General features: G+C 68.6%; 53 protein-coding genes, 1 pseudogene and 1 riboswitch (2 of these 55 only partly in view). Of the genes and pseudogenes, 28 read left to right on the top strand and 26 right to left on the bottom strand.

Going from position 1 to position 55,869, the window contains the following annotated elements; all coding sequences use genetic code 11:
* On the bottom strand, nt 1-1,205 hold the 5' portion of the coding sequence (serS, locus tag ML342_RS06735; protein ID WP_240126262.1) for a serine--tRNA ligase. The gene continues 76 nt to the left of window position 1, outside the view; only the first 1,205 of its 1,281 coding nucleotides appear in the window; the start codon lies at nt 1,203-1,205; its stop codon lies off the left edge, out of view.
* Between the two features lie 97 nt (nt 1,206-1,302).
* Here serS and ML342_RS06730 point away from each other — a divergent pair, with 97 nt between their 5' ends.
* From ML342_RS06730 to ML342_RS06710, 5 genes are all read left to right on the top strand, one after another.
* Nucleotides 1,303-1,944 carry an energy transducer TonB gene (locus tag ML342_RS06730; protein ID WP_240126261.1) on the top strand — a complete coding sequence of 214 codons (642 nt, stop codon included), beginning with the start codon at nt 1,303-1,305 and terminating at the stop codon, nt 1,942-1,944.
* A gap of 8 nt (nt 1,945-1,952) precedes the next feature.
* Complete coding sequence (gene sbcB / locus ML342_RS06725) at nt 1,953-3,398, top strand: exodeoxyribonuclease I (protein WP_240126260.1); 1,446 nt, start codon at nt 1,953-1,955, stop codon at nt 3,396-3,398.
* Between the two features lie 134 nt (nt 3,399-3,532).
* Complete coding sequence (locus ML342_RS06720; protein WP_240126259.1) at nt 3,533-4,405, top strand: alpha/beta hydrolase family protein; 873 nt, start codon at nt 3,533-3,535, stop codon at nt 4,403-4,405.
* Between the two features lie 10 nt (nt 4,406-4,415).
* The gene (locus tag ML342_RS06715; RefSeq protein WP_240126258.1) at nt 4,416-5,594 is read left to right on the top strand and encodes a DUF4785 domain-containing protein; all 1,179 of its coding nucleotides are present in this window, start codon (nt 4,416-4,418) and stop codon (nt 5,592-5,594) included.
* Between the two features lie 88 nt (nt 5,595-5,682).
* Nucleotides 5,683-6,201, top strand: a complete 519-nt coding sequence (locus tag ML342_RS06710) for a DUF2939 domain-containing protein (protein ID WP_240126257.1) — start codon at nt 5,683-5,685, stop codon at nt 6,199-6,201.
* 5 nt (nt 6,202-6,206) lie between these two features.
* Here the strand turns inward: ML342_RS06710 and ML342_RS06705 are convergent, their stop codons facing one another.
* The 6 genes from ML342_RS06705 to clpS form a co-directional block, all read right to left on the bottom strand.
* Nucleotides 6,207-6,596, bottom strand: a complete 390-nt coding sequence (locus tag ML342_RS06705; protein WP_240126256.1) for an acyl-CoA thioesterase — start codon at nt 6,594-6,596, stop codon at nt 6,207-6,209.
* The gene (locus ML342_RS06700) at nt 6,586-7,605 is read right to left on the bottom strand and encodes a ribonucleotide-diphosphate reductase subunit beta (RefSeq protein ID WP_240126255.1); all 1,020 of its coding nucleotides are present in this window, start codon (nt 7,603-7,605) and stop codon (nt 6,586-6,588) included. Before ML342_RS06700 ends, ML342_RS06705 begins: the two co-directional genes overlap by 11 nt.
* Nucleotides 7,602-9,995 (bottom strand): ribonucleoside-diphosphate reductase subunit alpha, encoded by a 2,394-nt coding sequence (locus ML342_RS06695; protein ID WP_240126254.1) that lies wholly within the window; start codon nt 9,993-9,995, stop codon nt 7,602-7,604. Before ML342_RS06695 ends, ML342_RS06700 begins: the two co-directional genes overlap by 4 nt.
* Nucleotides 9,996-10,174: 179 nt before the next feature.
* Nucleotides 10,175-10,395: riboswitch (cobalamin riboswitch) on the bottom strand.
* Between the two features lie 17 nt (nt 10,396-10,412).
* Nucleotides 10,413-11,123 (bottom strand): 4'-phosphopantetheinyl transferase family protein, encoded by a 711-nt coding sequence (locus ML342_RS06690; protein WP_240126253.1) that lies wholly within the window; start codon nt 11,121-11,123, stop codon nt 10,413-10,415.
* 6 nt (nt 11,124-11,129) lie between these two features.
* Nucleotides 11,130-13,409 (bottom strand): ATP-dependent Clp protease ATP-binding subunit ClpA, encoded by a 2,280-nt coding sequence (gene clpA, locus ML342_RS06685; protein WP_240126252.1) that lies wholly within the window; start codon nt 13,407-13,409, stop codon nt 11,130-11,132.
* A 73-nt stretch (nt 13,410-13,482) separates the two neighbouring features.
* Nucleotides 13,483-13,812, bottom strand: a complete 330-nt coding sequence (gene clpS / locus ML342_RS06680; protein WP_240126251.1) for an ATP-dependent Clp protease adapter ClpS — start codon at nt 13,810-13,812, stop codon at nt 13,483-13,485.
* Between the two features lie 60 nt (nt 13,813-13,872).
* Here clpS and ML342_RS06675 point away from each other — a divergent pair, with 60 nt between their 5' ends.
* From ML342_RS06675 to hflD, 3 genes are read left to right on the top strand one after another with little or no spacing between them, the layout of a single operon-like run.
* Nucleotides 13,873-14,343, top strand: a complete 471-nt coding sequence (locus tag ML342_RS06675) for an NUDIX hydrolase (RefSeq protein ID WP_439655169.1) — start codon at nt 13,873-13,875, stop codon at nt 14,341-14,343.
* Entirely contained in the window at nt 14,340-15,449 is a 1,110-nt protein-coding gene (gene mnmA, locus ML342_RS06670) for a tRNA 2-thiouridine(34) synthase MnmA (protein ID WP_240126250.1), read from the top strand. Before ML342_RS06675 ends, mnmA begins: the two co-directional genes overlap by 4 nt.
* Nucleotides 15,450-15,456: 7 nt before the next feature.
* Nucleotides 15,457-16,068, top strand: a complete 612-nt coding sequence (gene hflD, locus ML342_RS06665) for a high frequency lysogenization protein HflD (protein ID WP_240126249.1) — start codon at nt 15,457-15,459, stop codon at nt 16,066-16,068.
* 103 nt (nt 16,069-16,171) lie between these two features.
* Here hflD and acnB read toward each other — a convergent pair whose 3' ends face one another.
* From acnB to ML342_RS06645, 4 genes are all read right to left on the bottom strand, one after another.
* Complete coding sequence (acnB, locus tag ML342_RS06660) at nt 16,172-18,763, bottom strand: bifunctional aconitate hydratase 2/2-methylisocitrate dehydratase (RefSeq protein WP_240126248.1); 2,592 nt, start codon at nt 18,761-18,763, stop codon at nt 16,172-16,174.
* 40 nt (nt 18,764-18,803) lie between these two features.
* A complete protein-coding gene (locus tag ML342_RS06655) occupies nt 18,804-19,202 on the bottom strand; it encodes a type II toxin-antitoxin system VapC family toxin (RefSeq protein ID WP_240126247.1) in 399 nt (132 codons plus the stop codon).
* Nucleotides 19,199-19,402, bottom strand: a complete 204-nt coding sequence (locus ML342_RS06650; protein ID WP_240126246.1) for an AbrB/MazE/SpoVT family DNA-binding domain-containing protein — start codon at nt 19,400-19,402, stop codon at nt 19,199-19,201. The genes ML342_RS06655 and ML342_RS06650 overlap by 4 nt, the downstream gene beginning before the upstream one ends.
* 103 nt (nt 19,403-19,505) lie before the next feature.
* The gene (locus tag ML342_RS06645) at nt 19,506-20,141 is read right to left on the bottom strand and encodes a GGDEF domain-containing protein (RefSeq protein WP_240126245.1); all 636 of its coding nucleotides are present in this window, start codon (nt 20,139-20,141) and stop codon (nt 19,506-19,508) included.
* Nucleotides 20,142-20,553: 412 nt separating this feature from the next.
* On the opposite strand from ML342_RS06645, the gene acnA reads away from it, so the two are divergent.
* On the top strand, nt 20,554-23,310 hold the full coding sequence (gene acnA, locus ML342_RS06640; protein WP_240126244.1) for an aconitate hydratase AcnA: 2,757 nt from the start codon (nt 20,554-20,556) through the stop codon (nt 23,308-23,310).
* Between the two features lie 21 nt (nt 23,311-23,331).
* Here acnA and ML342_RS06635 read toward each other — a convergent pair whose 3' ends face one another.
* Nucleotides 23,332-24,039: a DUF2189 domain-containing protein gene (locus tag ML342_RS06635; protein ID WP_240126243.1), complete on the bottom strand. Its 708-nt coding sequence runs from the start codon at nt 24,037-24,039 to the stop codon at nt 23,332-23,334.
* A gap of 195 nt (nt 24,040-24,234) precedes the next feature.
* On the opposite strand from ML342_RS06635, the gene ML342_RS06630 reads away from it, so the two are divergent.
* A complete protein-coding gene (locus tag ML342_RS06630) occupies nt 24,235-24,789 on the top strand; it encodes a peroxiredoxin (protein ID WP_240126242.1) in 555 nt (184 codons plus the stop codon).
* 32 nt (nt 24,790-24,821) lie between these two features.
* On the opposite strand, the gene ML342_RS06625 is transcribed toward ML342_RS06630, so the two are convergent.
* Together ML342_RS06625 and ML342_RS06620 are read right to left on the bottom strand one after the other, a co-directional pair.
* Nucleotides 24,822-25,004, bottom strand: coding sequence for a YgaP family membrane protein (locus tag ML342_RS06625; protein ID WP_240126241.1), 183 nt, complete (start codon nt 25,002-25,004; stop codon nt 24,822-24,824).
* An 85-nt stretch (nt 25,005-25,089) separates the two neighbouring features.
* Entirely contained in the window at nt 25,090-27,105 is a 2,016-nt protein-coding gene (locus ML342_RS06620; RefSeq protein WP_240126240.1) for a M13 family metallopeptidase, read from the bottom strand.
* Nucleotides 27,106-27,317: 212 nt separating this feature from the next.
* Between ML342_RS06620 and ML342_RS06615 the strand changes: the two genes are divergently transcribed.
* On the top strand, nt 27,318-29,123 hold the full coding sequence (locus ML342_RS06615) for a DUF885 domain-containing protein (protein WP_240126239.1): 1,806 nt from the start codon (nt 27,318-27,320) through the stop codon (nt 29,121-29,123).
* Nucleotides 29,124-29,233: 110 nt separating this feature from the next.
* Here the strand turns inward: ML342_RS06615 and ML342_RS06610 are convergent, their stop codons facing one another.
* Nucleotides 29,234-29,773 (bottom strand): cytochrome b, encoded by a 540-nt coding sequence (locus tag ML342_RS06610; protein ID WP_240126238.1) that lies wholly within the window; start codon nt 29,771-29,773, stop codon nt 29,234-29,236.
* A gap of 54 nt (nt 29,774-29,827) precedes the next feature.
* A complete protein-coding gene (yihG, locus tag ML342_RS06605; RefSeq protein ID WP_240126237.1) occupies nt 29,828-30,733 on the bottom strand; it encodes a 1-acylglycerol-3-phosphate O-acyltransferase, YihG family in 906 nt (301 codons plus the stop codon).
* Nucleotides 30,734-30,812: 79 nt separating this feature from the next.
* Here yihG and ML342_RS06600 point away from each other — a divergent pair, with 79 nt between their 5' ends.
* Both ML342_RS06600 and ML342_RS06595 read left to right on the top strand, forming a co-directional pair.
* Complete coding sequence (locus ML342_RS06600) at nt 30,813-31,649, top strand: class I SAM-dependent methyltransferase (RefSeq protein ID WP_240126236.1); 837 nt, start codon at nt 30,813-30,815, stop codon at nt 31,647-31,649.
* A gap of 357 nt (nt 31,650-32,006) precedes the next feature.
* Complete coding sequence (locus tag ML342_RS06595) at nt 32,007-32,273, top strand: hypothetical protein (RefSeq protein WP_240126235.1); 267 nt, start codon at nt 32,007-32,009, stop codon at nt 32,271-32,273.
* Between the two features lie 26 nt (nt 32,274-32,299).
* On the opposite strand, the gene ML342_RS06590 is transcribed toward ML342_RS06595, so the two are convergent.
* Together ML342_RS06590 and ML342_RS06585 are read right to left on the bottom strand one after the other, a co-directional pair.
* Nucleotides 32,300-32,818, bottom strand: coding sequence for a hypothetical protein (locus ML342_RS06590; protein WP_240126234.1), 519 nt, complete (start codon nt 32,816-32,818; stop codon nt 32,300-32,302).
* An 85-nt stretch (nt 32,819-32,903) separates the two neighbouring features.
* A complete protein-coding gene (locus ML342_RS06585) occupies nt 32,904-33,188 on the bottom strand; it encodes a winged helix-turn-helix domain-containing protein (RefSeq protein WP_240126233.1) in 285 nt (94 codons plus the stop codon).
* A gap of 115 nt (nt 33,189-33,303) precedes the next feature.
* On the opposite strand from ML342_RS06585, the gene ML342_RS06580 reads away from it, so the two are divergent.
* The 8 genes from ML342_RS06580 to ML342_RS06545 all read left to right on the top strand — a co-directional run bounded on the left by ML342_RS06580 (nt 33,304) and on the right by ML342_RS06545 (nt 40,791).
* Complete coding sequence (locus ML342_RS06580; RefSeq protein ID WP_240126232.1) at nt 33,304-34,797, top strand: NADP-dependent isocitrate dehydrogenase; 1,494 nt, start codon at nt 33,304-33,306, stop codon at nt 34,795-34,797.
* Between the two features lie 26 nt (nt 34,798-34,823).
* On the top strand, nt 34,824-35,834 hold the full coding sequence (locus tag ML342_RS06575) for an L-threonylcarbamoyladenylate synthase (RefSeq protein WP_240126231.1): 1,011 nt from the start codon (nt 34,824-34,826) through the stop codon (nt 35,832-35,834).
* A gap of 12 nt (nt 35,835-35,846) precedes the next feature.
* Nucleotides 35,847-36,716, top strand: a complete 870-nt coding sequence (locus ML342_RS12045) for a DUF6671 family protein (RefSeq protein WP_240126230.1) — start codon at nt 35,847-35,849, stop codon at nt 36,714-36,716.
* Nucleotides 36,707-37,849, top strand: coding sequence for an SPFH domain-containing protein (locus tag ML342_RS06565; RefSeq protein WP_240126229.1), 1,143 nt, complete (start codon nt 36,707-36,709; stop codon nt 37,847-37,849). The genes ML342_RS12045 and ML342_RS06565 overlap by 10 nt, the downstream gene beginning before the upstream one ends.
* Before the next feature lie 30 nt (nt 37,850-37,879).
* Nucleotides 37,880-39,181, top strand: a complete 1,302-nt coding sequence (locus ML342_RS06560; protein ID WP_240126228.1) for a TFIIB-type zinc ribbon-containing protein — start codon at nt 37,880-37,882, stop codon at nt 39,179-39,181.
* A complete protein-coding gene (locus ML342_RS06555; RefSeq protein ID WP_240126227.1) occupies nt 39,178-39,423 on the top strand; it encodes a hypothetical protein in 246 nt (81 codons plus the stop codon). Before ML342_RS06560 ends, ML342_RS06555 begins: the two co-directional genes overlap by 4 nt.
* A gap of 71 nt (nt 39,424-39,494) precedes the next feature.
* On the top strand, nt 39,495-40,091 hold the full coding sequence (locus ML342_RS06550; RefSeq protein ID WP_240126226.1) for an efflux RND transporter periplasmic adaptor subunit: 597 nt from the start codon (nt 39,495-39,497) through the stop codon (nt 40,089-40,091).
* The gene (locus ML342_RS06545) at nt 40,084-40,791 is read left to right on the top strand and encodes an ABC transporter ATP-binding protein (protein ID WP_240126225.1); all 708 of its coding nucleotides are present in this window, start codon (nt 40,084-40,086) and stop codon (nt 40,789-40,791) included. Before ML342_RS06550 ends, ML342_RS06545 begins: the two co-directional genes overlap by 8 nt.
* 312 nt (nt 40,792-41,103) lie before the next feature.
* On the opposite strand, the gene ML342_RS06540 is transcribed toward ML342_RS06545, so the two are convergent.
* Nucleotides 41,104-42,324, bottom strand: a complete 1,221-nt coding sequence (locus ML342_RS06540; RefSeq protein ID WP_240126224.1) for an MFS transporter — start codon at nt 42,322-42,324, stop codon at nt 41,104-41,106.
* Nucleotides 42,321-42,737, bottom strand: a complete 417-nt coding sequence (gene merR, locus ML342_RS06535; protein WP_240126223.1) for a mercury resistance transcriptional regulator MerR — start codon at nt 42,735-42,737, stop codon at nt 42,321-42,323. Before merR ends, ML342_RS06540 begins: the two co-directional genes overlap by 4 nt.
* Before the next feature lie 72 nt (nt 42,738-42,809).
* Here merR and merT point away from each other — a divergent pair, with 72 nt between their 5' ends.
* Both merT and merA read left to right on the top strand, forming a co-directional pair.
* Entirely contained in the window at nt 42,810-43,166 is a 357-nt protein-coding gene (merT, locus tag ML342_RS06530) for a mercuric ion transporter MerT (RefSeq protein WP_240126222.1), read from the top strand.
* A gap of 85 nt (nt 43,167-43,251) precedes the next feature.
* Nucleotides 43,252-44,903 (top strand): annotated as a pseudogene (gene merA / locus ML342_RS06520) (mercury(II) reductase).
* 42 nt (nt 44,904-44,945) lie between these two features.
* On the opposite strand, the gene ML342_RS06515 reads toward merA, so the two are convergent.
* The 6 genes from ML342_RS06515 to ald form a co-directional block, all read right to left on the bottom strand.
* On the bottom strand, nt 44,946-45,233 hold the full coding sequence (locus ML342_RS06515) for a hypothetical protein (protein ID WP_240126220.1): 288 nt from the start codon (nt 45,231-45,233) through the stop codon (nt 44,946-44,948).
* A 79-nt stretch (nt 45,234-45,312) separates the two neighbouring features.
* Nucleotides 45,313-46,389 (bottom strand): dihydroorotase, encoded by a 1,077-nt coding sequence (gene pyrC, locus ML342_RS06510; RefSeq protein ID WP_439655168.1) that lies wholly within the window; start codon nt 46,387-46,389, stop codon nt 45,313-45,315.
* A 97-nt stretch (nt 46,390-46,486) separates the two neighbouring features.
* On the bottom strand, nt 46,487-47,851 hold the full coding sequence (locus tag ML342_RS06505; protein ID WP_240126219.1) for a replication-associated recombination protein A: 1,365 nt from the start codon (nt 47,849-47,851) through the stop codon (nt 46,487-46,489).
* Nucleotides 47,852-47,881: 30 nt separating this feature from the next.
* Nucleotides 47,882-48,499 (bottom strand): outer membrane lipoprotein periplasmic chaperone LolA, encoded by a 618-nt coding sequence (lolA, locus tag ML342_RS06500; protein ID WP_240126218.1) that lies wholly within the window; start codon nt 48,497-48,499, stop codon nt 47,882-47,884.
* A 61-nt stretch (nt 48,500-48,560) separates the two neighbouring features.
* Nucleotides 48,561-50,888, bottom strand: coding sequence for a DNA translocase FtsK (locus ML342_RS06495; protein ID WP_240126217.1), 2,328 nt, complete (start codon nt 50,886-50,888; stop codon nt 48,561-48,563).
* A gap of 90 nt (nt 50,889-50,978) precedes the next feature.
* Nucleotides 50,979-52,049 carry an alanine dehydrogenase gene (gene ald / locus ML342_RS06490; RefSeq protein ID WP_240126216.1) on the bottom strand — a complete coding sequence of 357 codons (1,071 nt, stop codon included), beginning with the start codon at nt 52,047-52,049 and terminating at the stop codon, nt 50,979-50,981.
* 147 nt (nt 52,050-52,196) lie between these two features.
* Between ald and trxB the strand changes: the two genes are divergently transcribed.
* From trxB to ML342_RS06465, 5 genes are all read left to right on the top strand, one after another.
* The gene (trxB, locus tag ML342_RS06485; RefSeq protein WP_240126215.1) at nt 52,197-53,150 is read left to right on the top strand and encodes a thioredoxin-disulfide reductase; all 954 of its coding nucleotides are present in this window, start codon (nt 52,197-52,199) and stop codon (nt 53,148-53,150) included.
* Nucleotides 53,150-54,283, top strand: a complete 1,134-nt coding sequence (locus ML342_RS06480) for a GNAT family N-acetyltransferase (protein WP_439655167.1) — start codon at nt 53,150-53,152, stop codon at nt 54,281-54,283. The genes trxB and ML342_RS06480 overlap by 1 nt, the downstream gene beginning before the upstream one ends.
* Nucleotides 54,280-55,035, top strand: a complete 756-nt coding sequence (gene aat / locus ML342_RS06475) for a leucyl/phenylalanyl-tRNA--protein transferase (RefSeq protein WP_240126214.1) — start codon at nt 54,280-54,282, stop codon at nt 55,033-55,035. The genes ML342_RS06480 and aat overlap by 4 nt, the downstream gene beginning before the upstream one ends.
* A 99-nt stretch (nt 55,036-55,134) precedes the next feature.
* Nucleotides 55,135-55,353, top strand: a complete 219-nt coding sequence (infA, locus tag ML342_RS06470; protein WP_240126213.1) for a translation initiation factor IF-1 — start codon at nt 55,135-55,137, stop codon at nt 55,351-55,353.
* 195 nt (nt 55,354-55,548) lie between these two features.
* Nucleotides 55,549-55,869: the 5' end (the start) of a bifunctional diguanylate cyclase/phosphodiesterase gene (locus ML342_RS06465; protein ID WP_240126212.1), read on the top strand. It continues 2,691 nt past the right edge of the window; the window shows 321 of its 3,012 coding nt (coding positions 1-321); it begins with the start codon at nt 55,549-55,551; its stop codon lies beyond the right edge, outside the window.

Raw genomic sequence — 55,869 nt, 5'->3', positions numbered from 1 at the left:
TAGTTCTCCATGACCGCGATCAGGGCGCGCCCGACCGCCACACCAGAGCCGTTGAGAGTGTGCACCAACTCGGGTTTGCCGGTCTCGGGATTGCGCCAGCGCGCCTGCATCCGACGCGCCTGGAAATCGCCGCAGTTGGAGCACGAGGAAATCTCGCGATAGGCATTGTGGGATGGCAGCCAGACCTCGAGGTCATAGGTCTTGCGCGCGGAGAAGCCCATGTCGCCGCTGCACAGCAGCATGCGCCGGTACGGTAGCCCCAAACGCTCCAACACCACCTCAGCGCAGCGGGTCATGCGCTCGTGCTCGGCATCGGACTCCTCAGGGCGGGCGATGCTGACCAACTCCACTTTTTCGAACTGATGCTGGCGAATCATGCCGCGCGTATCGCGCCCCGCCGCCCCTGCCTCGGCGCGGAAGCACAGCGAATGGGCGGTCATCCGCAGCGGCAGGCGCTCGCCGTCGAGGATCTGATCGCGCACGCTATTGGTCAACGGCACTTCGCTGGTGGGAATCAGGTAGCGAACGTGTTCACCGAGCTGGGTGGAGAACAGATCCTCCGCGAACTTGGGCAGCTGGCCGGTGCCATGCATCGCCTCCGCGTTGACGATCACCGGCACGTTGGTCTCCTCGTAGCCGTGTTCGCGGGTATGCAGATCCAGCATGAACTGGGCCAGCGCGCGATGCAGGCGCGCCAGCTGGCCACGCAGCACGGTGAAGCGGGCGCCTGACAGCCTGGCCGCGGTCTCGCCGTCCAGCCAGCCGTGGCGCGCTCCCAGCTCGACATGATCCTTCACCGCAAAGTCGAAGACGCGCGGCGTCCCCCAACGGTGCTGCTCGACGTTGCCGCTCTCATCGCTGCCCAGCGGCACGCTGGGATCGGGCAGGTTGGGAATGCCCAGCGCAATCGCGTCGATCTCCGCCAAAATGCGCTCCAGCGCGAGCTCCGAGGCCTTCAGCTCATCGCCCAGGCCGGCCACTTCGGCCATCAGCGCGGAGACGTCCTCGCCCTTGGCCTTGCCCATGCCGATCTGCTTGCTGCGCGTGTTGCGCAGGTTCTGCAGTTCTTGGGTGCGCACCTGCAGATGCTTGCGCTCGGCCTCCAGCGCCTGCAACCGGGCTACGTCGAGATCGAAGCCGCGACTTTCGCGCAGACGGGCGGCGAGATCGGCAGTGTGGTGACGCAACAGGGCGGGATCGAGCATGCAGGCTCCGAATGGTGCGAGACGTATCGGTATTTATTATCGCCGAGCGCGCCCCGGCATTGACAGCGATCGGGCGCGGCTATGCCAGAATGCCAGCATGACCGCGCCCGCTCCACCATCACCGCGCCGCTTCCTGTTCGCGCGCTCGCCACTGGTGAAACTGGTGGCGCTGGCCTTTGCCGCTGGGCTGCTGCTGTTCGTACTGGTCTGGCTGAACGCGCGCCAGCCCAAGGATTTCTACAGGACCGGCGATGCCCCGGCCAATGCCACCCTGCCGGAAGCGCTGCCGGCGCCGCTGCCGCCGGATGTCGTCCATCCCGGAACGGACGGCAATGTCAGCGGGCTACGGCTCGATTCGACGGCACCCGCCGCCAGCCCGCCGCCGGCCAGCCGGGCTGCGCCTCCGGCCCCACCATCCACGCCGAACTCACCCCCGCCGGCGAGCGCCGCTGCTGCGGGCAGCGAGCAGAGCCCCCCAGTACCTGTCGATGCCCCGCCGCCGCGCTATCCGCAAGAAGCCCTGCGCATGAACATCGGCGGCACCGTGAAGGTGCGGGTGACGGTGGCGCCCGATGGCCGGGTGGATCGCCTGGAACTCGCGGAAAGCAGCGGGAATCGCGACCTCGACCGCGCGGCGCTGGAAGCAGTGCGCCGCTGGACCTTCCGCCCCGCCCTGGGCAACGGCCAGCCGGTGCAGGCCGAGGTCGTGGTGCCGATCCAGTTCGATCCCAACCGCTGACCCAGGCGATGTCCGCATCTTTCCTGTTCTACGACCTCGAAACCTTCGGCGCCGATCCGCGCCGCAGCCGCATCGCCCAGTTCGCCGCGATCCGCACCGATCCCGACTTGAACCCGATCGAGGAGCCCATCAGCTTCTTCATCAAGCCGGCAGACGATCTGCTGCCCTCGCCCGGCGCCACCCTGGTCACCGGAATCACGCCGCAGCAGGCCCTGCGCGACGGTGTCAACGAGGCGACTGCATTCGCCCGCATCGTCGAGGAAATGGGCCGTCCCGGCACCTGCAGCGTGGGCTACAACTCGCTGCGCTTCGACGACGAGTTCGTGCGCTATGGGTTGTACCGCAACTTCCACGACCCTTACGAGCGCGAATACAAGCACGGCAACTCCCGCTGGGACCTGCTGGACGTGCTGCGCCTGATGCACGCCCTGCGTCCGCACGGAATCATCTGGCCAAAGCGCGAAGACGGTCAGGGCACCAGCTTCAAGCTCGAGGATCTGGCTGAGGCCAATGGTCTGCGCGAAGGCATGGCGCACGAAGCGCTGAGCGACGTGCGCGCGCTGATCGGCCTGGCCCGGCGGCTGCGCTGTCACCAGCCCAAGCTGTGGGACTATGCCCTGCGCCTGCGCGACAAGCGCTATACCGCCTCCCTGCTCGACCCCATAGCGATGACGCCGGTGCTGCACGTCTCGCAGCGATTTCCTGCTTCGCGCCTGTGCGCGGCGCCGGTACTGCCGCTTACACGCCATCCACAGTACGACACCCGCACCATCGTGTTCGATCTGACCTGCGATCCGCAGCCGCTGCTCGAGCTCGACCCCGACGCAATCGCCGCACGCCTGTACGTGCGGCAGGAAGACCTGGCACCTGGCGAGTCGCGGATTGCGCTGAAGGAAGTGCACGCCAACAGATGCCCGGCGCTGGTGGAATGGAAAAACCTGCGTCCAGCGGATTTCGAGCATCTCAAGATCGACCCCGCCACGGTGGAAGAACGCGCCGCGCACCTGCGCCGGCATGGACCGATGCTGGCCGAGAAGATTCGCCAGGTGTATGCGCGCGAGCGTACGCTGGCCGCGCCCGACCCCGATGCGGCGCTCTACGACGGCTTCATCGCGCCATCCGACAAGCGCCTGCTGGCGCAGGTGCGCGCCACTCCGCCCGAGCGGCTTGGACAGACCCATTTCGCGTTCCGCGACGCGCGCCTGCCGCCCCTGCTGCTGCGCTACCGCGCGCGCAACTGGCCCGAGACGCTGGATGCCGACGAGCGCGCGGCCTGGGATGCCTACCGCCGCCAGCGCCTGCTCACCGACAGCGGCCTGTCCGAGCTGACCTTGCCGCAGTTCTTCGCAGAAATCGCGCAACTCCGCGCCCAGCATCCCGATGCCGCCGCCATCCAGACCCGGCTGGATGCGCTCGAAGAGTGGGGACGCCGACGCGAACGGGAACTCACCTGAGATAGCGCCAGACTTGCCGCGCTGCGGCATGACTTTCCCATACTGCTGCGTATTCTGACCTGCGTCGTCCACGACCCTGGGGAGGGGGACGACGCCCGCCGCAGGCCATGCGGCATCCAGCCTGGGGAGGTTCCATGTTCAGATCCGCTTTGGCGGCGCTTGGACTGTGTCTGGCCGTCCTGCTCTCGCCGCTGACCCATGCCGCCGACGTCACCGGCGTGGCGTTCGTGCACGGCACCGGCAAGCAGACCGACGCCTACAACGACTACTGGCAGCCGACGATGGTCAACAACGTCCGCGCCGGGTTGGCCAATCCCGCCAACTACGTAGTCATCAACTGCGACTTCGACCAGTACATGTGGGACAGCCGCGCCGCCGGCTGCCTGGCCGACCAGCTCACCCAGTTCATCAACGCCAAGGGCATCACCCGCCTGATCGTGATCACCCATTCCAACGGCGGCAACATCGTGCGCTGGATGCTCTCCAACCCGACCTGGGACAGCCGCTATCCGGCGATCATCAGCCGGATCGTGCGGGTCAACGCGCTCGCACCCTCCTCCGCCGGCACCCCGCTGGCGGACGCGGTGATCAACGGCAACGTGTTCGAGACCTCGCTCGGCTGGCTGCTGGGCTACAAGTCGGACGCGGTGCGCCAGCAGCAGGTGAGCTGGATGGCCTACTACAACGCCAACTATCTCTATGGCACCGGAGGCCGGCCATCATTGCCCAAGCCATTCCGCAGCGTAGTCGGCACCGACGTGGAAACCGCGGTCTGGGATCCGGACAGCTACTGCGGCGGCTACACCCTCAACGTCGGTCTGGAAATCACCCAGGCCTGGCTGGACAGCTGCTCCGACGGCTTCCTGAACTGCAGCAGCCAGTCCGCCGCCGGCAGCGTCTGGTTCTATGACAAGTCGCGCATGGCCGGCAGTGAGCCACTCAGCCACAACCAGAGCCGGCGCGCCTGCTTCGGCCTGGATGCCATCCTCCGCAACGACATGAAGTGAGGGCCTGACGATGCGTTCGACTCTTCTACGCGCGGCGGTCACGGCCGCGCTCATGATCCTGCTGGCGGCCCCTACCTTCGCCGCACAGCCATTGCTGCCTGCCGGCGGGCATGACCAGGTGCCGACCCGGCTGGTGACCCTACCGGCTCCGCAAGGCGCGTTCGAGCGCAAGCCGGTATCTTTCGCCTGGGCGCTCGACCCCACTCTGGCCCTCACCAATACGCCGCCATTCCTGGCCGAGAGCCGGGAGTATTGGCTGACGGTGCAAGGACGCGAGCTGCAACAGGGCGTGGTCTTGCCGATGTCGGCACCCAATGCGCTGGTAAGGGTGAGCCCCGCGGCCGGCGCGGCCGCCCTGCGTGCCGACGATATCCGGGTGGCGATGCAAGGGCGTCCGGTCGGCATCGCCCGCAGCGCCGATGCGCAGGCCCTGCGCCAGGCCGGGATGGAGGCCAGCGCCGGCACCCAGGTGCTGCGTCTGGGAGCCGGCAGCGGGCCCGGGCGGGCAATCCTGCAGGTGCCGCGCGCGCAAGGGCGCTACGTGATCCACGTGTTCGAACCCAATAGCCCCGTGGTGCTGCGCGCCCGCGCCGAGCGCAGCCAGGCGCTGGCCGGCGAGCAGATGCGGGTGACGATCGCGGCGACGTCCGGCGGCCGCCCGAGCGCGCTGCGCAGCAACGCGCTGCTGGTGGCCCCGGATGGCAGCAGCCAGGCAGTCGGCGTGCGCACCAATGCGGATGGCAGCCAGTCCGCCACGTTCACCCTGCCCGACCGCGCGGTCGCCGTGCCCGGGCTGTGGGAGCTGCAGGTGTTTTCGGATGTAGGCGGGATTCCCCGCGATGCGCGCACCGCCTTCGCCGTCGCGCAGCCCACCGCCCGTCTCGCCGGCAGCTATGCGCTGGATGCCAGCCGGCTGCAGGTCTCGCTGCCGGTGCAGGTGGCCTCGCCCGGGCGCTATGAGGCCCGCGGCACGCTGTATGCCAGCGCCCCGGACGGCAGCCTGCGCCCAGTCTCGGAGGCCCATACCGCGGCCTGGATGGAAGCCGGCAACGGGACCTTGGTGCTGCAGTTCCCGCGCGAGCACCTGCCGCCCGGCTATGGCGCCCCGTTCGAGCTGCGCGCGCTGGAACTCAACGACCAGTCCCGCCTGGGCAAGCTGGAGCTGCGCGAGCGCGCCGCCCGCTTCTGACGGCGACAGGCGCGCCTCAAGCGACGGCCGGGCTTGCCCGGCCGTCGCCATTTGGGCAGGCTGTGGCTTCACTTCTCCGGGATACGGCATGCGTAAGCCCCTCAAATGGACGTTGCTGCCGCTGGGAGCGGCAGCGCTGCTACTGCTGCTCTACGTCGCGGCCGGGCCGTGGCTGGCGATCAACGGCATCCGCCGGCTGGTGGCCAGCGGGCAGCAGGACCAGCTGTGGCGGTTCGTGGATTTCCAGCGGCTGCGGGACAGCCTGCGTCCGCAGCTCGAAGAAAAGATCATGCGCGACATACTGGCGCGCACCGCGTCCCGTTCGGGACCGCTGGCCATCGGCAAGGTCAGCGCGGCCTTTACCGAGCCCGCGGTGAAGGCGATGGCCTCGCCGCGCGGGCTGGCCGTGCTGCTGCAGGGCAGCGCGCTCAAGCACGTCACTCCGGCCGGCACGCCCAACGACCCGTTGCCGCAGGCGCAAACCCGATTTGAGTCGCCCTCGCTGTTCACCGCCACCGTCATGAACGCCGACGGCGAACCGGTGGTATTCGAGTTTCGCCGCGAAGGTCTGAGCTGGAAGCTGACCGGCCTGCGCTTACCGGACTGAAGGCGCTACTGCCGCAGCGGCGGCACCGCGGTCGGCCGTCCCTGCGCGTCCAGCGCGACCATGGTGAAACGCCCGCGCGTGCACAGCACGCGCTCGCCGCCGAGCAGATCCTCTGCATGCAGTTCGACATCGACCTGCATTGCGCTGGTGCCGACACTGATGATCCGCGCCTCCACTTCCACCAGCTGTCCCTGCCGGATCGGACGGCGAAAATCCACCTGTTCCGAGCGCGCGGTCACGACCGTGCGCCGCGCATGGCGTGAGGCGGCGATGAACGCCGCCTTGTCCATCCACGCCAGCGCCTGCCCGCCGAACAGCGTGCCGAGGTGATTGGTGTGATCAGGGAATACGATTTCCTGCAGACGCGCGTGCACCGGCTGGTGGTCAGAAGGCATGGTCGAAGGCCACCTCGCCCTGCACCCCGACCTGGTAGGCGGACACCCGCCGCTCGAAGAAGTTGGTCAGCTCCTGCACGTCCTGCAGCTCCATGAACGGCAGCGGGTTGCGCACGTGGTACTGGCGGGGCATGCCCAGCTTGTCGAAGTGGGCGTCCGCGCAGTGCTGCAGGTATTGCCGCATGTCGCGGGTGGAGATGCCCGCTACGCCGCCGGAGAGCACGTCCTCGGCGAACTGCATCTCGCATTCGATGGCTTCGCCCAGCATCGCGCGTACCTGCTGCTCCATCTCCGCATCGAACAACTCCGGTTCCTCGGCCCGGATGGTGCGCACGCATTCGAACGCAAACTGCATGTGGCAGCTCTCGTCGCGGAACACCCAGTTGGTGCCCGACGCCAGCCCCGGAAGCAACCCGCGCGAACGCAGGTAATACACATAGGCAAACGCCGCGAAGAAGAACAGCCCTTCGATGCAGGCGGCGAAGCAGATCTGGTTGAGCAGGAACTGGCGGCGCTGCGCGCGCGTCTGGATGCGGTCGAGGTCATGGATCGAGTCGATCCACTTGAAGCAGAACTCGGCCTTCTTGCGGATCGAAGCGATGTTCTCCACCGCCGCGAACGCGCGGAAGCGCTCCTCCGGATCCGGCAGGTAGTTGTCCAGCAGGGTCAGGTAGAACTGCACGTGCAGCGCCTCCTCGTACAGCTGGCGCGACAGGTACATGCGCGCTTCCGGTGCGTTGAGGTGGCGGTACAGGTTCAGCACCAGATTGTTGGACACGATCGAATCCCCGGTGGCGAAGAAGGCCACCAGCCGGTGGATCAGGTGACGGTCGGCCAGCATCATCTTGTGCCGCAGGTCGTTCAGATCGATCTCGAAGTTGATCTCCTCGACCGTCCAGGTGTTGCGGATCGCATTGCGGTACATCTCGTAGAACTGCGGGTAGCGCATCGGCCGTAGGGTCAGGTCGAAGCCGGGATCGAGCAGCATGGCGGGACGGTCGATGTTCATTGGCAGGCCTCGCAGCTTTCCGGGTTTTCCAGCGAGCAGGCCACCGCCTGCGCCGGGGTGTAGGCGCCGACGGTGGTCTTGGCGATCCGGGTGGCCGGCCGCGAACGCAGGTAGTAGGTGGTCTTCAGGCCCTTCTTCCAGGCGTACATGTACATCGACGACAGCGCGCCGATGGTCGGGCTTTCCATGAACAGATTGAGCGAGGCGGACTGGTCGATGAAGGCGCCGCGCTCGGCGGCCATGTCGATCAGGCTGCGCATCGGCAGCTCCCACGCGGTGCGGTAGATCTGGCGCAGCACGTCCGGAATCTGGGGGATGCCCTGGATCGACCCTTCGGCCAGCTTGATCGCATCGCGCATCTCCGGCGTCCACAGCCCGAGCCGCTTGAGCTCTTCGACCAGATAGCGGTTGACCTGCAGGAAATCGCCGGAGAGCGTCTCGCGCTTGAACAGGTTGGACACCTGCGGTTCGACGCACTCATAGCAGCCGGCGATCGAAGCGATGGTCGCAGTCGGCGCGATCGCCACCAGCAACGAGTTGCGCAGGCCGTGCGCCTGGATGCGCTCGCGCAGCGCGTCCCAGCGCGCCTGGTTTTCCGGGCGCACTCCCCAGGCGTCGAACTGCAGCTCGCCGCGGGCGGCGCGGGTGTCGGCGAACGCCGGATGCGCGCCCAGCTCCTGCGCCAACGCGCACGAGGTCTCCAGCGCATGGAAATAGATGTCCTCGGCGATCCTGCGCGAGAGCGCGCGGGCCGGCTCGCTGTCGAACGGCAGGCGCAGGCGGAAGAACACGTCCTGCAGGCCCATGCAGCCAAGCCCCACCGGCCGCCAGCGCAGGTTGCCGCGACGGGCTGGTTCGATCGGATAGAAATTCAGGTCGATCACGCGGTCGAGCTGGCGCACCGCCATGCGTACGGTCTCGGCCAGCTTCTCGAAATCGAACTGGCCCTCGGCATCGAAATGCCGCGCCAGATTGATCGAACCGAGATTGCACACCGCGGTTTCCGCATCGGAGGTGACCTCCAGGATTTCGGTGCACAGATTGGACAGGTGCACCACGTTTTCCGGGCGCGCGGTCTGGTTGCAGGCGCGGTTGCACTTGTCCTTGAAGGTCATCCAGCCGTTGCCGGTCTCGGCCAGGGTGCGCATCATCCGCGCATACAGCTTGCGCGCCGGAAGCTGGCGCACCGCCTTGCCCTGCTGCTCGGCCTGCACATAGGCGCGCTCGAAGTCGTCGCCGTACAGGTCCACCAGCTCCGGCACCTGCGCCGGATCGAACAGCGACCACGGCTGATCGGCCTCGACTCGGCGCATGAACAGATCCGGCACCCAGTTGGCGAGATTGAGGTTGTGCGTGCGCCGCGCCTCGTCCCCAGTGTTGTCGCGCAGTTCCAGGAAATCCTCGATGTCGGCATGCCAGGTTTCCAGATACACGCAGGCCGCGCCCTTGCGCTTACCACCCTGGTTGACCGCGGCCACCGAGGCATCCAGTGTCTTCAGCCACGGCACGATGCCGTTGCTGAAGCCGTTGGTGGAGCGGATCAGCGCGCCGCGCGCGCGCACCCGCGACCAGCTCACGCCGATGCCGCCGCTGAACTTGGACAGCTGCGCGATCTGGCCGTAGCGCTGGTAGATCGACTCCAGCGTGTCCTGCGGTGAATCCAGCAGGAAGCAGGAGGACAGCTGCTCGTGCCGGGTGCCGGCATTGAACAGGGTGGGCGAGGACGGCAGGTAATCCAGACGCGCCATGCCGCGATACAGCGTCAGGGCCTCGCCCACGTCCTGGCTCAGCGCGCAGGCGATGCGCATGAAGAACTGCTGCGGCGTCTCGATCACCTTGCGGGTGTGCGGATGACGCAGCAGGTAGCGGTCGTACAGGGTGCGCAGGCCGAAGTATTCGAACTCGCGATCGAGCGAGGCATCGATGGCGTCATTGAGCTTGCGCGCATTGGCCTGCACGAAAGCCAGCAGGCGCTCGTTGATCAGGCCGAGATCGAAGCCGCGCTGTACCGACTGCGAGAAGGCGTGGATCTCCTGCCCCGCCACTTCCTTGGCGATCACTCCGGCCAGCAAGCGCGCAGCCAGACGACCATATTCGGGCTCCTCGCCGGTCAGCAGCGCGGCGGTGCGAATGGACAGCTCGTCCAGCTCCTGGGTCGTCGCGCCGTCATACAGGCCGGAAATGGTGCGAGTCGCGACCCGCATCGGATCCACCGCATGCAGGCCATCGGCGGCGCGGGTGATGGCGCGCACGATCTTGTTCAAGTCCACCGCCTCGCGGGTGCCGTTGCGCTTGGTCACGCACATGCTGGTGGCGGTGGGCGGCGGTGTGAGGTCGAACGCGGGCACGTCGGGCGCGCTGGCCAACGCGGCATCGGATGCAGACATCATTGGGATCTCCATGCGTGATGCACGAACCCGGACCTGTCCCTCGCAGGCACGGATGGCATCGGAAGCCCCAGATTGACGGCGCGGTGTCGCACGGCCTGCGACCCGCGCGGAAGGCGCGGGCAGACCCTGCTGCACCGGCCATCTCCCCCCGGAGATTCCGCGGCCGGCACCGCGCGGCGTGCTTCGCGCGGCTGTCGGCAGGTCTTCGGGCTCGTGGATGCGACGGGCTGGCCGTCACCTCGGTCGCACCTTCCCGGAACCGCCGTCCCAGTGGTCGCCGCGACCTCGTCTCCACCTACCGCTGCGGGGCAGCGCCGGATTCCGTGCCTGCGCACGTGGACCGGCTTCCCTTTTCATCCTGTAGCTTGTAGCCACAGGAACCGACGACCACAAGATATTGTGGCAGGCATTGCCTGGTCAATCCCGTCTGCGGGGATTGGCATCGGCATAGCGCCAGCACGCCAGGCCGGCCGGCGGGGACGGCCAGTCCCATGCCAGCCATTGCACCTGCAATCCCGGGACGCCCGCCAGGGCCAGCGCCCCCTCGCCCACGTCCCAGGTCCAGGCCTCGGCCGACGCCGCCGTCGTCGGCCGCGCGCAGCGCTCACGCGCCGCGCGCACGCCAAGCCCCTGCCCGCTGCGCTTGGCATGGGCTTCTTTCAGCGCCCACAGGCGCCGGAACAACGCCGCCTGCGCGCGCTCTGCGCGCGCCTCGAGATCGCCACCCTCCTCCGCGGTGAGGACGAACGCCGCCAGTTTGCGCCAGTCGCGCGGGCGCCGCGGCAGTTCCAGATCGATCCCCACCGGCACATCGGCCACGGCAACCGCCAGCCAGCCATCGCTGTGGCTGATGGATACATGCAGCGGCAGCGCCTCGCCTGCGACCTGTAGCTGCGGGCGGCCGCGGGCCTGCACCGCCCACGCGATGGAATGCAGCGCAAGCCCCAGCCGCTGTGCGGCGCGCTTGCGGGCCTGCCAGTGCCCCGCGAGAAAGGCTTCCTGCCGCGCGGGTGCGGTGATCGTCCGCAAGCGCTCCCGCTCGGCGGGGGTCAGCCACGCAAGCCCCTGCGCCCGCGCCTCGGCGGCCAGGTCGTCGATCTTCCGCAGCTCGACCTGCGCCGCCAGCATCCAGGCTCAGGCCAGCACGGCCGGCAGCAGTTTCTCCGGCTCGGCCTGCACGTCCAGCACCAGCTCGCCATCGATCACGTCCAGATTGACCCGGCCACCATCGACCAGCTTGCCGAACAGCAGTTCGTCCGCCAACGGGCGCTTGATCTTGTCCTGGATCAGGCGCGCCATCGGGCGGGCGCCCATCAGCGGGTCGAAGCCCTGCTGGCCCAGCCATTCGCGTGCCGCCGTAGTGGCCGACAGCGCGACTTTCTTCTCGTGCAGCTGGGTTTCGAGCTCGATCAGGAACTTGTCCACCACTCGCAGGATGTGCTCGAAGCCCAGCGGCTGGAACTGCACGATCGCATCCAGGCGGTTGCGGAACTCCGGACTGAAGCTGCGCCGAATGATCTCCATCGCATCCGAGCTGTGATCCTGGCGGGTGAAGCCGATGCTGCGCCGCGCCGCCTGGGTCGCGCCGGCATTGGTGGTCATGACCAGAATGACGTTGCGGAAGTTCGCCTCGCGTCCGTTGGTATCCGTCAGCACGCCGCGGTCCATCACCTGCAGCAGGATGTTGAAGATGTCCGGATGGGCCTTCTCGATCTCGTCCAGCAGCAGTACGCAGTGCGGCGTCTTGACGATCTTTTCGGTCAACAGACCACCCTGGTCGAAACCGACATAGCCGGGAGGCGCGCCGATCAGACGGCTGACCGAATGCGGCTCCATGTATTCGCTCATGTCGAAGCGGATCAGCTCGATGCCGAGCTGCATCGCCAGCTGACGCGTCACCTCGGTCTTGCCCACACCGGTGGGGCCGGCGAACAGGAAGCTGCCGATTGGCTTGTCCGGATTGCCCAGGCCCGAACGCGCCAGCTTGATCGCGCTGGCCAGCGTCTCGATCGCCGGGTCCTGGCCGAAGATGACCATCTTCAGGTTGCGCTCCAGGTGCTGCAGCACGTCCTTGTCGGAGGCACTGACCTGCTTGGCCGGGATGCGCGCCATGCGCGCGACGATGGCCTCGATCTCCTCCACGTCGATCACGTGCTTGCGCATCTCCGGCGGCTGCAGGCGCTGACGCGCGCCGGCCTCATCGATCACGTCGATCGCCTTGTCCGGCAACAGACGGTCGCCGATGTGCTTGACCGACAGGTCCACCGCGGCACGGATGGCCTCATCGGCATAGGCCACCTCGTGGTGAGCCTCGTACTTGGCCTTCAGGCCGCGCAGGATCTCCACCGCCTCGCCCACCGTCGGCTCGACGATGTCGATCTTCTGGAAACGCCGCGCCAGCGCGCGGTCTTTCTCGAACACGCCGCGGTATTCCTGGAAGGTGGTGGAGCCGATGCAGCGCAGCTCGCCATTGGCCAGCGCCGGCTTGATCAGGTTGGAGGCATCCATGGTGCCGCCACTGGCCGAGCCGGCGCCGATGATGGTGTGGATCTCGTCGATGAACAAAATCGCGTTCGGCTGCTTCTTCAATGCCGCCAGCACGCCTTTCAACCGCTTCTCGAAATCCCCGCGGTATTTGGTACCGGCGACCAGCGCGCCGAGATCGAGCGAATAGATCACCGCCTCGGACAGCACCTCGGGCACCTGGCCGTCCACGATCCGCTTGGCCAGCCCTTCCGCCAACGCGGTCTTGCCCACGCCCGACTCGCCGACGTACAGCGGGTTGTTCTTGCGGCGGCGGCACAATACCTGGATGGTGCGCTCGATCTCATCGGCGCGGCCCACCAGGGGATCGATCTTGCCCTCGGCCGCCAGCGCGTTGAGATTGGTGGTGAACTCGGCCAGCGGATCGGCGCGGGTGTCGGCATCGCCGCCCTCCGCCTTGCCTTCCGCCTCCGGCGGCGCCGGGGAAGGCTCTGCTTCCCGGCGGGTGATGCCATGCGAGATGTAGTTCACCACGTCCAGCCGGTGCACGTCCTGCTGATTGAGAAAATACACCGCGTGCGAGTCTTTCTCGCCGAAGATCGCCACCAGCACGTTGGCACCAGTGACTTCCTTCTTGCCCGAAGCTTGCACGTGGTACACCGCGCGCTGCAGCACGCGCTGGAACCCCAGCGTGGGCTGGGTGTCGCGGCCGTCATCCTCGGGCAGCCGGTTGACCGAGACTTCGATCGCATTTTCGAGCTCGTCGCGCAGGCGCGGAATATCGGCACCCACCGCATGCAGCACCGCTTCGGCCGAGGGATTGTCCAGCAGCGCCAGCAGCAGGTGTTCCACCGTCATGAACTCATGGCGCGCTTCGCGGGCGCGCTTGTAGCACTGGCCGATGGTTTGCTCGAGATCCTTGCTGAACATGGGAACGCCCTTGGGGGAGAAGCTTGCTTCCTATGTAAGGCGCAATCCCCGTCGGCACAAGTCCCCGGGCGGGCTAGCTGCGTTCCATCGTGCACAACAGCGGGTGCTGGTTCAGCCGCGCGTAGTCGTTTACTTGAGCGACCTTGGTCTCGGCGATCTCGCGGGTATAGACCCCGCACACGCCGCGCCCACGGGTATGCACGTGCAGCATCACCTGGGTCGCCTTCTCCAGGGACATGCCGAAAAACTGCATCAGCACGTCGACCACGAAATCCATCGGGGTGTAGTCGTCGTTCAGCAAGAGCACCGTGTACAGCGGCGGCCGGGTCGCCTCCGGGCGCGCCGGCGCCACCGCGACGCCGTGATCGGGCTGCTGTTGCGGTTTGTCGGGCTGCGTTGCCATGCCGTGATTATACGAAGCCGGCCGATGGACGGAGCCGGCGCGCAGGCGGACAATGCCCGCATGTCCCATTTGCATTCATCCAAGACCCCCTGGCAGCCCGACGTCACCGTCGCCACGGTGGTGGTGCGTGACGGCCTGCTGCTGTGCGTGGAGGAGCATGCCGACGGCCGCCTGGTGCTGAACCAGCCGGCCGGCCACCTGGAGCCGAACGAGAGCCTGCAAGAGGCCGCCCTGCGCGAGACCCGCGAGGAAACCGGCTGGAAGGTCCGCCTGACCCATCTGATCGGCACCTACCAGTGGCGCGCGCCCGAGAGCGGACGCCACTACCTGCGCTTCGCGTTCGCCGCCGAGCCCGAGGAGGAGATCCCCGGCGCCACGCTGGATGAGGGCATCGTGCGCGCACTGTGGCTGACCCCGGCCACGCTCCAGGCCGAAGCCGCGCGCCATCGCAGCCCCTTGGTCTGGCGCGCGGTGGCCGACTACCTCGGCGGCAGCCGCTACCCGCTGGCACTGGCCCGGCACCTGGCATGAGCGCATCCGGGCGGATCGTCGTCGGCATGTCCGGCGGGGTGGATTCCTCCGTGGCCGCCCTGCTGCTGCGCGATGCCGGGCATGAGGTCATCGGGCTGTTCATGCAGAACTGGGCCGATGACGGCAGCGGCGAGTGCCGGGCCGAAGAGGATCGCCGCGACGCGGTGGCAGTCTGCGGGCGGCTTGGCATTCCGATCCGCTTCCGCGATTTTTCGAAGGAATATTGGGACGGCGTATTCCAGCATTTCCTCGCGGAATACGCGGCCGGGCGCACGCCAAACCCGGACGTGCTGTGCAACCGCGAGATCAAGTTCAAGCATTTCCTCGACGCCGCACGCGAGCTCGGCGCCGAGGCCATCGCCACCGGCCACTACGCGCGGGTACAGCGCCAGGGCGATACCTTCCTGCTGCTGCGCGCGCTGGATCGCAGCAAGGACCAGAGCTATTTCCTGCACCAGCTGGGGCAGGCGCAGCTGGCGGCCACCCGCTTCCCGCTGGGCGGGCTGCACAAACAGGCCGTGCGCGCGCTGGCGACCGAACATGGCCTGCCCACCGCCCGCAAAAAGGATTCCACCGGCATCTGCTTCATCGGCGAACGCGATTTCCGCCGTTTCCTCGCGCAATACCTGCCGGCGCAGGAAGGCGAGCTGCGCACCCCCGACGGTTTCCGGATCGGCACCCATCCCGGAGTGTTCTATTTCACCCTCGGCCAGCGTGAAGGGCTGGCGATCGGCGGCGTGCGCGGGCGTCCGCAGGCGCCATGGTTCGTGGTAGCCAAGGACGTGGCGCGCAACATCCTGTACGTCGATCAAGGCCACGATAGCCCGTGGCTGCAGTCGCGCATGCTGCGCAGCGAAGAGGCGCACTGGATCGCCGGCAATCCACCCGCTACACGTTTCTCCTGCACCGCGCAGACCCGCTACCGCCAGCCGGACGAGCCCTGCGAGGTCGAGGTCCGCGACGACGGCAGCCTGTCGGTGCGCTTCGAACGCCCGCAGCGTGCGGTCACGCCCGGACAGTCGGTAGTGCTCTACGATGGGGAGATATGCCTGGGCGGCGCGGTGATCGCCACCACCGACGCCCCCGTTCCCGACCCGAAGCCGTGAAAACCGCATGACCCATCCCTACCAAGACCGTGTGCTGGCCCTGGCCGGACTGCTGCAGGCGCTGACGCAGGTGCGCCGGATCGCCGACACCGGGCAGTCCGATCACGTGCAGGTACAGACCGCATTGGACAGCGTATTCCGGATCGACGCCCCCGACACCGAGAGCGTGTTCGGCAGCGCACGCGAGCTGCGCATCGGCCTGCGCCAGCTGCGCGACTACCTGGCCGATGGCAGCAAGGACGAAGCGCTGGGCCGGCTGGTGCTGGCCGTGCTGCAGCTGGAGCGCCGCTTCATCCGCAACACGGCGATCACGAACAAGGTGCAGGCCGGGCTGCGCCGGATCGCGCCGCGCGCGGACTCCCTCGGCAGCGCGCACCCAGACGTGATCACCGATCTCGCTCGCCTGTACGCCGAAACCCTGAGCACGCTGCGCCCGCGGGTGATGGTGCAGGGCAATCCGCACTACCTCGGCCAGGCCGGGGTGGTGGCCGAGATCCGCGCGCTGCTGCTGGCCGCACTGCGCGCCGCCGTGCTGTGGCGCCAGCTCGGCGGCAGCCTGTGGGATTTCGTGTTCGCCCGCCGCCAGATGGCGGCCGCGCTGGACGCACTCCTGGGCTGAAACGCCCGTCGCGACGCCTGGCCGGCGCGGCGACGCCGCTGCGTGGTACGAAAACGCCCGGCATCGCTGCCGGGCGCTTGGATTTCGCCGTGACCGGGGACGGTCAGACGGCGACGGCATCCGCCACCTGCCGATACTCCTCGATCTGGTCGAAGTTCATGTAACGGTAGATCGCATCACCGTTGGCGTTGACCACGCCGATGTCGGCCAGGTACTCCTCGCGGGTCGGGATGCGACCCAGGCGCGCGCAGATCGCCGCCAGCTCCGCCGAGCCCAGGTACACGTTGGTGTTGCGACCCAGGCGGTTGGGGAAGTTGCGGGTGCTGGTGGACATCGCGGTGCTGCCCTCGCGGATCTGCGCCTGATTGCCCATGCACAGCGAGCAGCCCGGCATCTCCATGCGCGCTCCAGCCACTCCGAAGGTACCGTAGTGGCCTTCGTTGGTCAGCTCGGCGGCGTCCATCTTGGTCGGTGGCGCGATCCACAGGCGCGTCGGCAGGTCGCGCTTACCTTCCAGCAGCTTGGCCGCGGCGCGGAAATGGCCGATGTTGGTCATGCACGAGCCGATGAACACCTCGTCGATCTTGGCGCCGGCGACCTCGGACAGGGTCTTGGCATCGTCCGGGTCGTTCGGGCAGCACACGATCGGCTCGACGATCTCGTCCATGTCGATCTCGATCACCGCGGCGTACTCGGCATCGGCATCCGGCTCCAGAAGCTGCGGATTGGCCAGCCATTCCTCCATCCTGCGGATGCGGCGCTGCAGGGTGCGGGCGTCCTGGTAGCCCTGCGCGATCATCCACTTGAGCAGGGTGATGTTGCTGGTCAGATACTCGATGATCGGCTCTTTGTTCAGGCGCACGGTGCAGGCGGCGGCGGACCGTTCGGCGGAGGCATCCGCCAGCTCGAACGCCTGCTCCACCTTGAGATCAGGCAGACCTTCGATCTCCAGGATGCGGCCGGAGAAGATGTTCTTCTTGCCCTGCTTGGCGACCGTCAGCAGGCCCTGCTTGATGGCGTACAGCGGGATCGCGTGCACCAGGTCACGCAGGGTGACGCCCGGCTGCAGCTTGCCCTTGAAGCGCACCAGCACCGATTCCGGCATGTCCAGCGGCATCACGCCGGTGGCGGCGGCGAACGCGACCAGGCCGGAACCGGCCGGGAACGAGATGCCGATCGGGAAGCGGGTGTGCGAGTCGCCGCCGGTGCCCACGGTGTCGGGCAGCAGCATGCGGTTGAGCCAGCTGTGGATGATGCCGTCGCCCGGGCGCAGCGAGACGCCGCCACGGGTGGAAATGAACTCCGGCAGGGTGTGGTGGGTCTTCACGTCCACCGGCTTCGGGTAGGCGGCGGTGTGGCAGAAGCTCTGCATCACCAGATCGGCGCTGAAGCCGAGGCAGGCCAGATCTTTGAGCTCGTCGCGGGTCATCGGGCCGGTGGTGTCCTGGCTGCCCACCGAGGTCATCTTCGGCTCGCAATACGTCCCAGGGCGGATACCTTTGCCTTCCGGCAGGCCGCAGGCACGGCCCACGATCTTCTGGGCGAGAGTGTAGCCCTTGCCGGTGTCGGCGGGCGCCTTGGGCAACCGGAACAGCGTGGCCGGGGGCAGACCCAGGGCCTCGCGCGCCTTGGCCGTCAGGCCGCGGCCGATGATCAGCGGAATGCGGCCCCCAGCGCGCACCTCATCCAGCAGCACTTCGGACTTCAGGGCGAAGGTGGCGATCACCTCGCCGTTCTTCAGCGCCTTGCCCTCGTAGGGGCGCAGCTCGATCACGTCGCCGTGCTCCATCTTCGACACGTCGAGCTCGATCGGCAGCGCACCCGCGTCTTCCATGGTGTTGTAGAAGATCGGCGCGATCTTGCCGCCCAGGCACACCCCGCCATAGCGCTTGTTGGGGATATAGGGAATGTCCTGACCGGTCCACCACAGCACGCTGTTGGTGGCCGACTTGCGGCTGGAGCCGGTGCCCACCACGTCGCCGACGTAGGCGACCAGGTGACCCTTCTCCTTCAGTTTCAGGATCTCGCCGATCGGGCCGCGCTTGCCGTCCTCCTCGGGCTCGAACGGCGCGTCCGGACGCTTGTTCTTCAGCATCGCCAGCGCGTGCAGCGGGATGTCGGGACGGGTGGTGGCGTCCGGCGCCGGCGACAGGTCGTCGGTATTGGTCTCGCCCGGGACCTTGAACACGGTGATGGTGAGCGATTCCGGCACCTCCGGGCGGCTGGTGAACCATTCGGCATTCGCCCAGCTCTCCAGCACGGCGCGGGCGTTGGGATTGCCGGCCTTGGCCTTCTCCTCCACATCGTGGAAAGCGTCGAACACCAGCAGGATGTGCTTGAGGGCATCGGCCGCAGCGGCGCCCACCTCGGCATCGTCCAGCAGTTGGATCAGCGGCGCGACGTTGTAACCGCCGAGCATGGTGCCCAGCAGTTCCACCGCGCGCTGGCGCGAAATCAGCGGATTGTGCTCGCTACCAAAGGCCAGCGCGGCCAGATAGCTGGCCTTGACCTTGGCGGCGTCGTCCACGCCCGCCGGCACACGGTTGACCAGCAGATCGAGCAGGAAGGCCTCCTCGCCGGGCGGCGGGTTCTTCAGCAGTTCGATCAGGTCGGCGGTCTGCTGCGCGTTCAGGGGCAGCGGCGGGATGCCGAGAGCGGCGCGCTCGGCCTGGTGCTTGCGGTAGGCGTCCAGCATGGGAAATGTCCTTGGGTGCGGGGTATGAGGGGATGGACCTTTAGTCCTTGGGAACGATCAGCTTCAGGCCCTTGAAGTAATCGCGATGGAATCCGGCATCGAAGGTGATCAGCGCATCGCACTGCAGCAGGGCGTGGGCGCCGACCAGGAACTCGTGGAGCGCGCGTGCCGACTCGCCGCGCTGGCGCTGGCGACGCTGCATCTCGCCGGCGCGCAGCGCCGATTTGGCCTCGACCGGGCTGTAATGGATGCCCATTTCTTCCAGCGCACCCAAGGCCTCGGCGCCATTGCGCAGGCTGGCCGCCAGCTGCGCCAGCGCGGCATCGCAGACCACCACCCGGCCGGCGCCCAGCGCCTGGCGCAGGGTGGCTTCCACCGCGTCGGCATGCGGGCCGTCGGCCAGCAGCTCGACCAGCACCGGGGCATCGACCGCGATCATGCCCTTTCGCCCCGCCCCGCGGGCACATCCAGGGCAAATCTGCCGCGCACCCGCGAAATGGCATCGTCCACGTGCTTGCTCAGCACGATGCGGCCGCCGTCCAGCTCGACTTTCAGCACGCTGCCCTTGGTCAGGCCCAGCGCGTCGCGCACGGGCTTGGGCAGGGTGATCTGTCCGCGTTCGGCGACGATGGCTTCCACGGGCAACCTCCTGGCGCACGGCATCGGTACGCCGGAATTATACATACTTTTCAATACATACTTTGCCAGCCCTTTGCCCGCCTTGGAGGCGCCGTAGACGGGGTCACCCCAGCCCGGTGCGCGCGCCGCCGGCATGCTGGGCCAGGTACAGGGCGCGGTCGCAGCGCTGGAAGAACTGGGCCGGAGCCTCGTCCTGCGCGCCCAGCTCCACCAGCCCGGCGCTGAAAGTGACGTAGTTCGGCCCGTTGCCATCGGGCGCCCAGCCGGTATGCCGCGCAAACGCGTGCTGCAGACGCTCGCACAGACGCCAGCCGCCGTCGCGCCCCGTGTCGGTCAGGATCACCGCGAAGGTGTCGCCCCCCAGTCGCGCCGGCAGATCGGACAGCCGGCAGACCGAGCGCAGTAGTCGGGCCACTTCCACCAGGACGCGATCGCCCGCCGCGTGCGACCAGCTTTCATTGATCTGCTTGAGATGATCCACATCCAGAAGCACCAGGCTCAACGGCTGTCCGTGACGCTTGGAGCGGGCGAAGCTCAGGGCCAGCTGCTCGTCGAAGGCGCGCCCGTTGGGAAGCCCGGTCAGCGCATCCTCCGCCGCCAGCCGCGCGAAATCGCGCTCGCGCTCTTCGAGCTTGGCAACCATCTCGTCGCGCTCGCGCAGTACGGCCAGCAGCTGTTCGCCCTGGCGGCGCTGCTCGGCCGCCCTGGCGTCGAGCTCACGCGCCAGACGCACGAGCATGCGCCGCGTTCGCGCGCCGGCCAGATATGCCACCACAAGGCCAAGCACGAACGCCAGCGCGGTGACCGCGACCCAGCTACCCGTTGCGGCCGCGGCGGGGGCGGCGCATGCCGGCGCCGAAAGCCAGAAGGTCAAGGCCCCATAGGGAAGGTCTGAACAACGCCATCCAGGCGTTGTCAGCCCACGCCGAGTCCGGTACAGGCCCGGACTCGGCTCACACGCATCAATCACTTGCGTGATTGATGCGTGGCCGGCCATCCATGGCCGACGGGACCCTCTGAGTTGATCAGAGGGTCCATAGAGGCGCCGCCTGCTCATGGCCTCCCCCGCGGCGCGGCGATTGGGCTTAACATCACAGGCGCAGCATGACCGCCGCGCCCGTCGCTGCCTTCCTTCCCCAGGAGTCTTTCTCATGCGCAACACCTTCTCGACCGAGGATCGCCTGTCCGTTAACGGCCGCGAGTACGCATTCCACAGTCTGGCCAGGCTCGGCGCCAGGTTCGACATCACCCGCCTGCCCTATTCCCTGAAGATCCTGCTGGAAAACCTGCTGCGCCACGAAGATGGCGGCATCACGGTGGGCCCTGCGCACATCGAGGCGCTGGCCAACTGGGACCCGCAGGCCGAGCCGGACACCGAAATCGCGTTCATGCCGGCGCGGGTAGTGCTGCAGGACTTCACCGGCGTGCCCTGCGTGGTGGATCTGGCGGCGATGCGCGATGCCGTGGTCAAACTGGGCGGTCGCCCCGCCCAGATCAATCCGCTGATTCCCTCCGAACTGGTCATCGACCACTCGGTGCAGGTGGATGCCTTCGCCCGCCCGGATGCGCTGGACATCAATGCCCGCATCGAGTACGAGCGCAATGCCGAACGCTATGGGTTCCTGCGCTGGGGCCAGAACGCCTTTGAAAACTTCAAAGTCGTGCCACCCAGCACCGGCATCGTCCATCAGGTCAACCTCGAATACCTGGCGCGGGTGGTGATGACCCGCGAGATCGACGGCCAGACCTGGGCCTTCCCCGACACCGTGTTCGGCACCGACAGCCATACGACCATGATCAACGGCCTGGGCGTGCTCGGCTGGGGCGTGGGCGGCATCGAAGCGGAAGCGGCGATGCTGGGCCAGCCGTCCTCGATGCTGATCCCGCAGGTGGTGGGCTTCAAGCTCACCGGCAGGCTGCCCGAGGGCGCCACCGCCACCGACCTGGTGCTGACCGTCACCCAGATGCTGCGCCGGCACGGGGTGGTGGGCAAGTTCGTGGAGTTCTACGGCGACGGCCTGCAGCACCTGCCGCTGGCCGATCGCGCCACCATCGGCAACATGGCGCCGGAATACGGCGCCACCTGCGGCATCTTCCCGATCGACGCCGAATCGCTGGCCTACCTGCGCCTGTCCGGGCGCAGCGAGGAACAGATCGCGCTGGTCGAGGCCTATGCCAAGGCGCAGGGCCTGTGGCACACGCCGGACAGCCCGCACGCACACTACAGCAGCACGCTGGAACTGGACATGAGCACGGTGCAACCCTCCCTGGCCGGGCCCAAGCGGCCGCAGGACCGGGTGCTGCTGGGCGAGATGCCAGCCAACAGCCGCGCCGCCATCGCCCAGCTCACCGCTGGCCGCGAGCAGCGCAACGCGGAAGTGGCGGATTTCATCGCCGAAGGCGGCAGCGCCGCGATCGGCAACGAGCAGTTCAGCAAGGGCGAGGCGCAGGCCGTGATCGACGGCGAGCCGGTGCGCCTGAAAGACGGCGCGGTGGTGATCGCGGCGATCACCTCCTGCACCAACACGTCCAACCCCGCGGTGATGGTGGCCGCCGGCCTGCTGGCGCGCAACGCCGTCGCCCGCGGCCTGCGCCGCAAGCCGTGGGTGAAGACCTCGCTGGCGCCGGGCTCGCGGGTGGTCACCGACTATTTGCAAAAAGCCGGGCTGATGCCAGCGCTGCAACAACTAGGCTTCGACGTGGTGGGCTACGGCTGCACCACCTGCATCGGCAATTCCGGCCCGCTGCCGCAGGAAGTGAGCGCCGCCATCGCCGCGGGCGATTTGTGCGTGGCGTCGGTGCTGTCCGGCAACCGCAACTTCGAAGGCCGCATCCACCCCGAGGTGAAGATGAACTACCTGGCCAGCCCGCCGCTGGTGGTCGCCTATGCGCTGGCCGGCAGCGTCACGGTCGATCTCGGCAGCGAGCCGCTGGGCCACGACCAGAACGGCGCGCCGGTGTTCCTGAAAGACCTCTGGCCCAGCGCGCGCGAAGTCGCCGACACCATCGCCGCCACCCTCGGCCCGGAGCTGTACCGCCACAACTACGCCAACGTGTTCCAGGGCGACGCGCGCTGGAACGCCATCGCCTCGCCCCAAGGCGAGCTGTACGCCTGGGACCCGGCCTCCACCTATATCAAGAACCCGCCCTACTTCGACGGCATGAGCATGCAGCCGGGGCGGATCGACGACATCGCCGGCGCGCGCGTGCTGGGGCTGTTCGGCGACTCCATCACCACCGACCACATCAGCCCCGCCGGCAGCATCAAGAAAGATTCGCCCGCCGGCCGCTATCTGATGGAGCGCGGCGTAAAGCCGGCCGATTTCAACAGCTATGGCAGCCGCCGCGGCAATGACGACGTGATGGTGCGCGGCACCTTCGCCAACATCCGCATCAAGAATCTGATGCTGAATGGAGAGGAAGGCGGCTATACCCTGTATTTCGGCCGCGACGGCCACCAGGAGAAGCTGGCGATCTTCGACGCGGCGATGAAATACAAGGCCGACGGCGTGCCGCTGGTGGTGATCGCCGGCAAGGAATACGGCACCGGCTCCAGCCGCGACTGGGCGGCCAAGGGCACCAGCCTGCTGGGCGTGAAGGCGGTGATCGCCGAGAGCTTCGAGCGCATCCACCGCAGCAACCTGGTCGGCATGGGCGTGCTGCCGCTGCGGTTCCGCGACGGCCAGAACGCGCAGTCGCTGGGCCTGGACGGCAGCGAGACCTATGCCGTCAGCGGGCTGGCCGACGGCGCGGCCAAGACCGCCCGCGTCACCGCCACCCGTGCCGACGGCAGCCAGGTGCAGTTCGACGTGGACGTGCTGCTGCTCACCCCCAAGGAAGTGGAATACGCCCGCCACGGCGGCCTGCTGCAGTACGTGCTGCGCCAGCTGGCCGCCAAGGCCGCCTGAGCACCCCGCCCTGCGCGCCGCTCACGGCAGATCCGGCCACGCCTGCGCGTCCAGCGTGTCGCGGTAGGCGTGCCAGGTGGCATAGGCCAGCCACGGCATCGCCACCGCCAGCCCCAGGAAGGCGGTGGCGAACGCCAGCACGGTGATCGCCATCAGCAGCGTGGCCCACAGCAGCATCACCGGCTTGTTGCGCAGAACCGCGTTCACGCTGGAGACGCAGGCGGTGACCATGTCCACGTCGCGGTCGGCGACCATCGGCAGGGAGAACGCGGACATCGCGAACGTGAACGCGGCGAACACCGCGCCGACGCCGCTGCCGACGAGCAGGTATTCGGCCAGGGCGGCGGCATCGCCCTCCTGCATCGGCCACAGCGCGCTGAGCATCATCCCCGCGCGCGACCACAGCAGGATCACCACCCCCTGCCCCAGCGCATACACTCCGGCCTGGCCCAGCACGCGCCGCATCATCGCCAGCGAGCCGCGCAGGCTGGGGGTGTCGCCGCGCTCCAGGCAGCGGCTGACGCAGTACAGCCCCACCGCCAGCAGCGGTGCCACGAACACGAACCCGGACAGCAGCGTGGCCAGCAGTGCGAACCGGCCCAGCCACCAGGCCAGCGCGCTCACCGCCAGGCTCAGGGCGACGATCGCGATGCCGAATGCCAGGCTGATGCCCGGCGCGCGCCGCAGGTCCTGCCAGCCCAGCGCCAGCCAGCGCCAGGGCGCACGCATGCGCAAGCGTCGGCACGGCACCACGAAGGGCCGCTCTGCTGGCGCTGGCGGCGGAAAAGACGCCTCCTCCATGCCCCGACGCTAGCAAAACCGTCCTGCCCGCGCATGCTGCGGCCGCACAGCCGACAGTGCCTGCATCCATCCTGCGCCGCGCAGGCGTAAGCTGGGTCGTCCCCACCACGCCTGGAGCCTCCCATGCGCCGCCTTGCCTTTGCCTGCCTGCTCGCCGCCGCCCTGCCTTCCGTCGCGCTGGCCGCGCTCAAGCCCGGCACGCCCGCGCCGATGTTCAGCGCGCCGGCATTCCTCGCCGGTCAGCCTTTCACCTTCGACCTCAAGGCCGCGCTGGCCAAGGGCCCGGTGGTGGTCTATTTCTTCCCGGCCGCCTTCACCCCCGGGTGCAACGTCGAGGCCGCGGCGTTCTCGCGGGCGATCGACAAGTTCAAGGCGCACGGGGCCAGCGTGATCGGCATCACCGCCGGCAATATCGGCCAGCTGGCGGAGTTCTCCAAGGACACCGAGAAGTGCGCGGGCAAGTTCCCGGTCGCCGCCGACCAGGGCGCGAAGATCGCCAAGAGCTTCGATGCCACGATGATGCTGAAGCCGGACCTGTCCAGCCGCACGTCCTACCTGATCGGGCAGGACGGCCGCATCCTCGCCGAGTACGACGCGATGAACCCCAACCAGCACGTCAAGCAGATGCTGGATGTGCTCGAGCGCGCCCAGGCCGGCGCCGCCCGCAAGGGCGGTTGACGCCGCCCCCACGCCGCCGTGCCTGCCGACGCTCAGCGCCGGCAGGTATTGATGCCGAACAGCCTGTAAAGCAGGCAGAAGTTGAACAGCCCGGTGGCCAGCGGAACCACCCCGATCCAGGCCCAGACCGGGCCGCCGAGCACGGCCCAGGCGATCAACGTCAGGCCGACCAGGACCCGCAGCCACTTGTCGATGCCACCCACGTTCGCCTGCATGACACGCTCCTCCGTTGAAAGGATGGTGCGATGAGTATGCACCCGCCACCCGCCCGTCGCAGGGCCGGGCGGCAGGCGGCCGGCATCACCAGATGCGCACGCGCTGTTCCGGCGGCAGGTACATGGCGTCGCCCGGCTTCACGTCGAAGGCGCGGTACCACGCATCCAGGTTCCGCAGCGGGCCGTTGGCGCGGTACATCACTGGCGAGTGCGGGTCGGTCTTGATCAGCCGCAGCAGCGCCTCGTCGCGGTACTTGCCCTTCCACACCTGGGCCCAGGCCAGATAGAAGCGCTGGTCGCCGGTGAGGCCGTCGATCACCGGCGCCGGCTTGCCCTTCAGGCTGAGCTGGTAGGCGGTATAGGCCATCGACAGGCCGCCGAGGTCGCCGATGTTCTCGCCCAGGGTCAGCTTGCCGTTCACGCACTGGCCCGGCAGCGGACAATACGCGTCGTATTGCTTGGCCAGCGCCTGCGTGCGCTGCTCGAAGCGGGCGCGGTCCTCGTCGGTCCACCAGTTGCGCTGGATGCCGTCGGCGTCCGACTTGCTGCCCTGGTCGTCGAAGCCGTGGCCCATTTCGTGGCCGATCACCGCGCCGATGCCGCCGTAGTTCACCGCCGGATCGGCATTCACGTCGAAGAACGGCGGCTGCAGGATGGCGGCCGGGAACACGATCTCGTTGAACGCCGAGTTGTAGTAGGCGTTCACCGTCTGCGGGGTCATGCCCCACTCCTCGCGGTCGGTCTTCTGCCCGACCCGGCGGTTCTGGTCGGCGCGGTTGAACTTGCGCAGCGCCACCGCATTGCCCAGCAGGTCGTCCGGTTTGATGGCGACGCTGGAATAGTCCTTCCACTTCGACGGGTAGCCGATCTTGGGGCGGAAGGTGGACAGCTTGCGCAGCGCCTCGGCCTTGGTCGCCGGGCCCATCCAGTCCAGCTGCTCGATGTTCTGGCGCAGCGCCGCGCGCAGGTTCTCCACCAGCTCATCCATCGCCGCCTTCGATTCCGGCTTGAAGTAGCGCGCCACATACAGCTCGCCGAGGGCGTCCCCCAGCCCGTTGCGCGCGCCCACCATGCCCAGCGCGCGCTTCCAGTCCTCGCGCTGCGCTTTCTGCCCGCCCAGCACCTTGCCGTTGAACTCGAACGCGGCCTGGTCGATCTCGGTGCTGAGCAGCTCGGCGTTGCCATCGACCGCGTGGAAGGCGAGGTAGTCGCGCCAGGCGGACAGCGGGGTGGCGTCGATCAGATCGATCACCGGCTGCAGCACGTCCGGGGTGGTGACGTTGAGATCGGCCGGCTGCGGCATCTGCTGCGCGCGCAGCTGCGCGGCCCAGTCGTAGCCGGGATATTTCTGCTGCAGCTCGGCGAAGGTCAGGACGTTGTAGGTCTTGTCGCGGTCGCGCAGCTTCACCCGATCCCACTGCGGCTTGGCCAGCGCGGTCTCGAGCGCCAACACCGCCTCGGCGCGCGCCTTGGCGTCGGCCCCGGTGACGCCGGCGAAGCCCAGCATGCGCTGGATATGGGCCACGTAGGCCTCGCGGATCTTGGCGAAGCGCGGGTCGGGGTTGAGGTAGTAGTCGCGGTCCGGCAGGCCCAGGCCGCCGACCCCGAGGTTGACCTGGTAGCGGTCGGGGTTCTTGCGGTCGATGCCGACATAGAACCGGAAAGGCGCATCGCTGCCATCGAGATCGGCATTGCCGAAGGCTGCGATCAGCGCCTGCTTGCCGTCGATCGCCGCGATCTTGTCCAGCACCGGCTGCAGCGGCTTGATCCCGGCAGCGTCGCGGGTGGCGCGGTCAGTGAAGCTCAGATAGTAGTCGCGCAGCTTCTGCGCATTGCTGCCCGGGGCGAGATCCTTGCGCGCCAGGAGTTCGTCCATGATCGCGCGGGTCTGCTCCTCGGCGCGATCGCGCAGCTGGTTGAACGAGCCGTAGTTGGTCTCGTAATCCTTCAGCTGGTAGGTGTCGATCCAGTGCCCGCTGGCGTAGCGGTTGAAGTCGTCACCTGGCTTGACCGACAGATCGCGCGCGGACAGATCCACGCCAAAATCGCCGATCTGGGCCTTGCCGCCCGGAGATGCGGCAAACGCACTGGCTGCAGCCAATGAAGTGGTGAGAGCAAAGGCAAGCAAAGATGGCTTCATGGACCGTGCCCGTGGTCGTTGAGGAACTTCCGAGCGTAGCCGCAGGCGACCGCTGGCGCGCGTGACTTTGGTTGGTCTCAATGCAGCGGCAGAAGCGCCTTCTGGCACTGGCCACAGCCCCATGCAGCCCGTATCGTGGCAGGCCACGTCATCTTTCATGCGAGCGCGTTCCGATGCGGCACTGTCTCCTGGCCCTGACCATCACCGCACTGCTTGCCGGCTGCGGCGGGCAACAACAGACGCCGCCCCCGGACAAGGCCCGCACGCCAGACGCATCCGTCTCCCAGGCGGACGCCGCCTTCACCGCCCTGTCGCAGCAGGCGGTGGACGCATGGATGCGGCTGTCGCCGGTGGCGGCCACCCAGATCGGGGATCATCGCTTCGATACCGAGCTGGACGACCTCAGCGCCGCCGGCCGCCAGCGCCGGGTGGACACCAGCAAGGCGCTGCTGGCCAAGCTCGATGCCATCGATGCCGACAAGCTCTCACGCGAGCACCAGGTCGATGCCGCGCTCTTGCGCAACCAGCTGCAATCCGACATCTGGACCAATGAAGTACTGCAAGATTGGGCCTGGGATCCCCAGGTGTACGGCAGCCTCGCCGGCAGTGCGATCTACAACCTCATGGCGCGCGATTTCGCGCCGCTGCCGGACCGCATCAAGGCCGCTACCGCGCGCATGGAGAAGCTGCCGGCGCTGCTGGCGCAGGCGCGCGCCAACCTCGACCCGGCGCGGGTGCCGAAGATCCACGCGCAGACGGTGGCACGCCAGAACGCCGGGATCCTGTCGATCGTCGAGACCTTCATCACCCCGCATCTGGACGCACTGCCGGCCGCCGACGCCGCGCGTACCCGCGCCGCGATCGCCACGCTCGAGCAGGCAGTGGCCGAACACCAGGCCTGGCTGGACAAGACCCTGGTGCCGAACGCCAAGGGCGACTTCCGCCTCGGCGCGGAGAAGTACGACCAGAAGCTGAAGTTCGCGCTGTCCTCCTCGCTCTCGCGCGCCGAGATCAAGCAGCGCGCCGAAGCCGAGATGCAGCGGGTGCGCGCGCAGATGTACGCCATCGCGCGCACCGTGCTGGCCGGCAAGGCCGGGGCGCCGGCGCTGCCGGAGCAGCCGACCGAAGCGCAGCAGCAGGCGGCGATCGAGGCCGCGCTGGAACTGGCCTACGCCGACCACCCGGCGCGCGATGCGGTGGTGGACGCTGCCAAGGCCGCGCTGCAGTCGGCCACCGACTTCGTGCGTGAAAAGAATCTCGTCACCCTGCCGGACGCCCCGGTGGACGTGATCCTGATGCCGGAGTTCCAGCGCGGCGTGGCGGTCGCCTACTGCGACTCGCCGGGCCCGCTCGACAAGGGCCAGAAGACGTTCTACGCGATCTCGCCGATCCCGGACGACTGGAGCCAGGCGCAGGCCGATTCGTTCCTGCGCGAATACAACGGCCGCATGATCCAGCTGCTGTCGATCCACGAGGGCATCCCCGGCCACTACCTGGAGGGCTGGCACTCGGCCAAGTACCCGTCGGTGCTGCGCGGCGTGCTGCGCTCCGGGGTGTTTGCGGAAGGCTGGGCGGTCTATACCGAGCGCATGATGCAGGAGCAGGGCTACCTGGACGGCGACCCGCTGTTCCACCTGGTGCAGCTGAAGTTCTACCTGCGCACGATTGCCAACGCGCTGCTCGACCAGGGCGTGCACGTGGACGGCTGGAGCCGCGCGCAGGCCATGCGCCTGATGACCCACGACGCCTTCCAGCAGGAAAGCGAGGCCGCCGGCAAATGGGTGCGCGCCCAGCTCACCTCGGCGCAGCTGCCCACCTATTTCGTCGGCGTGCAGGAGCACCTGGACCTGCGCGAGGCGATGCGGCGCAAGCTGGGCGATCGCTTCGACCTCAAGGCCTACCACGACCAGGTGCTGTCCTACGGCGCGCCGCCGGTGCGCTACGTGCGCGAGTTGATGCTGGGCGAGCCGATCCGCTAGCCGATCCGCTAGGTGTGGGTCTTCAAGAGGTTGTTCCAGGAAACTGGAAGCCGTGACATAGGCGCGACGCCGCCGATGCCGTCCAAGCCGACGCCACGCGCCGCTGGCGGCTACAGCATCCGCTCGAGGGTATCGTCGCGACGCACCCAGTGGTGGTACAGCGCGGCCAGTACGTGCAGGCCGATCACCCAGTAGAAGATGTCGCCGATGGTGCCGTGGATGTCCTCGAGCGTATGCGCCAGCGGCCGGTTCTCCGGCAGCAGGGCCGGCAGCGCGACGCTGGTGAACGGGATCATGATCGCCTTGCCGTCGCTCCACGCGGTGGCCATGCCCAGCAGCGGCATCACGATGAAGAAGGCGTACAGCGCCAGGTGCATCAGCCTGGAGGCGGTCGCGGTGAACCCGTCCAGCGCCGGAGTCACCGGCGGCGCGCCATGCCGGCGGCGGGTGGCGATCCGCCAGAACGCCAGCAGGAAAATGGTGATGCCGGCCCAGAAATGGCCCTGCATCATGGCCATGCGCCCGCCGCTGCCGCGCGGGAACAGTCCGCGCTGCTCGATCAACACGTAGGCCAGCACCACCAGCAGCGCCATCCACCAGTGCAGGTGCCGCTGGAGCGGGGTGTAGCGCGGACGGGGCTGGGCGGACATGGCGTACTCCTCGGAAAAAGGTGGCGCTACGCTAGCGCATCAGCCCGCTCGGTGTCAGCCGTCTGAACAAGCGGTGGCTGGCGGCGTTTCCAGCAGCGCCTCGAGGTCGGCATCCTTCTGCTGCCACAGCGCGTTCATCCACTGCTGGAAGCGCGCGCGGAAGGCGCGGTCGTTCTGGTAATCGCCGCCTGCCAGCTCGGCCGGGATCGGATGCTGGCGCACGCGCACGCGGACTTCTGGAACCCGATCCATCATCAGATCGACCAAGGTGGGAACCCCGGCCGGATAAGCGATAGTGACATCCAGGATCGCGTGCAGCCCCTGCCCCATCGCATCCAGCACGAAGGCCACGCCGCCCGACTTCGGCTTGAGCAGGTGCCGGTATGGCGATCCCTGCTTGGCATGCTTGGCGGCGGTGAAGCGGGTGCCTTCGACGAAGTTCATGATCGAAACCGGAATCGCGCGGAACTTCTCGCAGGCGCGCCGGGTGGCGGCGATGTCGCGCCCGGCCAGCGCCGGATTGCGCGCGATCTGCTTGGGCGTGTAGCGGCCCATGAACGGAAAATCCAGCGCCCACCACGCGACCCCAAGCAGTGGCACCCAGAACAGCTGACGCTTGAGGAAGAAGCGCAGCAGCGGGATGCGCCGGTTGAACAGCTTCTGCAGCACCAGGATGTCAACCCAACTCTGGTGGTTGGCCAGCACCAGGTAGTGGCCGTCGTGCCGCAACGCGGTCTCGCCGGTGACCACCAGGCGGGTATGGGTGAACACGTCCCATAGCCGGTTGTTGAACCCGATCCAGCTTTCCGCGATGCCGGTCAGCAGCGGGTTGCAGGCACGCTGCAGGCGCGGCAGCGGCAGCACCAGCTTCAGCAGCGCCACCAGCAGCAGCGGCAGCACGTGCAGCACGGTGCTGAGCGTGATCAGCAGGAACACCAGGGCGAGGCGGAGGAAAGACATCGGACCGGGGCAGTCGAAATGGGCCCGTCATTGTCGCGGAAACGCCGGTGTACTTTCAGGCCGCCGCTATCATGCGCACATGCCGCGCATCGCCACGCCCCTGCTCACCCGCCCGCTGGGCGAGACCCTGCTCGCGGCCCGTGCTGCCGGCCAGGCCATGTGGCAGGGCTCGCTGGACCTCGGCCGCCATCAGGACACCGTGATGCTCGCGGACGATCATTGGACCTGGCGCGGCGCGCGTTATCCCTATCCAGGCAAGCTCAAGGACCGCACCCTGTATTGGTGGGACGGCGACGCGTTCGCCCCGGTATCGCGCTACGCGGGCAAGCTGATCAAGCTGGTGCCCACCGAGTGGGACGTGCCGACCTTCGAGATCGACGGCATCAAGATGCTGCCGACCGCGAAGGAATCGCCGCTGATGGATGCGCGCCGCAAGGTGGCGCTGGTGCAGCCAGCGGGCAAGAGCGTGCTGGATACCTGCGGCGGGCTGGGCTACTTCGCCGCCTGCTGCCTCGACGCGGGCGTGGCGGCGATCCAGTCGTTCGAGAAGAACGAAGACGTGCTATGGCTGCGCGCGCTCAACCCGTGGTCGCCGGATCCGGACGAAAGCAGCGGCCGCCTGCGGCTGGCGCATGCAGACGTGACCCAGGCGATCGCCGGCCTGCCGGATGCGGCGTTCGACGCCGCCCTGCACGACCCGCCGCGCTTCGGCATCGCCGGCGAGCTGTATTCGCTGGCGTTCTACCAGCAGCTGGCGCGGGTGCTGCGGCGCGGCGGCCGGCTGTTCCACTACACCGGCAGTCCCAACAAACTGACCTCCGGCCGCGACGTGCCGCGGGAGGTCGCCAGGCGGCTTGAGACCGCCGGCTTCCGCGCCGAGCTGGCGCTGGACGGGGTGCTGGCCATCAAACGCTGAGGCCGCGCCGAAAGTGAGGCAGCGCCAATGCACATGCCGGCACCCTTTCATTGCATCGCATGTGCCCGCTGCAGCTTGGCCAATGCACCCTGCCCCTTCCTCTCCGGTGCTACACGCCATCCAGCCAACGCGAGTGGCGCTCCGTTCCGCATTGGCGTAGTGTGCAGGGTAGGTTTCACAGTCGTGCGCGCTTTTACTTGCGCATCCTTGCGCACGACGCGCTCCATGGGCAGGGCAGCCAGCGCTTACGCACCTCTTTGTCCACTCGTCCGATCGGCATTCCGGTCGCCGCAATCCCGCCGCGCAAGCACCCGGCGGCCCACCCGGCACCTTTGCGTGCCCGCCACAGGAGGCGTCATGGCACGCACCAAGTCCACCCAGCCGCCAGCACCCGGCAATCGCACCAGTCCATTGTTCCAGGCCCGCAAACAGGCAGAGCGCAATGCCGCGCTGACCCATGAACGCATCGCCGAACACCTGGACGCCTTCCGCAAGGCCGGCGGCACCATCGAAGTCCTCGGCACCACCCGCGCCCTGCAACGCATCGGCCTGCCGGAGGACGCCGCGACCAGCGCGCCTTCCGCACCCGGCCCGCGCGTGCACCTGCGCAAACCGGGCGTCTGAATCCCAGGACGGCACGCAGGCGATCGTCAGCCCGCCTTGCGGAACAGCACCGCCGCCAACGCCCACGGCAGCGCGAAACAGGCGGTCAGCACCAGTTCGACCGGCGCGAACCGCCCCATGCCCACCGCAATGCCCGCCGTGGCCAGCTGCATCAACGCGGCCGCGGCCATGGCCCGGGCCATGCCCGGCGCGCGCAGGCGCGCCCGCGCGCTGCCCAGTACCGCCACTGCCAGCACCACAATGAACAGGGCATTGGCGGGATCGCCCGCACGCCCGAGCATGCCGACCGCGAGGTTCACCCACGCCGTCAGCAGCGCGGCGCCGACCGCCAGCGCGAATCCCGCGCGGTAGGCCAGCGCGCGCCCCCGGCGCAGGCCGAGTTCCAGCGCGCCGCAGGCCGCCGCCAGCAGCACGCCCATCGCCACGAAATCCAGCGCCGTCCATGCCACTCCGGCCTGCGGATAGAACCGCATCGCCAGCGCTGGCAGCAACAGCAACGCCGCCGCGCCTGACCATAACCACGGGTGCAGCCTGAGCGTGCGCATCGTCTGGTCCTGGCGTGTCATGGATAGGTACGGAAGCTGCCGCCGCGGCGCGCGCGAACCACCAGAATCAACCCCGCGCATCCCCTCATTTCCGCCCCACCACGATGTCGATCAGCATGCCCACGGTGCAATGCGCCTCGTTGTGATGGCGCAGCGGGGTGTTCGGATTGATGGTGTAGCGGTTGCGGCGGCCGTCGCGCTCACGGCGCAGGGCACCGGCCTCCTCGAGGTCCGCCACGATCCGCTGCACCGCGCGTTCGGTGATGCCCACTTTCGCCGCCACCTCACGCAGCAGCATGTCGGGCTGGCGCGCCAGGCAGAACAGCACGTGGCCGTGGTTGCTGAAGTAGGTCCAATCGGGCAGGGCCAACGGCGCATCCGCGACCGGCGCGCGGGTGGAGGCCGCCTGCTTGACAGCGGGGCGGGATCGCTTCTTAATATGCGACATATGTTTCGTGTTTTTCATGACGTGAAAAGGAGAACGCATGAACGCCCAGCTGTCACCTACCCGCACCGCCACCGACGCCGCCACCCGCACCATTGCCGTGGCCCACGGCGACGGCATCGGCCCCGAGATCATGGACGCCGTGCTGCACGTCCTGCGCCACGCCGCCCCCAACCTGCAGCTGCAGCCGGTGACGATGGGCGAAGCGGCCTATCGCAGCGGCCATATGAACGGGATTCTCCCACAGACCTGGGACATCCTGGCCGAGCATCCAGTGCTGCTGAAGAGCCCGATGACCACCCCACAGGGCGGTGGTTACAAGAGCATCAACGTGACCCTGCGCAAGACCCTGGGGCTGTTCGCCAACGTGCGTCCGTGCGTGGCCTATCACCCCTACGTGGACTCGCTGCACCCGGGCATGGACGTGGTGATCGTGCGCGAGAACGAGGAGGACACCTACGGCGGCATTGAGCACCGCCAGACCGACGAAGTGACCCAGTGCTTGAAGCTGATCACCCGCCCTGGCAGCGAGCGCGTCATCCGCTACGCCTTCGAATACGCGCTGGCGCACGGCCGGCGCAAGGTCACCTGCATGACCAAGGACAACATCATGAAGCTCACGGACGGGCTGTTCCACCGCGTGTTCGACGAGATCGCCGCGGAGTACCCGCAGCTGGAGGCCGAGCACCGCATCATCGACATCGGCGCCGCGCGCATGGCTTCACGCCCGCGCGACTACGACGTGGTGGTCACCCCCAACCTGTACGGCGACATCCTGTCCGACATCGCCGCCGAGGTGGCCGGCTCGATCGGGCTGGCGCCGTCGGCCAACATCGGCCTGCACGGCGCGATGTTCGAGGCGGTGCACGGCTCGGCGCCGGACATCGCCGGCAAGAACATCGCCAACCCGTCCGGTCTGCTGCTGGCCGCGGTGCAGATGCTGCTGCACATCGGCGAGGTGGACGCCGCGCGCGCCATCCACAACGCCTGGCTACGCACGCTGGAAGACGGCCAGCACACCCGCGACCTGTTCAACGAGCGCACCAGCCGGCGCTGCCTGGGCACCCGCGAGTTCGCCCATGCGGTGATCGAACGACTGGGGCAGACACCGCAGCACCTGCCGACCGTGGACTACCGACAGGCCCCGCCGGTGGCCCTGCGCCAGCCGCAGGACGCCGCCCCGCGCAAGCGCCAGGAGAAGCAGCTGGAAGGCGTGGACGTGTTCCTCGACTGGGACGAGGCCGGACGCGCGCCGGACGCGCTGGCCACCCGCCTGCAGGCGGCGCTTCCGGACGGTCTGCGGCTGGCGGTGATCACCAACCGCGGGGTGAAGGTCTGGCCGGAGGGCCACCCCGACACCTTCTGCACCGACCACTGGCGCTGCCGGATCAAGGCGGTGGACGGCCAGCTGGCCCCGCGCCAGGTGCCGGAACTGCTGATGCGGCTGGTCGAGCACGGCCTGCCGGCGATCAAGACCGAGAACCTGTACCGCTTCGACGGCCAGCCCGGGTACTCGGTCGCGCAGGGCGAATGAGCCCGGCCGATGGCACCATAGCGGGCATGGAATCCCCCCTGCCCGCCTTTGATCCCGGCAGCGATGCCGATGCCGGGATCACCGCCGCCGCCGCCCTGCTCGCCCAGGGCCGGCTGGTCGGCCTGCCCACCGAAACCGTCTACGGCCTGGCCGCCGACGCCCGCAATCCCGAGGCCGTGCGCGCCATCTTCGCGCTCAAGCAGCGCCCCGCCGACCACCCGCTGATCGTGCACATCGGTACCTTGGAGGAGCTGCACGCCTGGGCGGCCGCCGTGCCACCCGCCGCGCTGGCGCTGGCGCGCGCGTTCTGGCCCGGCCCGCTGACCTTGGTCCTGCCGGCACGTGCGGACGTGCCGCGCGTGGTCACCGGCGGGCTGGACACCGTGGCCCTGCGGATGCCGGCGCATCCGCTGGCGCTGGCCCTGCTGCGTCGCTTCGGGCGCGGGCTGGCCGCGCCCTCGGCCAATCGCCACCTGCACGTCAGCCCCACCACTGCCGCGCACGTGCGCGCCGAGTTCGGCGACGCCCTGCCGCTGGTGCTGGACGGCGGGCCGTGCACGGTCGGGATCGAATCGACCATCGTGGACGTCAGCACCGACACCCCGCGCATCCTGCGCCCCGGGCGGATCTCCGCCGCCGAAATCGCCGCCTGCCTGCAGCGTGCGGTCGATCTGCAGCCGGCCGCCGGCACCCGCAGCCCCGGACTGATGAAGCGCCACTACAGCCCGCGCGCGCAGGTGCTGTGCGCCCCAGCGGCCACGCTGCAGGCACGGGTGGACGAATGCCTGGCGCGCGGCCTGCGCACCGTGCAGCTGTCAGCCACGCCGCCGGCGGCGGCGCATCCGAGGCTGGTCTGGCTGGATGCCGGGCATACCCCGGCGCTGCGCATGCAGCGGCTGTACGCACTGCTGCGCGAAGCGGACGACCGCGGCGCCGAGGTCATCGTGGCCGAACTGCCGGACGGCGACGGCCCCGCCGAAGCCCTACGCGACCGCCTGCTGCGCGCCGCCGGACAGGGCAGCGTGCCCACGTCCTGAACGGCCACCGACATGCACGCACCGCCCCTGGACGCACTGGCCGGACGCACCGCCGTGCTGGCCACCATGCACCACAAGGAACGAGTGATCGCCCCGTTGCTGGGCCGCTTCCTTGGCCTGAAGGTGCAGGTCCCCCAGGGCTTCGACAGCGACCGCTTCGGCACCTTCAGCCGCGAGATCGCGCGCACCGGCAGCGCGCTGGAGGCGGCGCGCGCCAAGATCGCCGCCGGCTTTGCACTGATGCCCGAGGCGAACGTCGGCCTGGCCAGCGAAGGCAGCTTCGGCCCGCACCCCGAGCTGCCATTCGTCAGCATGGGACTGGAACTGGTACTGCTGGTCGATCGCGACAGCGGCCTGGAGCTGGCCGGCTGGCACGGCGCCCCCGCGCCGGATGCGCCGGATCGCGCGCGCCAGCCTCGCCCTGGTGCGCGCCTGGCGCAGCCGCTGCCCGGCCTGCGGCCAGCCCGGCTTCGTCCCCGGCGAGCCGGTGCGCGGGCTGCCCTGCGCCTGGTGCCTGGCCCCGACCGCGCAGGCACGCGGCCATCGCCAGCAATGCCGCTACTGCGGCCACGAAGCGATGCGCCCGGTACGGCGGATGCTGGCCGACCCCGCCCACTGCGACCGCTGCAATCCCTGACCGCGATCGCCGCCTGCTCTCACTCGCAGTCAAGCCCGGCGACCGCAAGAGAGGCGCGTGCCTGCACGATCACTCGCAGTGCGCCACGCCGGCCGCCCGCGCTGGCCGCCCGTTGGCCCGGTTGCCGTTTGCTGCCTGCGTCATGCCTGCGGGGTGACAGCTGTGACCTTCGCGGGTCGCCCGCAGGCGGTATCCTTCCGGCCGGCCATCCGGTCTCAAGCATTGGAGTACGTCCATGGGTCTGATTCAGGCGGTGAAAGGCGCGGTCGGCGGCATGCTCGGCGACCAGTGGAAAGACTTCCTCACCATTCCCGACGGCCTGGCGCCGACCGCCGCGCTGTTCGCCGCGGTGCCGCGCGGCACCAATGCCGGGCGCGGCTCCAACGTGCACGGCTCGGCCAACATCATCAGCAACGGTTCCAAGATCGTGGTGCCGGAAGGCTACGGCCTGCTGCTGATGCAGGACGGCAAGATCACCGCGCTGGCGGCCGAGCCCGGCGGCTACGAATGGCGCTCGGACGATTCGCAGTCGAAGTCGATCTTCGCCGGCGACGGGCTGCTCGATTCGCTGGTGCTGCAAAGCTGGGAGCGCTTCAAGTTCGGCGGCATCCCCGGCAGCCAGCAGCTGGCGTTCTTCGTCTCGCTGAAGGAGCTGCCCGACAACCGCTTCGGCACCCAGTCCGAGATCTACTGGGACGACGGCTTCCTGGGCACCCAGGTGGGCGCCATCACCCGCGGCTCCTACACCCTGAAAATCGTCGATCCGATCCTGTTCGTGAAGAACTTCGTGCCGGCCAGCTACCTGCAGCCGGGCCGCGTGTTCGACTTCACCGACCTCGACAACCCGGCAGCCACCCAGTTGTTCAACGAGGTGGTGGCCTCGCTGGCCCCGGCCTTCAGCCGCTACACCAACGACCCGGCCAAGGGCAACCGCATCACCCGCATCCAGCAGGATTCGGTGGGCTTCGCGCAGAGCCTGGCCGAGGCGGTGGAAGCCGGCTACCACTGGAAGGCCGAGCGCGGGCTGACGATCGTCAAGACCGCGATCGTCGCGATCGAGTACGACGCCAACACCCGCGAGCTGCTGAAGACCGTGCAGCGCGCGGATGCGCTGTCCGGCGCGCGCGGCAACTCCAACCTGCAGGCCAGCGTGGCGCAGGGCATCCAGTCGGCCGGCGAGAACGGCGGTGCGGCCGGGATCGTCGGGCTTGGCATGGCCTCCGGCATGCTGGGCGGCATCGGCGGCCTGCAGCAGCCGGCCACGCCGGCCGGCGACGACCCGGTGGCGAAGCTGAAGAAGGCGAAGGAAATGCTCGACCTCGGGCTGATCACCCAGGCCGACTACGACGCGCTCAAGGCCAAGGCGCTGGGCCTGTAATCCGCGCCGCACGCCGCCCCGCCGCCTGCCATGCCGACCACCCCACCGCCGCCCGCGCCCACTGGCCCGGGCTCGCCGCGCGACGTCCCGCCCGCGCCGGGCAGCCTGTCGCTGGACCCCGACACCCTGCCCGGCCCGGTCCGCGACGAACTGCTGGCGCCCGACCCGGTCGCCATCGACACCGCCGCCGAGGCGCTGAAGGACGGCCTCAACCGCTGCCCCAAGTGCGGGGCCAGCGACATCCGCCAGAAGCCCGGCAGCGACCTCTTGATCTGCCTGTACTGCCGCCACGAATGGCAGGGGCAACGGGTGGAGGAGGCGTTCGGGCTGGGCGAAGGCATCGACCAGCTGCGCGGCACCGTGATCGCCTCCGGCGCGCGCGACATCGACGCCGGCAGCGATGATCTGGTGAGCTTCAAATGCGCCGGCTGCGGCGCCGAGGTGACAGTCAACACCGAGGCCGGCATGACCGCGCGCTGCCACTGGTGCCGGCACGTGTTCGGCGTCAACGAGCAGATCAAAAACGGCGCGGTGCCGGACGCGGTGCTGCCCTTCCACATCCGCAAGGAGGATGCGGTGGCGCGCATCCGCCAGTTCGTGGACAAGCGCCGGCTGTTCGCGCTGAAGGCGTTCAAGGAGCAGTTCACGCCCGAGAACGTCACCGGCGTGTACCTGCCATACATGATCGTGGATGCCAATGCCGAGGCCGAGCTGGCAGGTTTTGGCGAGATCGAGACCCGCCGCTACACCCGCGGCAGCGGCAACGACAAGAAGACCTACTACGACGCGGACGTGTACGCGGTGGAGCGCCAGGTGGCGTTCACGGTGGACGACCTGCCGCTGGAATCCTCGCGCAGCCGCGGCAACCTCGATACGCGCGTCAACACCAACAACATCATCAACGCGATCCTGCCGTTCGACACCAAGAACGCGGTGAAGTGGAACGCCTCCTACCTGTCCGGCTTCAGCTCGGAGAAGCGCGACCTCGACGTGGCGCAGCTGATGCCGGTGCTGGAGGACCAGCTGCTGTCGATCGCGCGCGCGCAGGTGGAAGGCTCGGTGCGCCGCTACGACCGCGGCGTGCGCTGGGAGGAAGAAGGCATCGACGTGCGCGGCAGCCGCTGGGTGGCGATGTACCTGCCGGTCTGGCTGTACTCCTACCACCAGCCCGGGCCGAACGGCGGCATGCTGCACTACATCGCGGTCAATGGCCGCACCGGCGAGACCATGGGCAGCATCCCGATCCAGCACTGGAAGCTGCTGCTGGCGGCGCTCACGATCGGCACCGTGCTGGAAACCCTGGCCATCTGGATCGTGGGGCATATGGGATGAGCGACAACAGCGCACTCTGGCTGCTGCTGGGCCCGGCCGGTGCCGCCGGCTTCTACTGGGCGATCTACCGCTACTATCGCAACACCGACAAATCGCACGCGTTCGAGCGCGAAACCCGGGTGGAGGCACGGCCGATCAGCGGCAGCGACCGCAAGGTGGACACCATCACCGGCACCCGCGAACCCCGCATCCGCGGCGACAACGTGCGCGACTACCGCCAGCGCGTGCGCCGACGACGCTGAGCCTTTCGCATCGACAGCGGCATCCGGGCGCGGCGACAATCCGTATCCGGTCGGAACCACCCCAATCGCCCATGCCCTCGATGCTCCGCCGCCGCTGGCTCCTGCCTGCCCTGCTCGTCCTCCTCCTGGCCGTGGCCTGGGGCCTGCTGCAGTGGTGGCGCGGCCCACGGCTAGCGGCCTATCGCGTGCAGTCCGGGCCGCTGGTGCAGGAAGTCGTGGCCACCGGTCGCATCACCGTACCTTCGCGGGTGCAGGTCAGCGCGGAAATCGCCGGCCTGGTGCTGGAACGGCGGGTGCTGGAAGGCGACCGCGTGGCGCCGGGCCAGGTGCTGGTCGTACTGCGCGCGCGAGATCTCGAGGCCCGGCGCGACCAGGCCCGCGCCGCCCTCGCCGCGCTGCGGACGGTGGAGCGTCCGCAGGCGCAGGCGCAGTTGCGCGAGGCCAGCGCCCGGCTGGATCAGGCCGAACGCGAACTGGCGCGGCGACGCGCGCTGGCCGAGCGCCAGCTGGTGGCGCGCGAGAGCGTGGAGCAGGCGGCGCAGGCGCTGGTGGCCGCACGCGCGGCGGCCGAGCAGGCGCGCCTGGCGCTGGCCGGGGTGGTGGCCGCCGCCATCCCCGCCACCCGCGCCGCGCGCCTGGATCCGGTGGAGGCCATCCGCTATGGCTGAAGCGCGCGAGGTGCTGCGCCTTGCCGGGCTACGCAAGTCCTACAACATCGGCCGCCCGAACGAGGTGGAAGTGCTGCACGGCATCGACCTGCGGCTGGACAGCGCCGACTTCGCCGCGCTGGTGGGCCCCTCCGGCTCCGGCAAGAGCACGCTGCTGAACCAGATCGGCCTGCTGGATTCCCCCACCGCCGGCGAGCTGTACCTGCTCGGCCAGCCCACCCGCAGCATGGACGATGCCGCGCGCACCGCCCTGCGCGGCCGGCACCTCGGCTTCGTCTTCCAGTTCCACCACCTGATCAACGCCTTCACCGCGCTGGAAAACGTGCTGATGCCGGTGATGGTGACGCGCGGCAAACCCGATCGCGCCACGCACGAGTTCGCCCGCGCCCTGCTTGCCGAGGTCGGCCTGGAGGCACACGCCGACTCCCCGCCAGATCAACTCTCCGGCGGCCAGCAGCAGCGGGTGGCGATCGCGCGCGCGCTCATCACCCGCCCCGCCCTGCTGCTGGCGGACGAACCCACCGGCAACCTCGACACCAGGACCGCCGCCGACGTGTTCGCGTTGCTGCGCCGCTTCAACCGGCAGTTCGGCTGCGCGGTGCTGGTGGTGACCCACGACCCGCGCCTGGCCGAGTCCTGCGACCGCACCATCACCCTGGTCGATGGACGCATCCACGCCGATACGGCGTCTTCACGCTGAGGAACCCCTGATCAACTTAGGGAACCTCTGATCAAATCAGAGGTTCCTGCCGGCCATGGAGGGCCGGCCACGCATCAATCGCACAAGTGATTGATGCGTGTGAGCCGAGTCCGGGCCTGTACCGGACTCGGCGTGGGCTGACAACGCCCGGATGGCGTTGTTCAGACCTTCCTTAGAGGTTCCCGCCGGCCACGGATAGCAGGCCACGCATCCATCATGCCCGTGATGGATGCGTGTGCGCCGAGTTCGTGCCGGTACCGGACTCGGCGTGGGCTGAAGCGCCTGGATCGCGTTGTGTTGTTCAGACCTTCCCTAAACCCGCGTTGGCCTGCATTCCTTGCGCGAAGGTGGCCGCACCAGCAGCGGAATGGCAGCCAGGCTCAACAGCGCCAGCAAAGCACCCGCACCGAAGGTCGCCACTGGCCCGTACCAGTCCCACAGCGCGCCGGCCAGGCCGCTGGCCAGGAGCAGCCCGACCCCGGACACCAGGTTGAACGCACCGAAGGCAGTGCCGCGGTAGTCTGCCGGCGCCACGTCGGTGACCATGCTGGCCAGCACGCCCTGGGTCAGCCCCATGTGCAGGCCCCACAGGGCGATACCGGAAAACAGCAGCCCGGCACCTTCGGCCAGCGCCAACGCGGCATCCGCCAGGACCAGCACGCTGAGCCCCAGCGCCAGCAGCCAGTGCCGCGGCCAGCGATCCGACAGCCAACCGGCCGGATAGGCGCTGAGCGCATACACCAGGCTCATCACCACCAGCACCAACGGCACATAGGTCAGGCCAAGGCCGCTCTGCGCGGCACGCAGCACCAAAAACGCCTCGCTGAAGCGCGCCAGCGCCAGCAGCAGTCCCAGCGTGGCCAGGCGCCAGAACGGCACGCTCAGCCGGGCCAGCCCGGCACGGTTCAACGGCAAGCGGGACGGCACCTGGGCCGACCGCGCCGGCTCGGGAACTTTCAGCAGCAGCGCCACTGCGATCACGCCTGGCAGCGCGGCAAACCACAGCACGCGCCGGATGTCGTCGGCCAACAAAGCCATCAGCGCCACCGCCAGCAGCGGACCGAGCACCGCGCCGACGGTATCCAGCGCCTGGCGCAGACCGAAGCTCGCACCGCGCACCGGCGGCGGTGCCAGGTCAGCGATCAACGCATCCCGCGGCGCGCCGCGGATGCCCTTGCCGAAGCGATCCAGCAGCCGCGCCGTGGTTACCGTGGCCACCGTATCGGCCAGCGGGAACAACGGCTTGACCGCTGCCGCCAGCCCGTAACCGAGCAGCACCAGCGGCCTGCGTCGGCCCAGCGCGTCGCTGACGTAGCCGGAAAACACCTTGGTCACCAGTACCAGCGACTCGGCGGCGCCTTCGATCAGGCCGATCGTCAGGGCGCTCACGCCCATGCTGCCGGCCAGCAGCACCGGCAGCAGGCTATGCACCATCTCCGAACCGATGTCGGTGAACAGGCTGACCAATCCCAGCAGCCAGATCGCAGCCGGGATCCGCGCCCCTGCATTCGCCTTGCGCGAGGACGCACTCATGCCGACGTCCCCTTCAGCGCCTGGATCAGCGGGCAGCGCACCTGCCGCCCATGCGCGGCATCGCAGCGGCGCACCAGCTCATCCAGCGCCGCTTCGATCCGCTCAAGGTCGGCCAGGCGGGCGCGCACGTCGGCCAGCTTGTGCGCGGCCTGCGCCTGCGCCTCCTCGCAATGCAGGCCATCCTCCAGGGCCAGCAACCCGGCGATCTCGGCCAGGCTGAAACCCAGCCTTTTGGCCGATTTCACGAACCGCACCCGCGCCACGTCCGCCTCGCCATAGCGGCGGATGCTTCCATAGGACCGGTCCGGTTCCGGCAGCAGGCCCTTGCGCTGGTAGAAGCGAATCGTCTCGACGTTGACCCCGGCGGCCCTGGCGAGCGCACCGATGGTGAGCATGGAGGCAGAGGACGGCATGGCGCTTGACTCCGTACTGAAGTACGGATGCAAGCTTGCCTCACCCTTCCGCAAAGACCAATGGCTCGCCTTATGTCCACCGCCCCGGAAAAGACGTCGCGCGCCGCCCTGCTGGCGGGCGGGCTCGCCGCCATCCTCGCCTCGACCTGCTGCCTTGGGCCACTAGTCCTGGTCGCTTTGGGATTCAGCGGCGCCTGGATCGGCAATCTGACGGTATTGGAGCCGTATCGGCCGATCTTCATCGGCGCGGCGCTGGTCGCGCTGTTCCTTGCCTGGCGGCGCATCTACCGCCCAGCAGAAGCCTGCAAGCCGGGCGAGGTGTGTGCGATTCCGCAGGTGCGCACCACCTACAAGCTCGTTTTCTGGATCGTAGCCGCGCTGGTCGTGGTTGCGCTCGGTTTTCCCTACGTGTTGCCTTTCTTCTATTGATCAGGAGTCCAGCATGAAAACGCCAGTTTCGGCGCAAGCCAAAAAGCTGTTTGCTTCCCTCGCTCTCGCTGCTGTCGTCGCCCCGGTGTGCGCCGCCACCCAGACCGTCACACTGTCCGTGCCCGGTATGACCTGTGCCGCCTGCCCGATCACCGTGAAAAAGGCGCTCTCCAAGGTCGATGGCGTGAGCCGGATCGAGGTGGACATCGACAAGCGCGAGGCCATCGTCACCTTCGACGACAGCAAGGCCAGCGTCGCGGCGCTGACCGACGCAACCCGGAACGCCGGCTATCCGTCCACGGTACGCCCGTGAGCGCCTCCTGCTGCGCGAAGCCGAGCCCTTCGCTTCACATCGTCATCCTCGGCAGCGGCGGCGCGGCGATGGCGGCGGCGATCAAGGCCGCCGAACGCGGGGCGCGAGTGACCCTGATCGAGCGCGGCACCATCGGCGGCACTTGCGTCAATGTCGGCTGCGTACCCTCCAAGATCATGATCCGCGCCGCGCATATCGCCCATCTGCGCCGCGAAAGCCCGTTCGATGCCGGAATCGCGGCGACCGCGCCGGCGATCGATCGCGGCAAACTGCTGGCGCAGCAGCAAGCCCGCGTCGATGAGCTGCGGCACGCCAAGTACGAAAGCCTCCTGGACGGCAACCCGGCCATCACCGTGCTGCATGGCGAAGCGCGCTTCAAGGACGCCCAAAGCCTTGCCGTCCGTGTCAGCGATGGCAGCGAGCGCGTTCTGGCGTTCGACCGCTGCCTGATCGCCACCGGCGCCCACCCGGCCGTGCCGCCGATTCCGGGCTTGAAAGACACGCCCTACTGGACTTCGACCGAAGCTCTGGTCAGCGACGCCATTCCCGAACGCCTGGCTGTGATCGGATCGTCGGTGGTGGCCGTCGAGCTGGCGCAGGCGTTCGCCCGCCTGGGCAGCCAGGTCACGATCCTGGCGCGCCGCGCGCTGTTCTTCCGCGAAGACCCGGCCATCGGACAGGCCCTCGCGGCGGCGTTCCGCGCCGAAGGCATCACGGTGCTGGAACAGACGCAGGCCAGCGCGGTCGCCCATGCAAGCGGCACATTCGTGCTGACCACGCCGCACGGCGAAGTACGTGCCGACAAGCTGCTGGTCGCGACCGGGCGGACGCCGAACACGCGTGCACTGAACCTCGATGCGGCCGGGGTCGCCGTGAACGGACACGGCGCGATCCTCGTCGATCGCTATCTGCGCACCAGCGCGCCGCACATCTATGCGGCCGGTGATTGCACCGACCAGCCGCAATTCGTCTATGTCGCGGCGGCCGCCGGCACCCGCGCCGCGATCAACATGACCGGCGGGGAGGCGGCGCTGGACCTGACGGCCATGCCGGCGGTGGTGTTCACCGACCCGCAGGTCGCCACCGTGGGCTACAGCGAGGCGCAAGCGCATCACGACGGGATCGAGACCGACAGCCGCACCCTGAGCCTGGACAACGTGCCGCGCGCGCTGGCCAACTTCGACACCCGCGGCTTCATCAAGCTGGTGGCGGAGGCCGGCAGCGGACGCCTGCTCGGCGTGCAGGCGGTGGCCGCGGAAGCAGGTGAGCTGATCCAGACAGCGGCGCTCGCCATCCGCAACCGAATGACGGTGCAGGAACTGGCGGACCAGTTGTTCCCCTACCTGACGATGGTCGAAGGACTGAAGCTCGCGGCGCAGACGTTCAGCAAGGACGTCACGCAGCTTTCCTGCTGCGCGGGGTGAGGGGCCTGGGGCGCTGCGACGGAAATAGGAGCCTGCGCCTGCTCAATCGAGTTTGGCCAGCTCGCGCACGGCCAGCTGGAAGGCAGTCTGCAGCGCCGCCATGTAGGCAGGGGCGCGGCGCGTCCCCGCATCCTGGATCGCGCTCTGCAGCCCTTTGACGTAGGCCACCAACAACTCGCGCGCATTGAACTGCTCGCCCAGCTCGCGCAGGGTGCGGGCAGCCGCATCGCGGACATGCCAGTCCACGTTCGCGCCGGTTTCGGCCTGGCGCGCGAGATCGATCAGCTTCAGCACATGCGGCGTGACCAGGCCGACGACGGTCGCTTTCATGGAGTCACCTGCGGGGGAACAGGAACGCAGCGCGACGATACCGCAAGCGCTGTGGCTCGCGCACGCCAGATTGGCGATTTCAGCCGACCAGGCGCCAGCCCAGGGTTTCGCCCTGCGCCAGCGGTACCAGGGTGCGCGCGCCGAAGGGCAGCTCGGCCGGGATCACCCACTCCTCCCTGCGCAGCGTCAGCGTGCCGGGGTTGCGCGGCAGGCGGTAGAAGTCGGCGCCGAACTGGCTGGCGAAGCCTTCGAGGCGGTCCAGCCGGCCGACGGCCTCGAACGCCGTGGCGTACAGCTCCAGCGCGTGCAGGCCGGTGTAGCAGCCGGCGCAGCCGCAGTCGGCTTCCTTGTCGCCGCGCGCATGCGGCGCCGAGTCCGTGCCCAGGAAGAAGCGCGGGTTGCCGCTGGTGGCCGCCTCCAGCAGCGCCTGGCGATGCGCCTCGCGCTTGAGTACCGGCAGGCAGTAGTAGTGCGGGCGCAGGCCGCCGCTGAAGATGGCGTTGCGGTTGTACAGCAGGTGATGCGCGGTGATCGTGGCGGCGATCTCGCCCTCGGCGTCACGCACGTAGTGCGCCGCGTCGCGGGTGGTGATGTGCTCCAGCACCACGCGCAGGCCCGGGAAATCGCGCCGCAGCGGGATCAGCACGCGGTCGATGAACGCCTTCTCGCGGTCGAACACGTCGATCTCGCGGTCGGTCACCTCGCCGTGGATCGCCAGCACCATGCCCGTCTCCTGCATGGCCTCCAGCGCAGCGCGGGCGTGACGCAGGTCGGTCACGCCGGAATCGGAATTGGTGGTGGCACCCGCTGGGTACAGCTTCACCGCATGCACGAAGCCGCTGTCCTTGGCCGCGCGGATCTCCTCCGCCGGTGTGTTGTCGGTGAGGTACAGCGTCATCAGTGGCGTGAAGTCAGACCCCGCCGGCCGCGCTGCCAGGATCCGCTCGCGGTACGCCGCCGCCTGCGCGGTAGTGGTCACTGGCGGGCGCAGGTTCGGCATCACGATCGCCCGCGCGAACTGCGCCGCGGTATGCGGCAGCACCGCGGCCAGCGCCTCGCCATCGCGCAGGTGCAGATGCCAGTCGTCGGGGCGGGCGATGGTCAGCGTGGTGCCGGGCGGCACCGCGGCGGGCGCGGGAATGTGGTGGGAAAGCACGGAAGAAAGCTCCGAAACGGCAGCATGCCAGCACTGTCATTCTGCCAGAGTGAAGCGTCGCCACCGCCGCGCCCCGGCGCGGGCACGGCCATCGCGATCAGGGCGTACGCGTCCGCGAAGCGCGCGCCTGCGCGCGCGCCGCGCGCAGGGCATCGAGCTTCTCCTTGAGCTTGCCTTCCATGCCGCGGCCGACCGGGTCGTAGTACACCCGCTCGCCCAGCGCGTCCGGGAACCCGGTCTGGTCGAGCGCGATCCCGCCCTCCACGTCGTGATCGTATTGGTAGCCGCGGCCGTGGCCCAGCGCCCGCATCAGGCCGGTCGGAGCGTTGCGGATGTGCAGCGGCACCGGCTGGCTGCCGTGCGCCTTCACATCGGCACGGGCCGCCTTCCATGCCGTGTAGGCAGCGTTCGACTTGGCGGTGCTGGCCAGGTACAGGGTGAGTTGCGCCAGTGCCAGTTCGCCTTCCGGCGCGCCCAGGCGGTCGTAGGCGTCCCAGGCGTCGATCGCCATCTGCAGCGCGCGCGGGTCGGCCAGGCCGATGTCCTCCACCGCCATCCGGGTCAGGCGCCGCGCCAGGTAGGCCGGATCGGCGCCGCCGTCCAGCATCCGCGCCAGCCAGTACAGCGCGGCGTCGGGGTTGGAGCTGCGCACGCATTTGTGCAGCGCCGAGATCTGGTCGTAGAACGCATCCCCGCCCTTGTCGAAGCGGCGGGTGCGGTCGGCCAGCACCTGCTGCAGGGTGGTGGTGTCGATCCGGCCGCCTTCGCCCGCGGCGATGTCGGCGGCGATCTCCAGCAGGGTCAGCGCGCGCCGCACGTCGCCATCGGCGGCCAGCGCGATCTGCGCCAGCCCGTCCGCCTCCACCGTCAGGCCCAGTCCACCGAGCCCGCGTTCGGTATCGGCGAGGGCGCGCTCCAGCACGGCGCGGATGTCCTCGGCGGCAACCGCCTCCAGCACGTGCACCCGGCAACGCGAGAGCAGCGCCGAGTTCAGCTCGAACGAGGGGTTCTCGGTGGTGGCACCGACGAACACGATGGTGCCGCGCTCGATGTGCGGCAGGAACGCATCCTGCTGCGCCTTGTTGAAGCGGTGCACCTCGTCCACGAACAGCAGGGTGCGCTCGCCCGCGTCGAACCGCGCCTGCGCCCGCGCCAGCACCTCGCGCACCTGCGGCAGGCCGGCGAGCACCGCCGAGATCGCCTCGAAATGCGCCTGTGCGTGGCGCGCCAGCAGCAGGGCCAGGGTGGTCTTGCCGCAGCCAGGCGGGCCCCACAGGATCATCGAGTGCACCCGCCCGGCGGCAAGCGCGCGGCGCAGCGCGGAGCCTTCCGCCAGCAGCCGGCGCTGGCCCACCATTTCGTCCAGCGTGCGCGGGCGCATGCGCTCGGCCAGCGGCCGCAGCGCATCGCTACCATCGGCAGACGCAGGCGAGGATGGCGGAGGCGGCTGCACAACGGGCATGAAGCGGATTCTACCCGCCGTGCAGACCGGCTAACCGCCGATCACGTCCACGCCCTTGGGCGGCACGAAGGTGAAGGTATCGGGTGCGAACGCCGGGTTGCGCGTCCAGCCGGAGAACGCGATCACGGTGCGCTGATCGAGCGCATCGGTGTAGTCCAGCCGGACCAGCTGGCCCTGGGCGAAGCCCAGCCGCGCCGACTTGAACGCGGCATCGGCGCGGCGCGGGGTGATCTCCAGCCAGTCCACGCCGTCGCCATTGCCGACCTCGCGCACTACGAAGTCGCGCTCCAGCCGCGCCGGGGTCAGCAGCAGCGCCAACGGGCTGCTAGCCTGCTCGATATCCTGCGCGCGCTTGCTGACCTGGTTGAGATCGGGTTCGTACACCCAGACGGTCTTGCCATCGGCCAGCACCAGCTGCGGATAAGGTTTGATGTATTCCCAGCGCAGGCGGTTCGGGGCTGCCATCGCCACCCGCCCGCTGTTGGTCTCCTTCTGGCGCCCCTTGGCATCGAACACCTGCTGGGTGAACTGGCCGTCCAGGCCTTGCAGGCCGCGGGTGAAGCGTTCCAGCGCGTCGCGCGCGCCGGCATGGGCGAGGCTGGCAGCCGCCAGCAAGCCAGCGGCGAGGATGGATGCGATCGGTTTCATGCGGTCTCTCCTGCGGCGTTGCCGGCAGTGTGTCGATCCTCTCCTGAATGCAGGATGCGCCTCAGCCGCGCGGCGGCGGCGGGGCCAGCACGGTGCGGTCGCCGTTGTGCTCCGGGGGGCTGACGATGCCGGCGGCTTCCATCGCCTCGATCAGGCGCGCGGCGCGGTTGTAGCCGATCTTCAGCCGCCGCTGCACGCCCGAGATCGAGGCGCGGCGGGTTTCGGTGACGATCTGCACCGCCTGGTCGTACAGCGGGTCGGCCTCGGGGTCGTCGCTGGCCGCGGCCTCCGGCAGACCGTTGGCGCCCACGCTGGTGCCGTCGTACAGGGTCTGGGTGTCCTCCAGCACGCCGGCGACGTAATCGGGGCCGCCGGCCTGCTTGAGGAACTCCACCACCCGATGCACTTCATCATCCGACACGAACGCGCCGTGCACGCGTTCGGGCATCGCGGTACCGGGCGGCAGGTAGAGCATGTCGCCGTGGCCCAACAGGGTTTCGGCGCCGCTCTGGTCGAGGATGGTGCGCGAGTCGATCTTGCTGCTGACCTGGAAGGCGATGCGGGTGGGGATATTCGCCTTGATCAGGCCGGTGATCACGTCCACCGACGGCCGCTGGGTGGCCAGGATCAGGTGGATGCCGGCGGCGCGCGCCTTCTGTGCCAGGCGCGCGATGAGCTCTTCGACCTTCTTGCCGACGATCATCATCATGTCGGCGAATTCGTCGATGAAGACGACGATGAACGGCAGCGGCTCCAGCGTCGGCGGGGCTGCGTCCATCCCCGGCGTCGGCCTGAACAGAGGATCGACCATCGGCTGCCCGGCGTCGATCGCATCCTTCACCTTCTTGTTGAAGCCGGCCAGGTTGCGCACGCCCACCGCGCTCATCAGCTTGTAGCGACGCTCCATCTCGGCCACGCACCAGCGCAGGCCGTTGGCGGCCTCCTTCATGTCGGTCACCACCGGCGCCAGCAGGTGCGGGATGCCCTGATAAACCGATAGCTCGAGCATCTTGGGGTCGATCATCAGCATCCGCACCTGCCGGGCGGAGGCCTTGTAGAGCAGCGACAGCACCATCGCATTGACCGCCACCGACTTACCCGAACCGGTGGTGCCGGCCACCAGCAGGTGCGGCATGCGCGCAAGGTCTGCAACGACTGGTTTTCCGGCGATGTCCTTGCCCAGCGCCAGCGTCAGCGGGCTGCCGGCCTTGTCGTACTCCTTCGAGCGCAGCAGTTCGCTGAGGTAGATCATCTCGCGGTGGGTATTGGGAATCTCCAGCCCGATCACGGACTTGCCGGGAATCACATCGACCACACGCACCGACTTCACCGACAGTCCGCGCGCGATGTCCTTGTCCAGCGAGGAAATCTGGCTGACCTTCACGCCCGGGGCCGGCTCGATCTCGAAGCGGGTGATCACCGGACCGGGATAGGCACCGACCACCTGCGCCTCGATGCGGAAATCCCGCAGCTTGAACTCGATCTGGCGCGACAGCGTCTCCAGCGTCTGCGCGTCATAGCCCTTCGGCTGCGGCTTGGGATCGTCCAGCAGCGCCAGAGGCGGAATGCCGCTGGGATCGTCGGCGCCGAACAGCGGGATCTGCTGCTCGCGGCGGGCGCGCTCGCTCTTCTCCACCGTCGGCGCCGGCGGCGGCTCGATCTTGACCTTGTCGCGACGCAGGCGGAGCTCGCTGTCGGCCTTGCGCGCCAACTCGCGCTCCTCGCGCAGGGCACGCGCCTCACTCCATTCGGCCGCCTGCTGCACGCCCTTGCGCGCACCGCGGTCGAGCAGACCTGGCAGGGCCAGCACGAATGCGCCGATGCGGTCCATCACCGCCAGCCACGACAACCCAGTGGCCAGCGTCACCGACACCAGCAGCAGGCTGACCAGGAACAGATTGGCGCCGACCGGCCCGAACAGCATGTGCAGCGAGTTGCCGGTCAAGCGGCCGAGCACGCCGCCGCTGCCGGCAGCGAGATCATTCCCACCGCCGACCCGCAGCGCCAGCAGCCCACAGGCCGCGACCAAAAAGCCCACGATGCCCACCAGCCGCAGCGCGGGTCCCAGATCGGCCTGGCCGTCGCCGTCCTCGTCCATGCCAAACAGCGCGAACCAGGCGATCGCGGCGAGCACCAGTGGTAGCAGGAACGCGACGTAGCCGCACAGGAACAGCAGGAAGCTGGCGATCCACGCGCCAGCCACCCCCCCCCAGTTGTGCAGCGGCGCCAGCACGCTGGGGTCGCGGTCGAAGCCGGGGTCCTGCGGCGACCAGCTGACCAGGCAGGCCAGCAGGTATAGCAGCAGCGGCGCGATCGTGATCAGCGCGAAATCGCGCCACAAACGGTGCCGACGCAGGCTGGCGCCCGCGTCGGCCTTGGCTGCGCGCATAGCTTTCCGGCTGGACTTGCCCGCCTCGGACGGAGCGTTCGCCACCTGCGATCAGACCTCAGGAAGATTCCCTAGGTCCTTGATAGTACGTCAAACCTGCATGTCGCGCAGCGCCGGATGCACGATCTTGCCGGCTTCCACGTTGATGCCCTTGAGCAGCGCCTGGTTGCTGCGCCAGTCATTGCCGGAGGCGAGCTTGTTCACCCACGGCAGGATCGCCGCGCAGATTGCCTGCGAGCTGGTCTGCGGCACCGCGCCTGGCATGTTGGTGACGCAGAAGTGGGTGATGCCTTCCTCCACGTAGGTCGGCTCCTTCCAGGTGGTCGGGCGCGAGGTCTCGAAGCAGCCGCCCTGGTCGATGGCAATGTCTACCAGCACGCTGCCCGGCTCCATCGCCTTCAGCATGTCGCGGGTCAGCACGTGCGGGGCCTTGGCGCCGGTGATCAGCACCGCGCCGATCACCAGGTCGGCCGCCGCCACCTCGCGCGCCACCACGTCGTGGTAGGGGTACAGGGCGGTGACGTTGTTGCCCAGGCGCATCATTTCTTCCATGCGATCCTGGCGCATTTCGAACACGGTGACGCTGGCCCCCGCGGCCGCCGCCAGCGCAGCCGACGCCCCGCCGGCCTTGCCGGCACCGAACACCACCACCTTGCCACGCTCGGTGGACGGCAGGCCGCCCAGCAGCTTGCCCTTGCCGCCCATCGGCTGGTGCAGCAGATGGGTGCCCACCTGCACCCCGATCTTGCCGGCGATCACCGACATCGGCGCCAGCAGCGGCAGTTCGCCGTTGTCCAGCTCCACCGTCTCGAACGCGACGGCGGTCAGGCCGATGTCGAGCAGCCGGCGGGTCAAGGCCGGTTCGGCGGCCAGATGCAGGTAGCAGAACAGCAGGTGGTCGCGGCGCAGGTGCTGCAGATCACCTTCGATCGGCTCCTTCACCTTCACGATCAACTCGCCCTTCTCATACAGCGCGGCGGCATCCGGGGCGATCTTCACGCCGAGGCGGGTGTACTGCTCGTCGCTAAAACCCGATTTCAGGCCCGCGCCCTGCTCCAGCCAGACCTCATGGCCGCGCTTGACCAGGTCGCCGGCGGCGGCGGGGACGAGCGCGACGCGCCCTTCGAGGGTCTTGGTTTCCTTGGGTACACCGATACGCATGCGCTGTTCGCTCCTGGGCGATAGTGGAGGAAATACACGACAGCGTTGCGGCCGCCGCGCCTTGTGCCGAGGCCGCGCTGCCCTCAAGCTATGGCCTGCGCGCGGCTCCGGACGATCCGCGAATTATAGAGCTTCGACTCCATTTCCATGAATCCGACCCGACACATCCGCCTGCTGATCCTCGGCTCCGGTCCCGCCGGCTGGACCGCCGCCATCTACGCCGCTCGCGCCAACCTCAAGCCGGTGGTCATCACCGGGCTGCAGATGGGGGGCCAGCTGATGACCACGACCGAAGTGGACAACTGGCCGGGCGATGCCCACGGCCTGCTGGGGCCGGACCTGATGGCACGCATGCAGGCGCACGCCGAGCGCTTCGACACCGAGGTAGTGTTCGACCACATCCACACCGCCGACCTGTCCAGACGGCCGTTCCGGCTGGTGGGCGATTCCGGCGAATACACCTGCGATGCGCTGATCATCGCCACCGGCGCCACCGCCAAGTACCTGGGACTGCCTTCGGAGGAAGCCTACAAGGGCCGCGGCGTGTCCGCCTGCGCCACCTGCGACGGCTTCTTCTACAAGGACCAGGAGGTGGCGGTGATCGGCGGCGGCAACACCGCCGTGGAAGAAGCGCTGTACCTGTCCAACATCGCCCGCAAGGTCTATCTGGTGCACCGCCGCGACACCCTGCGCGCGGAGAAGATCATGCAGGACAAGCTGTTCGCCAAGGTCGAGGCCGGCAAGATCGAACCCATCTGGCACCACGTGGTGGACGAGGTCCTCGGCAACGACGCCGGCGTCACCGGCATGCGTCTGAAGTCGGTGCTGGACGGCAGCACTCGCGAGGTCGCCGTGCAGGGCTTCTTCGTCGCCATCGGCCACAGCCCCAACACCTCGCTGTTCGAGGGCCAGTTGGAGATGAAGAACGGCTACCTGAAGATCCGCAGCGGGCTGGACGGCATGGCCACCATGACCAGCGTCCCCGGCGTGTTCGCCGCCGGCGACGTGGCCGACCAGGTCTATCGCCAGGCGATCACCTCCGCCGGCTTCGGCTGCATGGCCGCGCTGGACGCGGAGAAGTTCCTCGACGAAGGGCTCTGATGGCGGCAGCGCGCCTGCACCGCGCGCTGTCCGAGATCCCCGCCGCGGCCTGGGACGGGCTGCACGACGGACGCAATCCGTTCATCACGCATGCCTTCCTGCACGGGCTGGAAGCCACCGGCTGCCTGCGCCCCGACTGGGGCTGGCGGCCCTGTCACCTGGGGCTGTGGGAAGGCGACGTGCTGGTCGCGGCGGCACCGGGCTACCTGAAGGACAACACCCATGGCGAGTTCGTGTTCGACCACGCCTGGGCCGAGGCCTACGCCCGCCACGGCCTGCCCTACTACCCGAAATGGCTGTGCGCGGTGCCCTACACCCCGGTGACCGGCCCGCGCCTGCTGGCGCGCGACCCCAAAGCCCGCGCGGCGCTGCTCGCGGCCATGCAGGCGCTGGTGGCGCAGTCCGGCCTGTCCTCGGCCCACGTCAATTTCCATCGCCACGCGGAAGACCCGGCGTTCGGCGAGGACTGGCTGCTGCGCGAGGACACCCAGTTCCACTGGACCAACTCCCGGGGCTGGCAGGACTTCGAGGCGTTCCTCGCGGCGTTCGACCACAAGCACCGCAAGAACATCCGCCAGGAACGGCGCAAGGTCATCGAGGCGGGCATCACGTTCCGCATCGTGCACGGCGACGACGCCGGCGAGGACGACCTGGCGGCGATGCACGGGTTCTATCTGCAGACCTTCGCGGACTACGGCAATGCCCCGGCGCTGACGCTCGAGTTCTTCCGCCACCTCGCGCGAGCGATGCCGCGCCAGCTGGTGCTGGTACTGGCCGAACGCGCAGGCCGCACCATCGCCGGCGCGCTATGCCTGCGCGGCGGCGACACCCTGTACGGGCGCTACTGGGGCGCGACCGAACTGCACCCGGGGCTGCACTTCGAGACCTGCTACTACCAGGGCATCGACTACTGCCTGCGCGAAGGCCTGACCCGGTTCGAACCTGGCGCCCAAGGCCGGCACAAGCTGGCCCGCGGCTTCCTGCCGGAGGCGGTGCGCAGCCGCCACTGGATCGCCGAGCCGCGCTTCGCCGCGGCCCTGCGCGACTGGTGCGCGCAGGAGGCCGCCGAGGTGCGCCGGCATCGCCGGGCGCTGCTCGCGCACAGCCCGTTCCGCGCGGAGGACGCCGCATGAGGCTGCCGGTGCCGTGGCTGGACCCCGACCCCGAAGCGCCGTTTCCGCCGCCGGAACGGGCGCTGGCCGAGCCGGACGGATTGCTGGCAGTCGGCGGCGATCTCTCTCCCACCCGCTTTCTCAACGCCTATCGCAACGGCATCTTCCCGTGGTTTTCCGAAGGCGAGCCGATCCTGTGGTGGAGCCCGTCGCAGCGCGCGGTGCTGCGCACCGACGGCGTACACCTGTCTTCCCGCCTGCGCCGGCGCCTGCGCAACAGCGGCTGGAGCGTGCGCGCCGATACCGCCTTCACGGCGGTGGTGGACGGCTGCGCGGCCCCGCGCCGCGGCCAGTCCGGCACCTGGATCACCGCCGGCATGCGCGCGGCCTATCTGGAACTGCACCAGCTCGGGCATGCCCACAGCATCGAGGTGTTCGACGCCGACGGGCGGCTGATCGGCGGCCTGCTCGGGCTGGCGTTCGGGCACATGTTCTGCGGCGACAGCATGTATTCGGCGGAATCCGGGGCCTCGTCCCTCGCGCTGGCCATGCTGGCGCAGCGGCTGCGCACCTGGGGCTGGCCGCTGATCGATGCGCAGGTGCCCAATGCGCACACGACGCGGTTGGGAGTGGAGACCTGGCCGCGCGCCAGCTACCTCGCCGCGCTGAGCAGACTGCGGGACCTGCCGCTGCCCCCCGGCGACTGGCGCGAACGCTTCGGCACCTGGCCTGCCGCGGCGCTGGCCGGCAGCACGCAACCGCGCCCTGATTAACGGGTTTTTTGCAAGACCCGATCCAACGTGGCACAATGTCGGTCTTTAGGGTGCCCCTTCGGGCGCCCACTTGCCACAGGATACGCCCCCGGCAGACACATGGCGAAAGACGACGTCATCGAATTCGAAGGCACGGTCTCCGAAACCCTCCCCAACACCATGTTCCGGGTGAAGCTGGAGAACGGTCACGAGATCATCGCCCACATCTCCGGCCGCATGCGCAAGAACTACATCCGCATCCTGACCGGCGACCGCGTCAAGGTGGAAATGACGCCCTACGACCTGACCAAGGGCCGCATCACCTACCGCCATCGTTGATTGCTCGCCAGCCAGCGCTGGCGTCTCGCGCCCTGGCCATCAGCTCCTGCAAACGCCCCGCGAGGGGCGTTTGCACATCCGCGGCAGCGCCCTGGCCGCTTGTGCCCTCTCGTTGCGTGCTGTACAACGCATGCAAGCCCTGACCAGCGGCCATCGAGAGAGGCTCCTGTGCCGTCCACTCCCCCGCACGCCTCCTTGCTCCGCCGTCTGTCCCTGTCGATCTGGGGGCTGTTCCTTGGCCTGCTGCTGATGTTGCTCGCGCTCGGCTACCTGGCGATGCGGGCAGCCGCCGACCGCCTGGTACCCCGCATCACCTCACAGATGGTGGGCCTGCGCGCCGCCGGCAGCGAATCGCTGTTTCTGCAGGCCGAGCAGAGCGTGGACCGGCTACACCGCGAGCTATTGGCACGGCTCACCCGAGCCGATGCGCGCACGGCGCTGGAGCGCTTCGACACGCTTTTCGTCCTCGATCAGGACGGCCTATGGCGGCTGCGTCCGGACCTGGTGGATCCCGAG

The sequence above is a fragment of the Thermomonas alba genome, assembly GCF_022419205.1.
Lineage (GTDB): Bacteria > Pseudomonadota > Gammaproteobacteria > Xanthomonadales > Xanthomonadaceae > Thermomonas > Thermomonas alba.
This window is presented reverse-complemented; position numbering and strand designations above follow the sequence as displayed.

Coding starts and splice junctions, on each gene's coding strand:
- ML342_RS06730 (WP_240126261.1), top strand. CDS start 1,303: ATGACCGCGCCCGCTCCACCATCACCGCGCCGCTTCCTGTTCGCGCGC.
- sbcB (WP_240126260.1), top strand. CDS start 1,953: ATGTCCGCATCTTTCCTGTTCTACGACCTCGAAACCTTCGGCGCCGAT.
- ML342_RS06720 (WP_240126259.1), top strand. CDS start 3,533: ATGTTCAGATCCGCTTTGGCGGCGCTTGGACTGTGTCTGGCCGTCCTG.
- ML342_RS06715 (WP_240126258.1), top strand. CDS start 4,416: ATGCGTTCGACTCTTCTACGCGCGGCGGTCACGGCCGCGCTCATGATC.
- ML342_RS06710 (WP_240126257.1), top strand. CDS start 5,683: ATGCGTAAGCCCCTCAAATGGACGTTGCTGCCGCTGGGAGCGGCAGCG.
- ML342_RS06705 (WP_240126256.1), bottom strand. CDS start 6,596: ATGCCTTCTGACCACCAGCCGGTGCACGCGCGTCTGCAGGAAATCGTA.
- ML342_RS06700 (WP_240126255.1), bottom strand. CDS start 7,605: ATGAACATCGACCGTCCCGCCATGCTGCTCGATCCCGGCTTCGACCTG.
- ML342_RS06695 (WP_240126254.1), bottom strand. CDS start 9,995: ATGATGTCTGCATCCGATGCCGCGTTGGCCAGCGCGCCCGACGTGCCC.
- ML342_RS06690 (WP_240126253.1), bottom strand. CDS start 11,123: ATGCTGGCGGCGCAGGTCGAGCTGCGGAAGATCGACGACCTGGCCGCC.
- clpA (WP_240126252.1), bottom strand. CDS start 13,409: ATGTTCAGCAAGGATCTCGAGCAAACCATCGGCCAGTGCTACAAGCGC.
- clpS (WP_240126251.1), bottom strand. CDS start 13,812: ATGGCAACGCAGCCCGACAAACCGCAACAGCAGCCCGATCACGGCGTC.
- ML342_RS06675 (WP_439655169.1), top strand. CDS start 13,873: ATGTCCCATTTGCATTCATCCAAGACCCCCTGGCAGCCCGACGTCACC.
- mnmA (WP_240126250.1), top strand. CDS start 14,340: ATGAGCGCATCCGGGCGGATCGTCGTCGGCATGTCCGGCGGGGTGGAT.
- hflD (WP_240126249.1), top strand. CDS start 15,457: ATGACCCATCCCTACCAAGACCGTGTGCTGGCCCTGGCCGGACTGCTG.
- acnB (WP_240126248.1), bottom strand. CDS start 18,763: ATGCTGGACGCCTACCGCAAGCACCAGGCCGAGCGCGCCGCTCTCGGC.
- ML342_RS06655 (WP_240126247.1), bottom strand. CDS start 19,202: ATGATCGCGGTCGATGCCCCGGTGCTGGTCGAGCTGCTGGCCGACGGC.
- ML342_RS06645 (WP_240126245.1), bottom strand. CDS start 20,141: ATGCTCGTGCGTCTGGCGCGTGAGCTCGACGCCAGGGCGGCCGAGCAG.
- acnA (WP_240126244.1), top strand. CDS start 20,554: ATGCGCAACACCTTCTCGACCGAGGATCGCCTGTCCGTTAACGGCCGC.
- ML342_RS06635 (WP_240126243.1), bottom strand. CDS start 24,039: ATGCGTGCGCCCTGGCGCTGGCTGGCGCTGGGCTGGCAGGACCTGCGG.
- ML342_RS06630 (WP_240126242.1), top strand. CDS start 24,235: ATGCGCCGCCTTGCCTTTGCCTGCCTGCTCGCCGCCGCCCTGCCTTCC.
- ML342_RS06625 (WP_240126241.1), bottom strand. CDS start 25,004: ATGCAGGCGAACGTGGGTGGCATCGACAAGTGGCTGCGGGTCCTGGTC.
- ML342_RS06615 (WP_240126239.1), top strand. CDS start 27,318: ATGCGGCACTGTCTCCTGGCCCTGACCATCACCGCACTGCTTGCCGGC.
- ML342_RS06610 (WP_240126238.1), bottom strand. CDS start 29,773: ATGTCCGCCCAGCCCCGTCCGCGCTACACCCCGCTCCAGCGGCACCTG.
- yihG (WP_240126237.1), bottom strand. CDS start 30,733: ATGTCTTTCCTCCGCCTCGCCCTGGTGTTCCTGCTGATCACGCTCAGC.
- ML342_RS06600 (WP_240126236.1), top strand. CDS start 30,813: ATGCCGCGCATCGCCACGCCCCTGCTCACCCGCCCGCTGGGCGAGACC.
- ML342_RS06595 (WP_240126235.1), top strand. CDS start 32,007: ATGGCACGCACCAAGTCCACCCAGCCGCCAGCACCCGGCAATCGCACC.
- ML342_RS06590 (WP_240126234.1), bottom strand. CDS start 32,818: ATGCGCACGCTCAGGCTGCACCCGTGGTTATGGTCAGGCGCGGCGGCG.
- ML342_RS06580 (WP_240126232.1), top strand. CDS start 33,304: ATGAACGCCCAGCTGTCACCTACCCGCACCGCCACCGACGCCGCCACC.
- ML342_RS06575 (WP_240126231.1), top strand. CDS start 34,824: ATGGAATCCCCCCTGCCCGCCTTTGATCCCGGCAGCGATGCCGATGCC.
- ML342_RS12045 (WP_240126230.1), top strand. CDS start 35,847: ATGCACGCACCGCCCCTGGACGCACTGGCCGGACGCACCGCCGTGCTG.
- ML342_RS06565 (WP_240126229.1), top strand. CDS start 36,707: ATGGGTCTGATTCAGGCGGTGAAAGGCGCGGTCGGCGGCATGCTCGGC.
- ML342_RS06560 (WP_240126228.1), top strand. CDS start 37,880: ATGCCGACCACCCCACCGCCGCCCGCGCCCACTGGCCCGGGCTCGCCG.
- ML342_RS06555 (WP_240126227.1), top strand. CDS start 39,178: ATGAGCGACAACAGCGCACTCTGGCTGCTGCTGGGCCCGGCCGGTGCC.
- ML342_RS06550 (WP_240126226.1), top strand. CDS start 39,495: ATGCCCTCGATGCTCCGCCGCCGCTGGCTCCTGCCTGCCCTGCTCGTC.
- ML342_RS06545 (WP_240126225.1), top strand. CDS start 40,084: ATGGCTGAAGCGCGCGAGGTGCTGCGCCTTGCCGGGCTACGCAAGTCC.
- ML342_RS06540 (WP_240126224.1), bottom strand. CDS start 42,324: ATGAGTGCGTCCTCGCGCAAGGCGAATGCAGGGGCGCGGATCCCGGCT.
- merR (WP_240126223.1), bottom strand. CDS start 42,737: ATGCCGTCCTCTGCCTCCATGCTCACCATCGGTGCGCTCGCCAGGGCC.
- merT (WP_240126222.1), top strand. CDS start 42,810: ATGTCCACCGCCCCGGAAAAGACGTCGCGCGCCGCCCTGCTGGCGGGC.
- ML342_RS06515 (WP_240126220.1), bottom strand. CDS start 45,233: ATGAAAGCGACCGTCGTCGGCCTGGTCACGCCGCATGTGCTGAAGCTG.
- ML342_RS06505 (WP_240126219.1), bottom strand. CDS start 47,851: ATGCCCGTTGTGCAGCCGCCTCCGCCATCCTCGCCTGCGTCTGCCGAT.
- lolA (WP_240126218.1), bottom strand. CDS start 48,499: ATGAAACCGATCGCATCCATCCTCGCCGCTGGCTTGCTGGCGGCTGCC.
- ML342_RS06495 (WP_240126217.1), bottom strand. CDS start 50,888: ATGCGCGCAGCCAAGGCCGACGCGGGCGCCAGCCTGCGTCGGCACCGT.
- ald (WP_240126216.1), bottom strand. CDS start 52,049: ATGCGTATCGGTGTACCCAAGGAAACCAAGACCCTCGAAGGGCGCGTC.
- trxB (WP_240126215.1), top strand. CDS start 52,197: ATGAATCCGACCCGACACATCCGCCTGCTGATCCTCGGCTCCGGTCCC.
- ML342_RS06480 (WP_439655167.1), top strand. CDS start 53,150: ATGGCGGCAGCGCGCCTGCACCGCGCGCTGTCCGAGATCCCCGCCGCG.
- aat (WP_240126214.1), top strand. CDS start 54,280: ATGAGGCTGCCGGTGCCGTGGCTGGACCCCGACCCCGAAGCGCCGTTT.
- infA (WP_240126213.1), top strand. CDS start 55,135: ATGGCGAAAGACGACGTCATCGAATTCGAAGGCACGGTCTCCGAAACC.